This is a genomic window from Sphaerochaeta sp. UBA5849, assembly GCA_002432715.1.
GTDB lineage: Bacteria > Spirochaetota > Spirochaetia > Sphaerochaetales > Sphaerochaetaceae > Sphaerochaeta.
This window is the reverse complement of the sequence record DJGJ01000029.1, coordinates 1-46,753: the sequence shown is the minus strand read 5'-3', so window position 1 is coordinate 46,753 and position 46,753 is coordinate 1. Positions and strand designations below refer to the sequence as shown.

General features: G+C 52.0%; 43 protein-coding genes, 5 tRNA genes and 1 other RNA gene. 29 read left to right on the top strand and 20 right to left on the bottom strand.

What is annotated here, in order from left to right:
- Both B3K89_RS04580 and B3K89_RS04575 read left to right on the top strand, forming a co-directional pair.
- Window positions 1–966 (top strand): Gfo/Idh/MocA family oxidoreductase (locus tag B3K89_RS04580; RefSeq protein WP_345907127.1); only part of this gene is annotated, 966 nt, incomplete at its 5' end.
- 15 nt (window positions 967–981) lie between these two features.
- The gene (locus B3K89_RS04575) at window positions 982–1,317 is read left to right on the top strand and encodes a cupin domain-containing protein (protein ID WP_345907126.1); all 336 of its coding nucleotides are present in this window, start codon (window positions 982–984) and stop codon (window positions 1,315–1,317) included.
- Here B3K89_RS04575 and B3K89_RS04570 read toward each other — a convergent pair.
- Window positions 1,264–2,235, bottom strand: a complete 972-nt coding sequence (locus B3K89_RS04570; protein WP_345907125.1) for an AEC family transporter — start codon at window positions 2,233–2,235, stop codon at window positions 1,264–1,266. The genes B3K89_RS04575 and B3K89_RS04570 overlap by 54 nt on opposite strands.
- Before the next feature lie 9 nt (window positions 2,236–2,244).
- Window positions 2,245–3,453: a DUF6930 domain-containing protein gene (locus tag B3K89_RS04565; protein ID WP_345907124.1), complete on the bottom strand. Its 1,209-nt coding sequence runs from the start codon at window positions 3,451–3,453 to the stop codon at window positions 2,245–2,247.
- An 18-nt stretch (window positions 3,454–3,471) separates the two neighbouring features.
- Here B3K89_RS04565 and B3K89_RS04560 point away from each other — a divergent pair, with 18 nt between their 5' ends.
- Window positions 3,472–4,791 carry a lysophospholipid acyltransferase family protein gene (locus B3K89_RS04560; protein WP_293892048.1) on the top strand — a complete coding sequence of 440 codons (1,320 nt, stop codon included), beginning with the start codon at window positions 3,472–3,474 and terminating at the stop codon, window positions 4,789–4,791.
- Here the strand turns inward: B3K89_RS04560 and B3K89_RS04555 are convergent.
- From B3K89_RS04555 to B3K89_RS04545, 3 genes are all read right to left on the bottom strand, one after another.
- Window positions 4,780–5,403 (bottom strand): DUF2202 domain-containing protein, encoded by a 624-nt coding sequence (locus B3K89_RS04555; RefSeq protein WP_293892046.1) that lies wholly within the window; start codon window positions 5,401–5,403, stop codon window positions 4,780–4,782. The two genes, B3K89_RS04560 and B3K89_RS04555, sit on opposite strands and share 12 nt — an antisense overlap.
- A gap of 132 nt (window positions 5,404–5,535) precedes the next feature.
- A complete protein-coding gene (locus B3K89_RS04550; protein ID WP_293892044.1) occupies window positions 5,536–5,868 on the bottom strand; it encodes a cupin domain-containing protein in 333 nt (110 codons plus the stop codon).
- Window positions 5,869–6,056: 188 nt separating this feature from the next.
- Entirely contained in the window at window positions 6,057–7,094 is a 1,038-nt protein-coding gene (locus B3K89_RS04545; RefSeq protein WP_293891505.1) for a sugar kinase, read from the bottom strand.
- A 130-nt stretch (window positions 7,095–7,224) separates the two neighbouring features.
- On the opposite strand from B3K89_RS04545, the gene B3K89_RS04540 reads away from it, so the two are divergent.
- The 5 genes from B3K89_RS04540 (at window position 7,225) to B3K89_RS04520 (ending at window position 13,758) form a co-directional block, all read left to right on the top strand.
- The gene (locus tag B3K89_RS04540; RefSeq protein WP_345907123.1) at window positions 7,225–8,187 is read left to right on the top strand and encodes a bifunctional 4-hydroxy-2-oxoglutarate aldolase/2-dehydro-3-deoxy-phosphogluconate aldolase; all 963 of its coding nucleotides are present in this window, start codon (window positions 7,225–7,227) and stop codon (window positions 8,185–8,187) included.
- 72 nt (window positions 8,188–8,259) lie between these two features.
- The gene (locus tag B3K89_RS04535; RefSeq protein WP_293891499.1) at window positions 8,260–9,111 is read left to right on the top strand and encodes a GNAT family N-acetyltransferase; all 852 of its coding nucleotides are present in this window, start codon (window positions 8,260–8,262) and stop codon (window positions 9,109–9,111) included.
- Between the two features lie 129 nt (window positions 9,112–9,240).
- Window positions 9,241–10,329, top strand: a complete 1,089-nt coding sequence (locus B3K89_RS04530; RefSeq protein WP_345907122.1) for an ABC transporter substrate-binding protein — start codon at window positions 9,241–9,243, stop codon at window positions 10,327–10,329.
- A gap of 79 nt (window positions 10,330–10,408) precedes the next feature.
- Entirely contained in the window at window positions 10,409–12,646 is a 2,238-nt protein-coding gene (locus B3K89_RS04525; RefSeq protein WP_293891493.1) for an ABC transporter permease, read from the top strand.
- Window positions 12,647–12,657: 11 nt separating this feature from the next.
- Entirely contained in the window at window positions 12,658–13,758 is a 1,101-nt protein-coding gene (locus tag B3K89_RS04520) for an ABC transporter ATP-binding protein (protein WP_293891490.1), read from the top strand.
- A 75-nt stretch (window positions 13,759–13,833) separates the two neighbouring features.
- Here B3K89_RS04520 and B3K89_RS04515 read toward each other — a convergent pair whose 3' ends face one another.
- The gene (locus B3K89_RS04515) at window positions 13,834–15,195 is read right to left on the bottom strand and encodes a glycoside hydrolase family 28 protein (protein WP_293891487.1); all 1,362 of its coding nucleotides are present in this window, start codon (window positions 15,193–15,195) and stop codon (window positions 13,834–13,836) included.
- A gap of 55 nt (window positions 15,196–15,250) precedes the next feature.
- On the opposite strand from B3K89_RS04515, the gene B3K89_RS04510 reads away from it, so the two are divergent.
- On the top strand, window positions 15,251–16,129 hold the full coding sequence (locus B3K89_RS04510; RefSeq protein ID WP_293891485.1) for a sugar phosphate isomerase/epimerase family protein: 879 nt from the start codon (window positions 15,251–15,253) through the stop codon (window positions 16,127–16,129).
- A 219-nt stretch (window positions 16,130–16,348) separates the two neighbouring features.
- On the opposite strand, the gene B3K89_RS04505 is transcribed toward B3K89_RS04510, so the two are convergent.
- Both B3K89_RS04505 and deoC read right to left on the bottom strand, forming a co-directional pair.
- The gene (locus tag B3K89_RS04505) at window positions 16,349–17,491 is read right to left on the bottom strand and encodes a thymidine kinase (protein WP_293891483.1); all 1,143 of its coding nucleotides are present in this window, start codon (window positions 17,489–17,491) and stop codon (window positions 16,349–16,351) included.
- The gene (deoC, locus tag B3K89_RS04500; protein ID WP_293891480.1) at window positions 17,478–18,146 is read right to left on the bottom strand and encodes a deoxyribose-phosphate aldolase; all 669 of its coding nucleotides are present in this window, start codon (window positions 18,144–18,146) and stop codon (window positions 17,478–17,480) included. Before deoC ends, B3K89_RS04505 begins: the two co-directional genes overlap by 14 nt.
- 115 nt (window positions 18,147–18,261) lie before the next feature.
- On the opposite strand from deoC, the gene B3K89_RS04495 reads away from it, so the two are divergent.
- From B3K89_RS04495 to B3K89_RS04485, 3 genes are read left to right on the top strand one after another with little or no spacing between them, the layout of a single operon-like run.
- Window positions 18,262–19,197 (top strand): NUDIX domain-containing protein, encoded by a 936-nt coding sequence (locus B3K89_RS04495; RefSeq protein ID WP_293891477.1) that lies wholly within the window; start codon window positions 18,262–18,264, stop codon window positions 19,195–19,197.
- On the top strand, window positions 19,184–20,089 hold the full coding sequence (locus tag B3K89_RS04490; RefSeq protein WP_293891474.1) for an aldo/keto reductase: 906 nt from the start codon (window positions 19,184–19,186) through the stop codon (window positions 20,087–20,089). The genes B3K89_RS04495 and B3K89_RS04490 overlap by 14 nt, the downstream gene beginning before the upstream one ends.
- Window position 20,090: 1 nt before the next feature.
- Entirely contained in the window at window positions 20,091–20,690 is a 600-nt protein-coding gene (locus tag B3K89_RS04485) for an IMPACT family protein (RefSeq protein WP_293891471.1), read from the top strand.
- Here the strand turns inward: B3K89_RS04485 and B3K89_RS04480 are convergent.
- Window positions 20,677–22,083 (bottom strand): M28 family metallopeptidase, encoded by a 1,407-nt coding sequence (locus B3K89_RS04480; RefSeq protein ID WP_293891468.1) that lies wholly within the window; start codon window positions 22,081–22,083, stop codon window positions 20,677–20,679. The genes B3K89_RS04485 and B3K89_RS04480 overlap by 14 nt on opposite strands.
- Window positions 22,084–22,252: 169 nt before the next feature.
- On the opposite strand from B3K89_RS04480, the gene B3K89_RS04475 reads away from it, so the two are divergent.
- The 6 genes from B3K89_RS04475 to ffs all read left to right on the top strand — a co-directional run bounded on the left by B3K89_RS04475 (window position 22,253) and on the right by ffs (window position 22,918).
- Window positions 22,253–22,337: transfer RNA gene (locus B3K89_RS04475), tRNA-Ser, on the top strand.
- A gap of 39 nt (window positions 22,338–22,376) precedes the next feature.
- Window positions 22,377–22,463, top strand: a tRNA-Ser gene (locus tag B3K89_RS04470).
- Between the two features lie 20 nt (window positions 22,464–22,483).
- Window positions 22,484–22,557 (top strand) — tRNA-Arg (locus tag B3K89_RS04465).
- A 32-nt stretch (window positions 22,558–22,589) separates the two neighbouring features.
- Window positions 22,590–22,677, top strand: a tRNA-Ser gene (locus B3K89_RS04460).
- 45 nt (window positions 22,678–22,722) lie between these two features.
- Window positions 22,723–22,807 (top strand) — tRNA-Ser (locus B3K89_RS04455).
- A 12-nt stretch (window positions 22,808–22,819) separates the two neighbouring features.
- Window positions 22,820–22,918, top strand: an RNA gene (ffs, locus tag B3K89_RS04450) — signal recognition particle sRNA small type.
- Between the two features lie 10 nt (window positions 22,919–22,928).
- On the opposite strand, the gene B3K89_RS04445 is transcribed toward ffs, so the two are convergent.
- Window positions 22,929–23,780 (bottom strand): sensor domain-containing diguanylate cyclase, encoded by an 852-nt coding sequence (locus B3K89_RS04445; RefSeq protein WP_293891465.1) that lies wholly within the window; start codon window positions 23,778–23,780, stop codon window positions 22,929–22,931.
- 753 nt (window positions 23,781–24,533) lie between these two features.
- Between B3K89_RS04445 and dnaX the strand changes: the two genes are divergently transcribed.
- The 3 genes from dnaX to recR are packed head-to-tail and all read left to right on the top strand — an operon-like array spanning window position 24,534 to window position 27,080.
- Window positions 24,534–26,159, top strand: coding sequence for a DNA polymerase III subunit gamma/tau (gene dnaX, locus B3K89_RS04440; protein WP_293895658.1), 1,626 nt, complete (start codon window positions 24,534–24,536; stop codon window positions 26,157–26,159).
- Between the two features lie 22 nt (window positions 26,160–26,181).
- Window positions 26,182–26,487, top strand: coding sequence for a YbaB/EbfC family nucleoid-associated protein (locus B3K89_RS04435; protein ID WP_293895661.1), 306 nt, complete (start codon window positions 26,182–26,184; stop codon window positions 26,485–26,487).
- 2 nt (window positions 26,488–26,489) lie between these two features.
- Window positions 26,490–27,080 carry a recombination mediator RecR gene (gene recR, locus B3K89_RS04430; protein ID WP_214042827.1) on the top strand — a complete coding sequence of 197 codons (591 nt, stop codon included), beginning with the start codon at window positions 26,490–26,492 and terminating at the stop codon, window positions 27,078–27,080.
- Here recR and B3K89_RS04425 read toward each other — a convergent pair whose 3' ends face one another.
- From B3K89_RS04425 to B3K89_RS04415, 3 genes are all read right to left on the bottom strand, one after another.
- Window positions 27,081–27,857 carry a TerB family tellurite resistance protein gene (locus B3K89_RS04425; protein ID WP_293895669.1) on the bottom strand — a complete coding sequence of 259 codons (777 nt, stop codon included), beginning with the start codon at window positions 27,855–27,857 and terminating at the stop codon, window positions 27,081–27,083.
- A 3-nt stretch (window positions 27,858–27,860) separates the two neighbouring features.
- Window positions 27,861–29,285 (bottom strand): MGH1-like glycoside hydrolase domain-containing protein, encoded by a 1,425-nt coding sequence (locus B3K89_RS04420; protein ID WP_293895672.1) that lies wholly within the window; start codon window positions 29,283–29,285, stop codon window positions 27,861–27,863.
- Window positions 29,286–29,577: 292 nt separating this feature from the next.
- Window positions 29,578–30,507 carry a diacylglycerol/lipid kinase family protein gene (locus B3K89_RS04415; protein ID WP_293895675.1) on the bottom strand — a complete coding sequence of 310 codons (930 nt, stop codon included), beginning with the start codon at window positions 30,505–30,507 and terminating at the stop codon, window positions 29,578–29,580.
- 57 nt (window positions 30,508–30,564) lie between these two features.
- On the opposite strand from B3K89_RS04415, the gene B3K89_RS04410 reads away from it, so the two are divergent.
- Genes B3K89_RS04410 through B3K89_RS04390 form a run of 5 tightly spaced genes read left to right on the top strand, consistent with a single transcriptional unit; the run spans window position 30,565 to window position 37,207 of the window.
- Entirely contained in the window at window positions 30,565–32,433 is a 1,869-nt protein-coding gene (locus B3K89_RS04410; RefSeq protein WP_293895678.1) for a YgiQ family radical SAM protein, read from the top strand.
- Window positions 32,430–33,791: an MATE family efflux transporter gene (locus tag B3K89_RS04405; RefSeq protein WP_293895681.1), complete on the top strand. Its 1,362-nt coding sequence runs from the start codon at window positions 32,430–32,432 to the stop codon at window positions 33,789–33,791. The genes B3K89_RS04410 and B3K89_RS04405 overlap by 4 nt, the downstream gene beginning before the upstream one ends.
- A gap of 45 nt (window positions 33,792–33,836) precedes the next feature.
- Window positions 33,837–35,021 carry an N-acetylglucosamine-6-phosphate deacetylase gene (gene nagA, locus B3K89_RS04400; RefSeq protein WP_293895683.1) on the top strand — a complete coding sequence of 395 codons (1,185 nt, stop codon included), beginning with the start codon at window positions 33,837–33,839 and terminating at the stop codon, window positions 35,019–35,021.
- A 24-nt stretch (window positions 35,022–35,045) separates the two neighbouring features.
- Window positions 35,046–36,491: an aminoacyl-histidine dipeptidase gene (locus B3K89_RS04395; RefSeq protein WP_293895685.1), complete on the top strand. Its 1,446-nt coding sequence runs from the start codon at window positions 35,046–35,048 to the stop codon at window positions 36,489–36,491.
- On the top strand, window positions 36,488–37,207 hold the full coding sequence (locus B3K89_RS04390) for a gamma-glutamyl-gamma-aminobutyrate hydrolase family protein (protein ID WP_293895688.1): 720 nt from the start codon (window positions 36,488–36,490) through the stop codon (window positions 37,205–37,207). The genes B3K89_RS04395 and B3K89_RS04390 overlap by 4 nt, the downstream gene beginning before the upstream one ends.
- A 34-nt stretch (window positions 37,208–37,241) precedes the next feature.
- Here the strand turns inward: B3K89_RS04390 and B3K89_RS04385 are convergent, their stop codons facing one another.
- Together B3K89_RS04385 and B3K89_RS04380 are read right to left on the bottom strand one after the other, a co-directional pair.
- A complete protein-coding gene (locus B3K89_RS04385; protein ID WP_345907121.1) occupies window positions 37,242–38,450 on the bottom strand; it encodes an FprA family A-type flavoprotein in 1,209 nt (402 codons plus the stop codon).
- 54 nt (window positions 38,451–38,504) lie between these two features.
- The gene (locus B3K89_RS04380) at window positions 38,505–39,203 is read right to left on the bottom strand and encodes a M48 family metallopeptidase (RefSeq protein ID WP_293895694.1); all 699 of its coding nucleotides are present in this window, start codon (window positions 39,201–39,203) and stop codon (window positions 38,505–38,507) included.
- Window positions 39,204–39,221: 18 nt separating this feature from the next.
- Here B3K89_RS04380 and B3K89_RS04375 point away from each other — a divergent pair, with 18 nt between their 5' ends.
- Window positions 39,222–39,650 carry a hypothetical protein gene (locus B3K89_RS04375; RefSeq protein ID WP_293895697.1) on the top strand — a complete coding sequence of 143 codons (429 nt, stop codon included), beginning with the start codon at window positions 39,222–39,224 and terminating at the stop codon, window positions 39,648–39,650.
- Here B3K89_RS04375 and B3K89_RS04370 read toward each other — a convergent pair.
- Window positions 39,647–40,591: a lysine exporter LysO family protein gene (locus B3K89_RS04370; protein WP_293895700.1), complete on the bottom strand. Its 945-nt coding sequence runs from the start codon at window positions 40,589–40,591 to the stop codon at window positions 39,647–39,649. The two genes, B3K89_RS04375 and B3K89_RS04370, sit on opposite strands and share 4 nt — an antisense overlap.
- Window positions 40,592–40,671: 80 nt before the next feature.
- Here B3K89_RS04370 and B3K89_RS04365 point away from each other — a divergent pair, with 80 nt between their 5' ends.
- Complete coding sequence (locus B3K89_RS04365; RefSeq protein WP_293895703.1) at window positions 40,672–41,865, top strand: TraB/GumN family protein; 1,194 nt, start codon at window positions 40,672–40,674, stop codon at window positions 41,863–41,865.
- Window positions 41,866–41,997: 132 nt separating this feature from the next.
- Here the strand turns inward: B3K89_RS04365 and radA are convergent, their stop codons facing one another.
- The 4 genes from radA to B3K89_RS04345 are packed head-to-tail and all read right to left on the bottom strand — an operon-like array spanning window position 41,998 to window position 46,047.
- Window positions 41,998–43,350 carry a DNA repair protein RadA gene (radA, locus tag B3K89_RS04360; RefSeq protein ID WP_293895706.1) on the bottom strand — a complete coding sequence of 451 codons (1,353 nt, stop codon included), beginning with the start codon at window positions 43,348–43,350 and terminating at the stop codon, window positions 41,998–42,000.
- Between the two features lie 25 nt (window positions 43,351–43,375).
- Window positions 43,376–44,326: a peptidylprolyl isomerase gene (locus tag B3K89_RS04355; protein WP_293895709.1), complete on the bottom strand. Its 951-nt coding sequence runs from the start codon at window positions 44,324–44,326 to the stop codon at window positions 43,376–43,378.
- A gap of 16 nt (window positions 44,327–44,342) precedes the next feature.
- Window positions 44,343–45,296, bottom strand: a complete 954-nt coding sequence (locus B3K89_RS04350) for a ParB/RepB/Spo0J family partition protein (RefSeq protein WP_293895712.1) — start codon at window positions 45,294–45,296, stop codon at window positions 44,343–44,345.
- Window positions 45,277–46,047 carry a ParA family protein gene (locus B3K89_RS04345; RefSeq protein ID WP_293895714.1) on the bottom strand — a complete coding sequence of 257 codons (771 nt, stop codon included), beginning with the start codon at window positions 46,045–46,047 and terminating at the stop codon, window positions 45,277–45,279. The genes B3K89_RS04350 and B3K89_RS04345 overlap by 20 nt, the downstream gene beginning before the upstream one ends.
- A 108-nt stretch (window positions 46,048–46,155) precedes the next feature.
- Between B3K89_RS04345 and B3K89_RS04340 the strand changes: the two genes are divergently transcribed.
- A complete protein-coding gene (locus B3K89_RS04340; RefSeq protein ID WP_293895717.1) occupies window positions 46,156–46,386 on the top strand; it encodes a NifU family protein in 231 nt (76 codons plus the stop codon).
- Window positions 46,387–46,753 lie beyond the last annotated feature (367 nt).

Genomic DNA, 46,753 nt, shown 5'->3' with positions numbered 1-46,753 from the left:
CGTTGGGGGATGATCGGGTGCGGTTCGGTCACTGAAGTCAAGAGCGGCCCGGGATTTCAGAAAGCCGAGGGGTCCACCTTGGTTGCCGTCACAAGCCGGTCGCCCCAAAAAGCCCGTGACTATGCTCTCCGCCATGGGATTCCCAAATGGTACGACAACGCCCAAGACCTCATCGATGACCAGGAAGTGGATGCCGTCTATATCGCCACCCATCCCGACTCCCATTACACATATGCTCTGATGGTCGCACAAAGCGGCAAACCGGTGTACTGCGAGAAACCCTTGGGAATCTCTTCGTCCCAAAGCCGGGAAATGGTCGATTTTTGCAAACAACAAGGGGTACCGTTTTTCAGTGCCTACTATCGCCGTGCACTTCCCAAGTACCTGATGATCAAGAGCATGATAGACAGCCAACAGTATGGGGATGTAAGAGCTGTGCATGTTTTCATGCAGCAGTCCATCAAGGAAGAGGACAAGCAAGGCGGAGGAACCTGGCGGGTGCACCCTGATGTGTCCGGGGGAGGGAAGTTCCATGATGTAGGCTCGCATGCACTGGACCTCATCGACTGGATGTTCGGCCCCATTGTCGAAGCATGCGGGGAAGGACTCAACCAGAGCAGGGCCTATCATGCAGATGATCTGGTGTACGGGCACTTCAAGACCGAGCAGGGAGTTCCAGGTACCGGACTGTGGTGTTTCAATACATTCAAGGACGAAGATGTCACCCATATCTACCTTGAAAAGGCAAGAATTTCCTACTCCGTACTCGATATTGCCCAACCCATTACCGTTGCAACTGAAAAGGGTGTACAGACCATTGCCGTCCCTCAGCCGCCCCAGCATGTCGCCCAACCGCTTATCCAGACCATTGTGGACCAGCTCCTCGGCAACGGGACCTGTCCCAGTACCGGAGAGTCCGGGGCTAGAACCGATTTTGTTCTGGACCGCCTGATCGACAGACTTTAGAGAGGAGATTTCACCATGTTTGTATCACATCGCGACCTCATCGAGAAAAAACAGATTTCCGAATATATCACCAAGCAGGTTTTGGTCGGTCCCAAGGAGGGCTGGAAAGACCATGTGATGAGAATGTTTACGCTGGAGAAAGGGGGAAAGGCTCCCCGCCACTCCCACCCCTGGCAGCACATCATCTATGCAGTCGATGGGAAGGGAAACCTGTACATGGAAGGCAAGGATTATCCGTTGAAGGCAGGTTCGGTGGCCTATGTCCCCGATGACGCCGACCACCAGGTCTCCAATGCTTCAGATGAGAAGTTTGTCTTCATCTGCATTGTTCCCGAGCGGGGTGACCAGTAAACGGCCTAGAAGTATCCCAAGGCCATCAAGAGCGAAATCCAGAAAAACAAGCTGAGCAGGGACAAGGCGGTGGTGAACACGACAATCTGTCCCGCCAGTTCTGCGTCTCCATCCATCTGTTGAGCCATGGNNGGCATACATTGCCATCAAGAGAATCAACTCGAGGTCTCTGTAGCCTACCAAGATTGCTATAGTAATACCTACTGCAGGAACTACTACCAATCTATTGAGGATACCGATGATCAATGGTTTCCTGTTTACTTTCACAGAAGAGAATGTCACCGAGGCTCCGAGGATTACCAATGCAAGCGGGGTTGCAATGTCGGCAATTTCAAAGATAACCCCTTCAAGACTTGGAGGCAGCTTAATGCCGACAATGGCACACAGCAGCCCCAGTGCTCCCCCGATTACAATCGGGTTGAGAACAATGCCTTTGAGAATGTTTTTTAGATTTGGCTTATTACCCCGGAAATACTCCAAGATAATGACACTGAGCATGTTGATCATTGGCACCACGATACCGACCATCAGGGAAGCGATGCCTGCACTGGTTCCCCCATACAAGGTGGCGGCCATCGGCATTCCAAAGAAAATGAAATTGCTTCGGCAAATCCCCTGCACCAGCACTCCACGCTTCGCATTTTCCGGTTCCAGACGGGGGATAAGCAGCATATAGAAGCTCACCATCACAATCAAGGAAAGAACCGAATACCACAATAAATTGAAAGATGTGATGGTTGAAAAGTCGGTCTTGTAGATGTTTGAAAAGAGCAACGTGGGTAAAAAGACACGAAACACCACGTTGTTCATCTCCTTCAGTGTTTTTTCGGATAGAATCTTCAGGCTCCGAATACCATACCCAAGGGCGATTTTTGCGAACAAGGGAAAGAGGACCGAAAAAGCGGTTGAGAATATCATGCTTGGCCTTTATTCTTCGTGGTCGTGATGGCAGGTGCAACCATCCCCATGGTGGTGATGTTCATGCTCGTCTTCGGTGAACAAGGCATGCATCATATCCATGAGAATCGAGTCAATCTCCTCATTCTTCCCGCCATCAACCACCATGATTCCCATCTGGGGGCCGATTTTCTCCAGGAGCGGAAGCGTGCGTTTGCCAAAGCAGTGGATGGCCTGGGGTTTTCCTGCTTTCTCAAAGATATCCAGCAGATGGCTGATAAAGGCTCCATGCTCTTTTTCATAGTCCTCCACTATGAAGATGTCGAGAATCTGATGGTCCTGGGGGTCATAGATCAACTGATAAATCGGAAAGAGCGGTCGCGCGCCATTCTCTCCCAACATTGGTTCGGGAAGCATGCCGGTGGCGGTATACAGAATCTTTCCAGGCTTGGAGCGCATGCGCTTGTAGTACCGCTGCTTCTCCTCATTGGTGAAAAACGCCTGGGGATATGAGAATCCATAGGATTCATCCTGAAGAATCTTTGCTGTCACGACAAATGCCCCGTCCTGCTCTTCAATACAGGGAATATACTCCTTGCCCCCACTCTCCTTGAGATTCAGAGAGTCCAGCCAGTGAGAGAACGAGTTTGTCTTGCTCGTCTTCTTATAGGATGCAAAGTACTCTTTTGCAAAGAGTAAGGCGCGAAAGATAAGAATGAGATCTTTGGCCTCATCCTGCTCGATGTACCATGGATATTGATACTGCAGCTTGCTGCGGAACTGGGGGTACATGCCATCTTCGAAAAAGACTCCGCTCTCTACGATGGCTTGGTAATCGGCATCCTCGATATCCTCCCTTGAGTTGTTGAGAATACAGAGCAGGCACTCCTGCACCTGTTCCATCTCCAAGTACTCCAAGGAGTCGCTTTCATCGTCTGAAAGGGAGAGAGCAAGGTATCCGGTAAGTCCTTTTTCCCCTCGGTAGGCGGCAAAGGTGGCGTCGACAAGGGAAACATAGTAGGGCGTCTTATCCTCGGCAATGACACAGATGAGATCATTCTCTGAGAATACAGAGGATACGGCGGCATCGGAATAGACCTTGGCAAGACTGTATAAGGTATGGGTGTCCATAATTTTCTCCATCGGTCCATCATACAAAAATCCCGGCCCTTGTCCAATGGCTTCATCCTTGGGACTTGCCAGGGTTATCGACAGACTGTACCATACTGTATATATCATCCTAAAGGATGGCTCTTGATGACAGGATTTGAGAAACTGCAGCAAGCCAAGCGATTCGATATGAAGAAAAAGCCCATACGCCAGCGCCACTACCTGCGGCCGGTGACTTGGCTCTTGAGTTATCCTACTGTGTGGGCTCATCGGTTGAAAATCAACCGTATCAACATGGAAGGGATCAAACCCCCGTTTCTACTCTTGTGCACCCACCATGCATTCATCGATTTCAAAGTCACCACCGCAGCCCTCTTTCCATATCGGGCCAACTATGTGGTCGCCATCGACGGCTTTCTCAAGCGTGAGTGGCTGCTGCGTAACGCCGGCGGCATCTGCAAACGAAAGTTTACCAACGACCTGCAGTTGATACGGCAGATTCGAGAAGTACTTATCGTCAACAAGGACGTTCTAGCCCTGTACCCGGAGGCACGGTATTCTTTGGTGGGCACCACCGCAGTATTGCCTGACTCTCTGGGGAAGATGGCAAAGCTGTTGGGGGTGCCGGTAGTCATGCTCAACATGCATGGGCACTATCTGAGCAGTCCTGCATGGAATTTGAAGGACAGGGGCAACCGTATCGAAGCCGATTACAGTTTGCTGTTCACCAAGGAAGATTTGGCAAAAAGTTCAGTCTCACACATCAATGCAGCAATCAGGAAAGCCTTCGAGTACGATGAATACCGGTGGCAGAAGGAGAACAAGATCCGTATCAGCTACGCAAAGCGTGCCGAAGGCCTGCACAAGCCGCTGTATCAGTGTCCCCACTGCCTGAGCGAGTATACAACATACAGCGAAGGGACTCGCATCGGTTGCTCAGCCTGCCATAAAGCGTGGGAGATGACCGAGTATGGTGAGTTGCAGGCCGTACAGAAGGCCGATGATGAAAAAGACTTGGTCACTGAATTCTCCCACATCCCCGATTGGTATGAGTTCGAACGCAAGCAGGTTCGCGCCCAGATTGAGGGGGGAACCTACAACCTGAAAACCAAAGTATATGTAGAAGCCCTCCCCAATGCAAAGGGATACATTCCCCTCGGGGAAGCTCTGCTGATCCACGACATGCAAGGATTCAAGCTGGAGGGAATGTTCGGCAAGGAGGGGTTCCTGCTCGCCAAGACACCCCTGTCGATGTACTCATGCCATATCGAGTATGAGTACTTCGGCAAGGGGGATTGCATCGACCTGTCCACCCTGGAAGATACGTACTACATCTATCCGAAGGAACAAAAATTCTCGGTCACCAAAATTGCTCTGGCAACCGAGGAATTATTCGCCTTTTACAGCAAGGAGCAGGAAGTCGCCCCGCCAAGTGTGTTGGAGGCTGTTGTTCAATCACCTTCCTGACAGGATGGCTTGGAGTTCTGCATCACTGATGTAACGAGCCGTGTACGTGATGCCGTACCGTTCCAGCTGCTTGGTAAAGGTGCGCATATGGTTCTCCGATCCCTTCAAAAGATTGGTATAGACCCATATTTCTGCTTCATCGGTGGTTTTTGAAAGGTACTCCTTCAAATCATAGATGTCCAAATCCTCGATGATGGCCCCTACCCTGTATGCTTCAGAAGCAGATTGCATTCCCTGACTCACCAAGGAACTGTACAGGGCGGCCAAATCGGTATTCTTGAACTCACCGAAATCAGAGCCTGCAACAGGATCTTCAATATTGCGTGCTGCAAGCAGTGCTCCAACGGCATCCATGTGCTGCTGTTCAGACTCTGCAATGTTTAAGAATGTCCGCAAACCCCATTTCTCGTAGAGGGCGATGTAGACATCGCGGGCCAGTTTTTCTTCCTCACGCATATACAGAAGCCCCTCTGCGGTCGAGCCGGGTTCTTCTGTAAGAGCCTGAACCGCTACCGGCGTTGTTGTTTGCACCTCTTCAATCGGCTGTGCCGCGAGGGTAAACGAAGAAACCAGGACCAATGCCAAAACCATGATGCTTGTATGTTTGTACATATGTAACTCCTTTAGATTGTTGTAATCATAATCTGAGTCAACAATACCGATACTGGATACAGGCATCAAGAATGTCAGGTAAAGGTTGGGTAAAGACAGTAGCCATCAACTCCACTGAAACGTTTTGTGAAATCAAGTCCTGAGAAAGTCTTCTCGACAGGGGGTGAACACATCCAGAACGGCTCCTTTCTGAAGACAGACAGTACCATGAGGTATATTGGGTGCAAATAAAAGAGCATCCCCCTTGTTAACAACAACGGGTTTCCCAGCAACGGTAAATTCAAAGGAACCTTCCAACACATAGGTCACTTGAGTATGGGGATGGGTATGGACTGAACCAATACCGCCCTTCTCGAACATAACCTCGACTTGCATCATGGTTTCATTGTACGCCAGGATTTTCCTGGAAACACCCTCACCCACCGACTCACTGGTTGCATGTTCAGCAAATACTACAGTATTCATGGTACTTCTCCCGATTCATAAAACTCTTACGATCAGCATGATAAAGGATGCTGCAACTTTCAATACCCATCAATTCAAAACTTGGTAATCTCATATCACAATGAACCGTTCAGCACTAATTCCGGCCTTAGCTCACAAACAAAACAGGGAGTGTCATAACAACACTCCCCAATACAAACACATGATGCTTAGCGCTGCACGCGTCCGCTTCCATCCCCTTTGAGCAGGGCTTCCACCTCTGCCTTGGTGGACAGGTTGAAATCACCGTCGATGGAGTGCTTCAAAGCGGAAGCTGCAACTGCGAAGTTGATGGCATACTGCTCGTCGTCGCCATACTCGCTGAGTGCATAGATCAGGCCGGCGGAGAAGGAGTCACCACCACCGACACGGTCGATGATATCGGTGATCTCATAGCGCTTGGAGAGATAGAACCCACTCTTTCCGCTGAGTGCTGCACTCCAACCGTTGTGATCCGCGCTCTTGCTCTCTCTCAGGGTGACGGCAACCACGCTGATGTTGGGGAACTGGGCCTTGACTTCTGCCGTCAGAGCCTTGTATTCCTCGATATCGAGCTTGCCGGTGGTCACATCCACCTTGGCCTCGATGGCCAGGCACTTCTGGATGTCTTCCTCGTTGGCCACGATTACATCGGCAAACTTGACCAGTTCGCGCATTACCTCGGGGGCCTTCTTGCCGTAATTCCAAAGCTTCTTGCGATAGTTCAGGTCAATGGAGACTGTTGCCCCGGCCTTCTTTGCCTGCTGCATCGCAACAAGGCAGCTGTCGGCTGCATCCTGGCTGATAGCCGGGGTGATGCCGGTCACATGCAACCAGTGCGCGTCTGCCATAATTGAGGCAAAATCAAAATCGGAGGGCTTGCTCAAAGCAATAGAAGACTCCGCGCGGTCGTACACTACGCTGCTCGGCCTCTGGTTTGCACCGGTCTCCAAGAAGTAGATACCGACGCGGCCGCCTTTGGTCATCTTGATCGAAGAGGTGTCGACTCCATACTTTCTCACCTCGCGGACGGCGGCTTCGCCGATTGCATTGGCAGGAAGAGCAGTTACGAACTTTGCGTCCTTGCCCAGCAGGGAGAGGGAAACCGCAACGTTTGCCTCGCCGCCTCCAAACGTCGCTTCCAAGAGAGGAGATTGGAAGAAGCGCTCATGTCCAGGACTCTTGAGCCGCAACATAATCTCACCAAACGTTACATATTTCTTACCCATACAAGCCTCCTAGATTTTTTTGACAGGAATACTGACAGCCTCTTGCTATTTGGAATCATAGAGGGTATGCTTGGGTCTGTCAATATTATTTTGAAACAACGTTTCATAATTGAAATAAAGGAGTGAAACCATGCACGAAGCACTGTTTGAACAAATTCACAAAATCGGTCTGGTACCTGTAGTAAAAATCGATGATGCAGGCAAGGCTGTAGGGCTTGCCAAGGCCATGGTAAAGGGTGGGCTCCCCTGCGCTGAAGTCACGTTCCGCACTGCAGCCGCCGAAGAGGCCATCAAGCAAATCACCGCAGCAGTTCCTGAGATGCTGGTGGGAGCCGGAACGGTTACCAATCTCGACTTTGCAAAGAAAGCTGTTGCAGCCGGTGCCAAATTCATTGTCTCTCCGGGTTTCAACCCAACCGTTGTCGATTGGTGCCTTGAGAATAATGTACCCATCGTTCCCGGTGTCTGCACGCCCAGCGATATCGAGGCAGGCCTCTCACGCGGCCTCTCCACCCTCAAGTTCTTCCCTGCTGAAGTAAGCGGCGGCGTCGAGATGCTCAAGAATCTTGCAGGCCCCTTCCCCAACCTGATGTTCATGCCCACCGGCGGTATCAGCCTGGCAAATCTCGCTTCCTATGCAAAGCAGCCCAACGTGCTGGCAGTCGGCGGCTCCTGGATGGTAAAGCCCGAGCTCATCGAAGCAGAAAACTGGGATGCAATTTCAGCACTGTGCAGTGAAGCGGTAGTCACCCTGCAGGGTCTTGAGTTCGCCCACCTTGGCATCAACAACGAAAATGCCGCCGAAGCTGAGAAAACCATTGCAGCCCTCGAGGCCTTCGGCATGGTCAAGAAAGTCGGCAACAGTTCCACATTCCTGAATACCACCATCGAGGTCCTGCCCAAGATGTACTATGGAAGGCTCGGACACCTCGGTTTCAAGTGCTTCGATATCGAGCGCACCCTTGCCTACCTGGGTCGCCATGGGTTTACGGTCAATGAAGAGACCATCACCCGTGATGCAAAGGGCAAGATCAAGGTCTGCTACATCCAGCAGGAGTTCAGCGGTTTTGCGGTACACTTGATCAAGGCCTGATTCCTGAAAAACGTAGGTCAAACGCCGGTTCTCATCTAGCAGAGCCGGCGTTTTCTTGTTTACAGTAAGCACATGAAAATTATACAAAGCCATACGCTTACAGACGAGCAAGTCACAGAGATTGAAACGTTGCAGGACGTCTCCTACCTTCCCGAAGGTTTGGGAAATCGTGTATTCCTCTCCTCTGCAATGAATGTATACAATGACCTGGATTGTTTTTTCCTCGGGTATGAAGACAACACACTCATCAGCTTCCTCTGTGCGTTCTTTCCCGGCCGCAAGGAAGTGGAGTTCAATGGCTTCACCCACCCCGAGCATCGCAGACAAGGGCATTTCACCCTCCTGATGGAGCATGCCATCTGTGTATATACAGCATACCCATTCTACCAAGCGCTCTTCCAACGGGAACAAAACAGCCAAAGCGGCCTCTCGTATCTGCAGAAACGATATCCCGAGCTCGACCGCAGCGAATATGTGATGGTCCTTGAAAAACAGCATTGGATGAATAAGGAGCATATTGGCACCCTTGAGTTGGTTGAAGCACAAAACAAAGAGGACACCATTGCAGTAATAAGCGATTCCTTTGAAGAAGATAGGGAGGAAAGCTCCCATACCTTGGAGTACCTGCTCTCCCAAGCAGACCGAAAAACGTTCCTGTATCGGTTTGAGGACAAAGCCCTCGGGGTGCTGAACGCAGCCATGGAAGATGGAGTGTGGGAACTTCACGGAGTAGGAATCATCCATGCCTACAGGAACAAAGGCATGGGAAGGCGGATGCTCAGTCTTGCCTTCGATTATCTCTTCAATGAGGCAGAAGCTATACAACTTGAAGTGGACTCTGAAAATCCTCCTGCGCTTGCCCTTTACCAGACACTTGGGTTCAGAACCACCAGCCGAGTCGACTATCATAGACTGATTTTGTGATAATGTGAACCGTTTTGGCCCTTGGTTGCATTTAGCTTGACGGCTCTGTTGCGACGGCTTAGCATTATCTATCACGTTTTGTTTTTGACCGCATCCATGTGGATGACGGAATGCAATTTGGAGGAAAGAATGAAAAAAACACTTGCAATTCTGCTCGTACTTGTCATGCTCGTACCTGCTCTGTTTGCACAGGGCGGCCAGGAAGCTGCTCCTGCGGCTCCTGCTCCTGCTCCTGCTCCTACAGCTGTCCCGGCAGCTGCCCCGGCTGCCGCCGGCACCGGCAGCGTCAACGCATATACAACCCTTGAGGAACCCCTTGCTGCAAAGCTTTTTCAGCTCTTCGAGGCTGAGACCGGCATAAAGGTGAACTTTGTCCGCTTAAGCGGTGGTGAAGCTGTCGCCCGTTTGGAAGCTGAATCTGCCAATCCCCAGGCATCCATCTGGGTCGGCGGTGTAGGCCTGGACCACATCACTGCAAAGAGCAAGGGTTTGACCACTCCGTACGTAAGCCGCTATACCAGCAAGACTCCTGCTCAGTTCCGCGATCCAGAGAACTACTTCATCGGACTGTATGTTGGTCCCCTCACCTTCGTAACCAACATCGACCGTGCCAAGGAACTTGGTTTTGAGGCTCCCAAGAGCTGGGCAGACCTGCTCAAGCCCCAGTACAAGGGTTACATCCGCATGGCAAACCCCAACTCCTCCGGTACCGCTTACAACGTGTTGACCACAATCCTTGATATCTTCGGCACCGAGGACAAGATGATCGAGTACATGAAAGAGCTGGACAAGAACATCGACCAGTATACCAAGAGCGGCTCTGCACCCGGCAAGAGCGTAGCAACCGGAGAGATCCCCATCGCCATCGGCTATGCACACGACCAGGTCAAGCTCAAGGCTGCCGGATCTCCTGTTGTCATCACCGCTCCCAGCGAAGGAACCGGTTATGAGCTGGCTTCCATGTCCCTGGTAAAGGGCGGCAAGGATACTGTCAATGCCAAGAGGCTGTATGACTGGATCCTCTCCAGCCCCGTTGCACAAGCAACATTCACCGAGTGGTATGTGGTACTGGTGGCAGAAGGTGCAGTAAAGCATCCTGATGCCCTCTCCATCACCGAGATTAAAACCGTCAATCAGGATATGGCTTGGGACGGAGACAATGTAAACAAGACCAGGTTGCTTGACCGCTGGACCAACGAAATCGGCAACAAGAGATAATTACCTTCAGGTAATTTGGCTTTTCCTACCACCCTGCAAGCAACCCTTGCAGGGTGTGTAGTCCCAACGGAATGATTCGATGTTTACAAAAAAACGCATCCTTCAGTTCTGTGCTGCGGCACTGATATTCCTGCTGGCAGATTTCTGGATGTACAGTACGCTCTCTTCCAACTTCAGGAGCTATGAAGAGCAGCGGAACTTCAATGAAATCGAACTGTTCGCCCAAACAGTACCCGAAGAGAGCACCAATGAGGCGTATGAGGCGTGGATTCCCACAGTCAAGGACATCATCCCCGGCTCTCGTGCCCTCTATCTGACCTTTGATGAACTCACCTTCGATTTTGTCCCTCTTACCGGTTCACAAACAACCCGTGCACTATTTGATGCCAACAAACCCAATGCTGAATTCCAGAAAGCCCTGGAGAGTGTGTATTATCTCGAGCCCATGCGCCTTGGCTCCACCTACAAAGCAGATTACAGCATCGATCCGGATGCCAACAGCTTTGAGGTGACCGACAGCCAGGTCTACTTTGTCCCGGTCATCGATGAAACCGGCTACCAAGTCTCCGGAGCAGTCATGATCCTGGTCCCCACCAGCACAGCCACCGGGTTCAACAACCTGCTTAAGACCCTCTTCATTGCGGCAGCTGTTGTTTTCTTGGGAATCCTGCTGGTTCTCACCTTCACCCGAGACCCGATGACAGGCTTCATGGTCTTCGGTCTTTTTGCCATCGTACTAGTTTTCATTGCATATCCCCTGATCGAGGCACTACGTCTCTCATTCATGAAGGACGGCGTCTTCAGCCTGCAAACCTGGAAGGAAAGCCTCTCTCCCACCTATTTGGTTGCCCTATGGGGTTCTCTCAGACTGGGCATCCTCACCGCTACCATCTCTACCTTGGTGGGATACATGTTCGCCTTCCTCATCGAACGAACAAGCTTCAGGCAGAAGAAACTGATGACCACCTTGGCCACCATGCCGGTCATCTCTCCTCCCTTCTCCCTGTCGCTCTCCATCATTCTGCTCTTTGGAAACAATGGCTTGATCAGCAAGCAGCTGCTCCATCTGAACACCTCCATCTATGGATTGGGCGGGCTGACTCTTGTACAAGTCATCGGCATGTTCCCCATCGCATTCATGACGATCAGCGGAGTGCTCAGGCAGATCGACTCCACCGTCGAGGATGCCTCGCTGGACCTCAGCGCCACCAGATGGCAGACCTTCAAGTCGATCACCCTGCCCCTTTCATCCCCCGGCATTCTCTCTGCCTGGCTGCTGGTGTTCACCAACTCCCTGGCCGACTTTGCCAACCCCTTGCTGCTCAGCGGCGACTACCGGGTGCTCTCGACTGAAGCCTATATGTTGGTAACAGGGCGCAGCAACCTCGGAGCAGGATCGGCCCTTTCATTCATCCTGTTGATGCCCACCCTTACGGCCTTCCTCATCCAGCGCAACTGGGTGTCGAAGAAGAGTTACGTAACGGTTACCGGCAAGCCATCCACCAACCTCACCGAGCTGACCAACAAACCGGTACGCATGGCTCTCCAGATCGGCTCATGGGTGTTCATTGGCTTCATTGGAGCCCTCTATCTAACCATCGTTGCAGGATGCTTTGTCGTAAACTGGGGCATCGATTACTCCTTCACCCTGGCAAACTGGGGGGAAGCCCTCTCTCGAGGGTGGACATCCATCCGCGATACCGTCACCCTGGCGGCCATCGCCACCCCGATTGCAGGCTTGCTTGCCATGCTCAGCGCCATGCTGATAGTCCGAAAGAAGTTCCCGGGAAAACGGTTCTTGGAGATGCTGATCATGACTCCATACGCCATCCCGGGCACCTTGATCGGCATCAGTTATGTGTTGGCTTTCAACAAGCAGCCGCTGCTTTTGGTGGGTACCGGAGCAATCATCGTCATCAACTACATCATCCGGGAATTGCCTGTCGGCCTTGAGAACGGCATCACAGCCCTTCATCAGATCGACCCGGCCATCGAGGAGTCGGCCGCAGACCTGGGAGCCGATGTTCCCACCGTCTTCCGCACGATTGTTCTCCCGTTGATCCGACCAGCCTTCCTGAGCAGTATGTCGTACACCTTCGTACGCTCCATGACTGCAGTCAGCGCCATCATTTTCTTGATATCGGCCCGCTGGAATCACCTGACCGTCTTGATTTTCAACTTCTCTGAAAACCTCAGATTCGGTCTTGCCAGCGTCTTGTCAACCATCCTGATCTTCATCGTCCTCTCTGTTTGGGCCCTGATGCAGGTCGTGGTCCGTGATGACAAGCTCACCCAGAAAACTATCTCAACCCGCTAAGGTGGTGATTCATGGAAAAGAAAAGTGTATCGGTAACCCTTGAGCATGTAACCAAGAAATTCAAGGATGTAAAAGGAAAGGCTGACGTAATTGCAGTCAATGATTCTCACTTTGTCATCGAGCCCGGCGAGTTGGTAACCCTTCTTGGTCCCTCTGGTTGCGGCAAGACCACCACCTTGCGCATGATTGCAGGCTTTGAGCTTCCCACCGAGGGTAAGATTTATATCGGCAATGAGGAAGTGACCATGCTGCCTCCGAACAAGCGTGACACCGCCACCATGTTCCAAAGCTATGGCCTGTTCCCTCACATGACGGTCTTCGACAACGTCGCCTACGGCCTCAGGCTGAGAAAAGTCCCTCATGAGGAGATTACCAAGCGGGTGAACGAAACACTGGCTCTGGTTGGCCTTGCCACCTATGGAGACCGTGCTCCTTCCAAGCTTTCAGGAGGACAGCAGCAGCGTGTCGCCCTGGCCCGCAGCCTCATCGTCACCCCATCGGTTCTCCTGCTTGATGAGCCTTTGTCCAATCTTGATGCACTGTTGCGTGAGCAGATGCGCGTTGAAATCCGGAAAATTCAGAAGGAGTTGGGCATCACCGCTGTGTACGTCACCCACGACCGGGTTGAAGCCATGAGCCTTTCAGACCGTGTCGTGGTCATGAAGGACGGGTATATCCGTCAAATCGGATCGCCCAGTGAGGTCTACGAGGATCCTAACTCCCGCTTCGTTGCAGGCTTTGTAGGAAAGGCAGCCTTCTTTCCGGTACAGGTCAAGAAGCATGAGAAGACGACCTGGGTGTGCGAGCTTGGAGGAAAGGATGTTCTGGTAGAACGGTCTGCCGACAATGTTGAGGTGGGTTCTGAGGCTGTGTTGATGGCCAGGCCGGAATCGCTGCGCATTGTCGAGAGCGGGCAGGGCAAGATTGAAGGCAAGGTACGGATGAATGTCTACCTCGGGCACAGCCTGGAAGCGTTTGTCAGCACCAGTTTTGGAGAGGTTCTTGTCCAGATCGACGATCCCCATGCAAAGAAGGTCTTCAAGGAAGGAGAGGATGTTTCCATCGACTTCACAGCAGATCGTGTACGATTGCTTAACAAGGATGAAGCGTAAGAGCTCTCCTCTTGAAACAGGCTGCCATCGGCAGCCTGTTTTCTTAGTACAAAACCATGCAATACACGGCTCCTGTTAGCTCTTGAGCTCAACCCCATCCTCGACAACCAAGGCAGTCTCAACCCCTTTTACCTGCACATTCTCAACAGATAGCTCTACATTCCTCAGCCTGATACCCCGCCCTTCAGGCTCGCTAAGACCTTCATACATCTCGCTCTCATCAACCGGTGTGAGTCCGGTTTTTGCTACGGTAAAGCTGCAGTTGCGGATCACCAAGTCCCTGATCGGGGACTCCGGCAACCCTACGATGAAGGCGGCCGAAGAGGTGGAATCCTCGCTGGTGCAGTTTTCAATGACAATGCGTTCAATACTGGGCGTTGTAGAAGTGATTTCTCTCTTTTCCAAGGAGAAATCCTCCCTATCGAGACTGCCGCAGCGATAGTACATATTCAAGGTGAGGGGACAGAGATTATTCCTCATGCGAACCGAATCGAAGTGTAGATTGGAAATCACCCCCCCGCGGCCTCTTCGGGTCTTGATCCTGATCCCCCGGTCGGTTCCATCAAACAAGCAATTCCTTACCCTCACATCCCTGATGCCTGCAGCCGTCTCGCTGCCGATGACAGCCCCTCCATGGGCGCTCTTGACGGTGCAATCCTCGATGAGAATATCGGTTGTAGGCGCATTGGTGGCAACCCCATCAGGGCCGCTGCCGCTCTTCAGCGCTATGCCGTCATCACCGACATCCACAAGGCAGTCCTTGATGGTGACAAACCGGCAGGAATCGACATCGATGCCATCGGTATTGGGTGCATCCTTGGGATTGAGCACCTTCAAGCCCATGAACACCAAATTGGTACTGTATAACGGATGCAGCGTCCAGAATGGACTGTTCTGTAGTGTCAGCCCTTCAAGTTTCACATTGTTGCTGTGCAGGATCTGCACCAAGGGAGGACGCAGGAATTGGCTCTGCCGCCCTCCTCCGCCTCCGCTCTGGCTCTCATAGCCTGGGTTGAGGCGGGCAAGTTCATGCTCCAAGGGCGATACCGGCCCTTTCTGGGTATTTCGCTTCCTATTCGCTGCTTCCCACCACCGGCGGCCGTTTCCATCAAGGATTCCTTCGCCGCGGATGAGAAGTCCGTCGGACTGCTCAATGAGCAGGCAGGGATGCATGCAATAACAGTTCACCCCCTCCCACCGTGAGTAGACCGGCCTATACAGGGTTTCATCATCGATGAATTGGATTACAGCACCTCTTTCCATCTCGACAACCAGATTCTTGGCCCTGATATGCAAGGGTCCGGTCAGATAGGTCCCCGCCTCGATGCGAAGAACACCCCCATCGGCCAGCGCATGAAAAGCCTTTGCAAAGGCTTCACTATCATTATTCAGGCCATCGCCTACGGCTTTGAAGCTTCTCAACGTGAACTCTCTCATCTCACTCTCCTCCCATTCCTTTACTTTTCCGATTCTAGCACCTACAATTCGAACCATGAAACAAATAGGACTCAGAGCCCATGATCTGGGCACATTCAACACCATCGAGGAACTCGCCGTCGAGGTCGGCAGGTACGGAAGCTCCGTTCCCATCCAGCTGGCCCTCAAGAAGGTCCTCAAGCAAGCCCCCAACGCCGATGCATACACCCAGGATTTCATCGTATCAATCCGCGAAGCACTCGCTGCACACGGCTCCTACGTCGGTGTCTTCGGTTGCTACATCAACCCAGTACACCCGGACAAGGCGGTACGGGACGAGCATCTGCGTCGGTTTGAAAACCACCTCAAGTACGCAAAGCTTCTTGGCTGCCCCTTGGTCGGAACAGAAACAGGATCGCTGACACCCGACTGCTCCTACAACCACGGTACCGCCGATCCCAAGGTGCTTGATGTCTTCTACCGAAGTATCGAGCGCCTTTTGGAGGCAGCTGTCAAATACGATGCCATCGTCGGGGTGGAGGCAGTAAGCAAACAGCACACCATCAGCACCATCAAGCGTATGGCGAATTTGGTGGAAAAGTTCGACACACCCCACTTGAGAGTCATCTACGACCCTACCAACCTGGTTCCCTGGATCGGCATTCCTGAACAGGATGGAAGTTGTCGCGCAGCACCTTCCCTTGAGGCACAGAAGGACTTCTTCTGCAGCGCCCTTGACGCCTTCGGCTCCAAGATTGCTGCAATCCACGTAAAAGACTACCGGCTCAACGAACAAGGCTTCAAGATCGGCGACCTGACTGTAGGACAAGGGGTGCTCGACTGGAAATTCCTCTTCTCCGAACTCAGGAGGAGGAACATCGAAGTACCCGCCCTGCTTGAGGACTTGACCGTCTCCACCCTACGCGAGACGCTGGCGCTCCTCCGTACATACTGATGTATGCCTTGGTAGCGCTCAAGATTCTTTTGTGACATGTTTTTGTACATTACAGCCCTTCAGTGGGTTGTAAAGTCAAGTACTTGTATAATAGCTTCGAGCGAAAACGGCGAGCAGCAAGGCCAAGAAGGAGAGGATATCTGCGATATCTGACAGAGGAGAACGCAGTTGCCCGGCGTTAGTGCCGAAGATAATTCAAGAAATAGGATTTACAGGCCACTAGAACAAGAGGGGCTGAGCAAATGAGACCGGTCGCTTATTGTCTGCAAGCACCTTGGACAGATAGGTGGTATCGAGATCCAATTTGGAGACCAGACGAAGCAAGAGCTCCTCGGGCACCAGGTTCTGTTCGCAGAACAGGAAAATGAGCGCCTTCTCTGCAATATTCTGCGGCTTGAGTGCGTTGAAAAAAATCTGCTCGTCCTGTTTCCCTTTGTACCGCTCGCAAAAGTTCTGATACAGCATTGAATGCTCGATATCATGCTTCAAGGCGGAAAGCTCGGCAAGCAGGGGCTTCTCCTCCCCGCGGGCGGCCATCTCTCCGAGGGGTTTGAGATGGAAGAATGTGTACTCCTTGCCAGGCAGATAGTGATGCTCGTCGCATCTGGCAGCGTAATTGGGCTCCAAGGAGCTGTCCTTGTGGGAATCGCCGCCGACGATGATCAGGGGATCGAAGTAGAGAGCGGGACACTCCTTGCCGTCCACCTGATAATACCGATAGGTATAAAATGCATCGTTGATGCAATCGGAGTGTTCGCAGTAGGCTGTAAGGGGAATGACATCGGTGGCGATGTCCAACATCAGACGGGCGGTGGAGTTGAACAAGTCCCTCCTGAAGTTGAGGATCAAGGTGGGGAATATGAACATGACTCCCCGCTCATAGCTGTGGTTGCGTACCACATACGCCAACCGCTCGTCAAAGAAGGACGCCTCATCAATAATGAACGTACCAATTGTGGGATTGTCGGCCAACACCTGCTCCAGCCCGAAAGAGTCCCGAATCTTGGCGATATTCCGACCACAACTTACGTACCCGTTGCGATAACAGAGGGCATCCTCAGGATACTCGGTAAAGCGTGCGCCATCGATTTCGGAACGGATGAAGAACACCTTGCGCCGGTCCACTTCACCGCTGCTGGTCAACTTCCTGACCCGCTCACCCTTCTTTTGGGCAATGGCGGCATCCCTCCAGACGCGGGCTGCAAATTCTGTTTTCCCGGAGCCCATGGGCCCTATCAACAGGACCCGTCGTCCGGGCAGGGTAAAATCAAAATGGGAGAACGTATCGTGGACATCCAAGGTAGGAAAGCCCAAGCTCTTGAGAAAATCCGTTCCCCCGCTTTTCTGCTCAATTCGCCCCATGCTGCCCCTCTACGATGGCAATACCGGCCGAAGCTCCGATCCGGGTGGCCCCTGCATCGATCATGGCACGGGCATCGGCATAGGTGCGGATACCACCGGAAGCTTTTACGCCCAATTCAGGGCCGACAGTCTTTCTCATCAACTTGATGTCCTCAACCGTAGCACCTCCGGTTGAGAACCCGGTGGAAGTCTTTACAAAGTCTGCACCACTTGCTTTGGCGAGCCTGCAGGCTCGAACCTTTTCTTCATCGGTGAGCAGGCATGTTTCGATGATTACTTTCAGCGTTGCATTGCCGCAGGCTGCCTTCACCATGGCAATGTCATCCTGCACCAAATCATCGTCATGGTTCTTCAGGTAGCCGATGTTGATGACCATATCAACCTCGTCAGCACCTGCCAATACGGCTTTCTTGGCCTCGTAGGCCTTGCTCTCACTGGACATGGCGCCCAACGGGAATCCAACCACGGTGCACACTTTCACCTCGCTCTTTTCCAAGAGCTTGGCACACAAAGCAACCCAACAACTGTTCACACAAACGGATGCAAACTTGTACTGGTCGGCTTCTTTGCAAATCTGTTCAATCTTGTCGCGAGTCGCAGTGGCAGCGAGCACCGTGTGGTCGATATACTTGGCAATATCATCTTGTTGTTTCATTGGCAACCTCCAAAGCATCTGGTACTACTGCAAGCTTACTCCAAAAAGAGTGTGCAAGCAACGACAATAGCATCCCAAGCTTGACGAAGGGAGGAGCACGCTATACCCTAGCACCATGATTCTTCAAACCATCGAACAATACTATACTTGGGCTTTGATTGCCATCCTTTTGCTCAATTTTGCCCAACGAAAAATTCCGGGAACCACGAAAAAACGGTTCGCGACCATCTACCTTGCCTCCCTCCTCCTTCTCTTTGAAGTAGGGGTGGTGACAATTCTGGCAAGGGATTTGAACCACAACTGGGCATGGCTTGTGTTGGCCGTCTGCATAGTCCTGCTGTATGTGTTCAGGGACAAGGCCCTTCCCTTCCGCCTCCATTGTGCATCGTGCAACAAGCGTCTGGATTTCAATCATGTCATCGGCCATGACGACAATCTCTGCCAAAGCTGCTATAACGAAGCTCATCCCGAACAGGCTGCCAAAGAGGAAGAGAAGAAGGCAAAAACCCTTGAGGAACCTGTTGTTGACGATACAGACAAGGATGCAAAGTCCGTCGACCAGATCGATTGGGACCTGTGGGAGCCGAAGGAGGTTTGTGTGATCACCTACCTCTTCAAGGATGACCAAGTCCTCTTGATCGACAAGAAGACAGGACTGGGCCGGGGTCTGGTCAACGCTCCCGGAGGTCATATCGAGAAGACCGAAACCGCCTTGGAGGCTGCAAAGCGTGAATTCAAGGAAGAAACCCATCTGGAAGTGGACAACCTAAAACTGGTAGGAAAACTCAACTTCCAATTCCGCGACGGGCTGAGTGAACGAGGGTATGTCTACTTCACAGATACCTACTTAGGAGAGATGCAGGAGACTGAAGAGGCCCGTCCTTTCTGGTGCCCTGTCAGCGAAATCCCCTACGACAAGATGTGGGAGGACGACATCCACTGGCTGCCAAGTGCATTGGAGGGCAAGAAGTTTGAAGGTTTCTTCATCTTCGACGGTCAAACCATGGTGGACAAGAGCGTCGTATTTGAAGAGGACGATGAACAAGAGTGAGCTGGGCTTGGGCACCTGGCAGTTCGGACCTTCCCATAGGTTTTGGATTGACCAGGACCAAAGATCAAGCCGCGCAGTCCTGAAACTCGCCTTGAAGGCCGGCATCCGCCATTTCGACACCGCCCCATCGTATGGGAACGGACTCAGTGAACAACTGCTTTCCTCCGTCATACAGACCAGGGATCAGGTACAGCTGGCCTCCAAGTTCATGCCCAAAAAGCCGGAGCTGGTCCGCATCGATGTTCAGAAGAGCCTTGGCCGCCTCAAGACCGATTACTTGGATATTCTCTATCTCCACTGGCCGAGCAGCAGGCTTGCGTTGAAACCCGTCATGAGTGCCGCCTGCTCTCTCATCAAGGAAGGATTGGTCAGGCAGGTAGGAGCCTGCAACATCCCGATCTCCTATCTTAGGGAATTGGAAGACCTTCCTATCACGGTCCTGCAAATTCCCTGCTCCCTTCTCTGGGACCGCTCGATCGCGCAATACCGCCAATATGCCCACGATCATGGGATGGCCCTGGTAGGATACAGTCCCCTGGGTCTTGGCTTGTTGGGCGGCAACCATCCGAGCCCTCCAGAGGACGGGCGCAAGGACCTCTATGTATTTCGGCCTGAGGCCTATGCACACTATCGCAATCTTCTGGATTTGCTTTCCCGCCTTGCCGAGCGTAAAGGATGTACAAGCGCCCAACTCGCCCTCCTTTGGGCAAGAAGCCAAGGTTTTTCCACCATTGTGGCGGGATCTAGAAACGAAGAGCAGCTGAGGCAGCTGATCTACACTTCCCATCTTGAACTTGACGAAGAGGAGATTTCGTTGTTGGATGAAAGGGCCGAAGCACTTACTTCGTGTGCACCCTCTTCATGGGACAACTATTTCGGACATAGGTGGTAGGATGCAGATACTCTTGGAACAAGCAACGTGCGAAATCGAGGTGAAGAAATCACGCTTCATCGCCATCGCATGTCCGCTGTCCGACCTGTCTCACATCAAGGAAGTAGTGAACCAGACCCGCTCACAGCATCCGGGTGCCAATCATGTCGTGCATGCAGCTGTGTTGGGGCCGAAGGGCGATCTGTACAGCTACAGTGACGACCATGAGCCGAAGAATACCGCCGGCAGGCCCGCCTTGGAAGTACTGAAGGGAAGCGGTGTCACCAATATCCTGGTTCTTGTCGTCCGCTACTTCGGTGGTACGCTGCTCGGCACCGGTGGCTTGGTGAAAGCATATGCCGACAGCGTCAAGGAAGTATTGAAAATCATCAAGACCGAAGCTTTGATCGATAAGACATCATTTCATATATCGATGCCCTATCATTTGTATGAGCCCATCAAGAAGCAATTGATCGAGGCTCAAGCGGTCATCGATTCAGAAGAGTTCGCAGTCGAGGTGACGTTGACGGGCACCCTTTCTTCTTCCTCGTTTGCCTCGTGTGCATCAACCATTTACAACCTTTCCAACGGAAGCTGCACGCTCAATCCTATCGATGGGTAAGCTTGGTGAAAACCAGTTCCGGTTCTTCGCTCTCAACCTCTTTCTTTGCCGGTCCCTGCATTTCATCAACCTCCCATAAACGGTCGGAGTCGACAAGCTCCACCAAGCGTATGGCTATCGACAAGGCCATCTCCACCGCCTTGGCATCAATTGCCGAGACTACGTCTTTGGCTGTATGGTAGACCGACGGCTTGGTTCGATCGTCCCATGCGACAGAGGTGAGTGTGGTTGCCTCCAATCCTGCAAGACTTGCCCGCCCTGCATCGGTCCCTCCTGCAAGCCGGGGAATCGACTCGCTGACTGCTTCATACCCCATGTCTTTGGCGATCTGCACACAACGTCGGGCCAAGCGGCTGGAGAGCCTCTGCGTCCCGTTGATGTCACGTTCAAGGAAGGTGAGCTTGTCTGCATGATAGATGGCATCGAAGTTCAATACGAGCGATCCGCTCATCTCTTCCTTATGCTTCTGATACCATGCTTTCGATCCCTCCAGCCCGCTCTCCTCCCCGTCGAAGGAACAGAAGACCAGGCGTGTGTGGGAGAGGGGGTCATTGCAGCTTTTCTTCTTCCAGTGGAAGTACCGGGCAAGCTGTACTGTCATTCCGACCGACACCAAATTATCCCCCGCCCCTGGAGAACCCTCCTGCAAGTAGAAGTTTTTCAGGGGTAACAGCAACGGCGTTGCACCCAACAGGAGAAGGCAGAGGATTCCCATGCCAAGGGGAGGAAGCGAGAAGGCAAAGAGCCTGCCTTCCAGCAATTCGGTGATCAGGTGCATGGCATTGAATAAGCCGGAGAGGAAAAAAAGCAGAATCGGCAGGGCTACTTTCTTGGCATACGAGATTCGATCGAGCTTGTTGTAGCGAAAAAGCGGTGCACTGTCATGGTGGGACGTGAAGAGCAGGGTATGCCGCACTTCCCCTTGCGGTTCAAGAACCGCATGAACATTCACCCCTTCTACGTTTGGCTTGCTCAGCTTTCCAAGGGGTTTGTAGAAATATAGCGTTCTTGCTGCATACCAGAGGTAGGCAAGAAACAGCAAGAGGCCGAGGTAAGGCAATCCTATCAGGAGAAGCACCAGGATGACGGGGTAGAGATACAAGGCTAGCTGCAGGGGAAACGAGTGAAATGTGGTGTCGATGCACACCACCTCGGTTTCACTCTGGTCACAGAACGGCTCATAGGCCGCCTGTATCTGCAGTGCCGCCTGCCTTGAAGCGTCACTTCCAGCCAGACGAGGGCCGTATTTTTCAATCAGCTCATTGGTGAAAGAGAGAGTAAGCGCAGCAAGGCGACCTGCTTTCAAAGTCTCAATTTTCTGTCTTCTATGCTCCTGCTGTTCAGGTGCAAGCGAAGGGGGTTTGCTGCGTTTGCGAAATAGAAAGAAGCTCATAGTTGTACTATGATGACAAGTGTATGTTTTACTGTCAATGAATAGACACCTGTTGCCTTTTTTTCTCGTCTCAGGGTTCTTGACAAAGATATGACCACTGACTATAGTTGAAACCCGATTGATAGCTAAGCAGCCGGAAAATCACGTGGCTTGTTGTCATGTCTTTTTTGGAGAGATGTCCGAGCGGTCGAAGGAGGCGGTCTTGAAAACCGTTGAGGCGCAAGTCTCCGAGGGTTCGAATCCCCCTCTCTCCGTTTGTATATCTGCCTTTTGCTTTCTGTTGTTTGTTAGTTGGAGAGGTGCGAGAGTGGCCGAATCGGGCTCCCTGCTAAGGAGTTGACCTGGTAACGGGTCCGGGGGTTCGAATCCCCCCCTCTCCGTTTCGTTTTTTTACATATTTGAGACCATAGCTCAGCTGGATAGAGCATCAGTTTGCGGAACTGAGGGTCGGAGGTTCGAATCCTCTTGGTCTCATCATGCGTTTTGTTTTACGGTCATAATCACCGGGAGAGATGTCCGAGTGGTCGAAGGAGACGGACTCGAAATCCGTTGTACCGTCTGACGGTACCGAGGGTTCGAATCCCTCTCTCTCCGATAGCTTGGATTATTTTTTGGATTATGCTGTTTCTCTTGTACCTTGGAGAGGTGTCCGAGTGGTCGATGGTGCACGCTTGGAAAGCGTGTGTGCTGAAAGGCACCGGGGGTTCGAATCCCCCCTTCTCCGTTTTTTCCCAGTCAACAGATTCTGTGCTATGGACATTCACCCAACCCCGTCAGGACCGGAAGGTAGCAGCGGTAAGTGAATTGTCCATGAGACACAGGCGATTTGTTGGCTGGGTTTTCTTTTATCGGCGCTTATTGGCATACATGGCCTTATCAGCCTGCTGGATAAGCTGTTCCAAAGAGGATATGGTTTTCGCATTGCTGAACGCACTCCCAATGGTGACCGCAATCATGCACGGAAGACCTTGACGTTGGCTGATGTCACATAAGGCTTGCTTGAAACGTGCAGCCAACAGGTCGACGGTTCCGCTCGGGGCATCCAAGGCAAGTACCAAAAACTCGTCGCCGCCCCACCTACCGATGATGTCGGAGGAACGAAAACTTGTTTCCAGCGTCTTCGCCACCAACTTGAGCACTCGATCACCTTCATCATGCCCATAGGTGTCGTTGATCTGCTTGAAGGTATCTATGTCGATGCTTAAAAGCACGACTTCGGTTTTGAGCCGGTGGCAATGCTTGAGTTCCTGTTCAGCCATCATCTTGAAACCTCTGCGATTGTACAGACCAGTCAGCTCATCGGTAAGAGCTTGCAACAGCAGTTCCTCCTGCAGGGTTTTATAACTGGTCAGGTCGCGAACCACGAGAAAGGCCCCCTCTTCGACTGGTATATCGATCCAGCGTATTTCCATCCACCGTTGATTCTCATCAGAGCCGAGGATTTGGACTTGTATGGCGGAGAGACTTTTGTCCTTTTGGAGTATCCTGTGCAGAAAATCCTCCATGGGAACATGATAATCGGGATGCATGAAGGTAAGAAGGGAGAGGCCGAAAAGAACCTGTTGGGAGGAGAATCCAAGCAAACTCGCAAAGCTTCTGTTTGCATATAAGACTATACCTTCCATGCTGACATAGCATACTCCGTCAGGAAGGTTCTCAACCAAGGCTTTCCATGTCGAATCCAGGGCATGGCTCATCGTTTGTCTCCTTGTGTAGTTGACATTTCAGAAGCACAGCTGAGGTGTAATTCGACTTCAGATACTAAAACAAGTAGAGAGCCAGTGCAAGGGTAATCGAAGGGAACCGACGAAAAATCGTCATTTTGTATTCGTATGCAAGACAACCAAATACATACGTATTTTTCTCGGTCTTTCTCAGATTGCCAACTCGATATCAGCATGTACTACTAAAAACAGGGAACCTTGCACATGAACCATACTCGCCTGCAAAGGAGCCTGATGTATGGAACATCGGAGTCGAGCCGGAAGATGATTGGTTCGACAAGAACCTTCCAGCAGTAACAGAAAATCCAGTGTTTACAGTATTACCCATTCCAGAACCAGACCTGAGAAGAGTCTATCCATTGGGAATGATAGGCTCGCATACCTTTCCCCCCGACCATATTTACTTGGAACCAATAATACTCAAAACTATCCAAGTCTCTGGTTATGCCCCGGCTGCAGGAAAAATTCATTCTATTGAAGAATTGAGTTCAATCCATGGAGACACCAGTATCCGTGTGGCTGTCTAAAGGAATTTCACCTACGTGCTGGGTCATATCATGACAGAGAATTCCCTGTATGTTGGGTAAAACGGGAATGGAAGCAACCTGGACTTATTAGTGCCGGATAGAGCTATTATCACTGAACAACGCCAACACTTTCTTGAGCTTCTACCCCTACGAAGCAAAGTATGGTATACTCGCACAGTACGCTTGCAAGGGAGCACTCATGGCATATGAAGTAACTGCAACCAGGAAACGACCCCAGGTTTTCGATAATCTTGTGGGTCAGGAGTTCGTGGTTTCCACCATCAAACATGCAATAGAGCAGGGAAGGATTGCCCATGCCTACCTGTTCAGCGGCCCCAGGGGAGTCGGGAAAACATCATCCGCCCGCATCCTGGCCCGCGCGCTGAACTGTGAACAGGGCCCCTCGGCAACCCCCTGCGGGGTGTGCTCCAATTGCAGGGAGATCACCCAAGGCAACAACGTGGATGTCATCGAGATCGACGGTGCAAGCAACACCAGCGTAAATGATATCCGCCAAATCAAGGACGAGGTACTGTTTCCTCCCCAAGCAAGCAAATATAAGATTTACATCATCGACGAAGTGCACATGCTCTCCACCAGCGCCTTCAATGCGCTGCTCAAGACTATTGAAGAACCCCCGGCCTATATAATCTTCATCTTCGCCACGACGGAACTTCAGAAGGTGCCGGCAACCATCCGGTCACGCTGCCAGCAGTTCCATTTCCAACTTATCGACATCGACCTCATCAAGAGCTGCCTTTTGGAAGCAGCAGCCGAGATGGAAGTACAGGCCGATGAGGATGCCCTCTTCTGGATTGCAAAAGAGTCGACCGGCTCCATGCGTGATGCCTACACACTCTTTGACCAAGTGGTCTCCTTCTCTCAGGGCCACATCACGATGGAGAAAATCAGCAGCAAGCTGGGTTTGGTCGGCATCGACCAAATTGTCGCCATAGTCAGCCACTTGTTGGAGAACAAGACTCGGGAGGCCCTCCATGCAGTCCAGGAACTCTTGTTTGCCGGAGTCTCGGTGGAACAGTGCATCAAGGACTTTACTCAGTTCTTCAGAAGCCTGCTCTTCATCAAGGCGGGAGTGGTGGAAGATGCAATTCTCGGCATCCAGTCCGACAGGATTCCCCTCTCCCTGAGAAATGCCTATACGACCGAGCAGCTGGAAGCTGCTTTGGAGCTGTTTCTCAAGCTCTATCGCGACATCCGCTACTCATTAAACCCCCGGTTCGAACTGGAGCTCGCCATATCGCGGCTTGCCGGCCTTCCCCATATTGCCAGTCCGACTGCCTTGGTCCGCAAAATCGCCCAGCTTCGAGAAGAGCTGCTCAGCGGGAGTGTGAAACTTCCCGCACGCAAGCTTGAAGTTCAACCCGACCTCATCGCAACCCAGGCAGTCGTCGAGCCCAAGGTAAAGCCTGAAGCTTCTTCCAGCGTTGCTGCGATACCCGCAGCTGCGCCTCCTCCACCTCCTATAAAGCAGGAAATGACGGCAAGGGACTTCAGCAAGCAGGATCTGCCGCTTCTGGTAAGCAAGCTGTCCAGTGCACCTCTGCTCTCCCAAGTTGCACAAGCTATAACAGAGGTGCATAACGAAGGGGGATCGTTATTCCTTACATTCTCCACCTCGTTCTGTCAGAACAAGGCACAGGAACATGAAACAAAATTCCGCGACCTCATCACTGAAATCACCGGTTTCAAGGGGCCGGTGCACTTTGCATGCGCTGAGGAAGTCAAACAAGAAGCTCCCACCGTCGATGATCCGGTAATCTCCAAGATTGCTTCGGTCTTCCGTGGGGAAGTCAAGCATCAATAGCAACAAGCGAGGATGAAAATCTATGGATATGAATCCATTTGAACTGCTCAAGAATATGAAGGGCATCCAGGAAAACATGAAACGGATGCAGGACCTGCTTCCCACCATCACAGCTACCGGAAGCGCCGGAGCCGGAATGGTTGAAGTGACCCTCAATGGAAAGTTCATTGTCACCGACGTACATATCGACAAGGAACTTTTTGATTCACAGGACATCGAGACACTGCAGGTTTTGATCAGCAGCGCATTCAACGATGCAAGTGCAAAAATTCAACAGAAAATCCAGAGCGAGGGTATCAAGTATGCTTCCTCGTTCACACAGGCCTGAGCATGACAGCGCTTGAGAACCTCATCCAAACCCTCTCACGCCTGCCCGGAATAGGTCCCAAGAGTGCCTCACGCCTGGCCTATCATCTGATCAAGACGGACAAGGGATACAACACCACACTTGCAGAAGCGATTGCAACCATCCAGGACAAGATTTTTCCCTGTTCAGTATGCGGAAGCTTTACCGAGTACGATCCTTGTCCCATCTGCAGCGACGGCAGTCGTGACCGGACCCAGCTGTGCGTTGTCGAACAGCCGCAGGATGTACTCACCCTGCAGTCAAGTGGAGCCTACAACGGGCTGTACCATGTCCTTGGAGGGGCCATAAGCCCCCTGGACGGTATCGGGCCGGAACATCTATCCTTCTCCAAGCTGGTCAAGCGTATCGATGAAGGCGGCTTTAGTGAACTCATTATTGCCACGAATCCCACCGAAGAGGGTGATACCACCGCCTTATACCTTCGCCATGTCCTGAAGCATCATCCCGAGCTCTCCATCACCCGCCTTGCCAGCGGGCTGCCCATCGGGGGAGACTTGGAGTATGCAGACAGAATCACCCTGGCCCGGTCGTTGAGGGGAAGAGTCCGGTTTTAGTTACTTAATGCCGCGTTCTTTCTTGATGGAGTCGTAGGCTTCCTGGATCTCGCGAAACTTTGCTGTTGCATGGGCCAGGAACTCCTCGCCCATTCCCTTTGATGCAAGCGAATCGGGATGGAACTCGATGCTCAACTTCCGGTAGGCACGCTTGACCTCATCATCGGTGGCCGTCCGGCTGATGTTGAGGGTTGCGTATGCCTTGTCACTTGCACTGGTGCATCCGCCATACCGACTGCACAGCATATCCACAAAGCTTTCAGGCAGGTGGAAAATCTGCGAAGCCCGCCTGATCATATCCTCTTCACGCTGATTGATCTGTCCATCGGCGGCAGCCACCCGATAAAAGATATCGATCATCAGCTGCAGAATATTGGGAGCATGACTGAAGTTCTGATAAAACTGGGTTGCGAACTGCTCGAGGGTCCCTCCACCGGTCAGGGCGGCATCGAAAACCCTGAGAGCCGCATCCTCCTCACGAGGCCCCAGCCGCAAGTCCTGGCGGATGAACTCCACCACCTTCCGTCTCTCGTGTGATGAGACCGAGCCATCGGCGGCTGCAATACGTGCAAGCATCGAAAAAGCCCCGACGAAGAAGAGCATCTGCTCGCGGTCGAGGGATGTGTAGGCATTGAATTGTGTTCGCTGATTGCCCTCTGTCCCAACCTCACCGGCCTTGTCGAACATATGGCCGAAGGCGATGCCGGCGATCATGCCGAGAGGACCACCGAACATGAAGCCGACTGTGCCTCCAAAGAGTTTGCCAAGCCAAGCCATAATTTAGAGCTTATCGATCAACATCGAGCACTTGCCGGAAGGAATGGGAAGGGTCTTCTTCTTGTTCTCTCCCAGGATCTCGATGGTGAAGTAGTAGAGTTTTTCACTCTCCAGGCGAATCTCCCAACCACGATCGGTCTTGTTGCTCAGGATGGTAATCATATTCCTCTTCAGCGAGAGGTTTTCGATTCCCATTGCCTCGAGGGTGGGCATCACCCAATTGACCGTCTTTCGGGGAAGCGAGATATCCAAGCCAATGATATTCTCAATCATCAAGGTAATGGTAACCAGCCCGGCATAGGGCATGAGCCTTCTGCGGGGGAAATCTGCGATTTCAGTGGTTTTTGAGTAGCCTTCCTTGTTGGGCAGATATGCCTCCCAGACATCACCGATAGTTTCAGCATCGGGATGCAGGGTATCGAGCAAAAAGTACATGTGCCTGATGGCGCACTCACGGGCAAATACGAACTGCTTATATTTCTCGAGAGCCTTGACGACCATGAAGGTATTTACACTGAGGACACCACCGCAGTGACCATTTCCCTCCTCGCTGAAAGCAGGAGAGGAAACAGGAACGCCCGGGAACGGATTATCGGTCCCGAACTCATTCGGGTCGTGCAGATAATCAATCATGTAGGCTGCACGCTCATCATTGGGAATCTCGGCAAGCATTGCCCAATACGCACCGATGAACTTATTGGTGATGCGGTTCTCCTTGATATCCAAATCATAATAAAAGTTGGTCGCCGGATCCCACATCAGGCTGTTGATTCTTGTCTTGAGGGAGAAGTATATCCGCTTGTAACGGAAACTCAGCTCCTTGTCGTTGAGAATGTCACCGATGGCGGACATATAGAGAGCGTTGACGGCAAGCTGGGCGTTGAAGTCAAGCGGATAATACATATGAGAACGGGGAATGTTGCCGCTTTGACAGGCTTCTACAGGCACGGAGAAGAGGCCGTTGGGCTTCTGGAAGGTTGTCTGGATCCAAGCATAGTGCTTCTCCAGAATGGGCACGATATCCTTAAGCCGCTTCTTGTTTCCAATCTTGTGATAGAAACTGAATTCAACGTAGGCAAAAAGGGGGGGCGAAATACCCTCCGGATTATTCGCATTAAAAACCGGCTTCCCATCCTCAATGCTGTAATCGCTGCGGATTGCACCATTGCTCTCTTGTTTCTGGTAGAAATAGTCGAGCAAGGGAAACGGCGAGTTGTTCTGATTGCTGTAGACCAAAAACAAGGAAGAAAAACAGGAAAGAAACTGATTGAAGGTTGTCTGGCCAGGATATGAAAGATAGGAACCGCTAAAGCCGTTGGCCTCGGTTCCACTCTTCCAGAGTTCGTCAATCCAGACCCAGGATCTGTCATACATATCGACAAAATCCTGATCATAAAAATGTACGAACGGCACCATATCCTTTATCAAATTGGGAACTCCTTACTTAGCAGGTAAACACTGGAAAACTACATAAGACGCGCATTTTTAAAGATATACTCTCTTTTATGAGAAGTCAATCAGATACACGCCAAGAATCAGAAACGGTCATATTTTTTTAGAAAACCCATAGTCTTATCGAGATACATATTTTTAATCATTTACATAATAGCTAATTGTAAGCCAAAAGAAAAGAGTGGTTTTTTCAGAAAACTGCAATCCTATAGCTGATGAATCATACGTTGCCAACCTCTAGACACGGTTTTACGAATTTTCCCAACCCTCAGCAGAATACAGGAAGAATACTTTCCAAAAGTTCGGTACGAAAAGCCATGCATCCTTTCGAAATCTCCTCGCCATCCACATGCACCGGCATGGGAAAGTCGCGGCTTTTCATCACAAGCTTCTTCACCCTGGCGACACTGAACTCCTTCTGCTCAACCTGCTTGCCTGACAGGAAAGTCAGCGCAAGAGGAACCATTCTTTTACTGGGAATCGGGGCATTGGCATAGACCACATCAAAGTACCCGTCATCGAAAAGGGCATCGGGACCCATGAGAAAGGCCGAGCCCATCCTTCTTCCATTGCAGATGCTCAGCTGTTGCGTCTTGAGGTTGAGGACCTGGTCATCAAGGCTGAGCTCGACATCGTAGGGAGCAGGATAGTGCATGAGAATCCTGATGAGGGCCAGCACATAGCTCAAGGTACCCGAGACATGCTTGAAGTCGCTGGCGAGAAAGTTGACCAAGGGTTCAAAACCAACCCCCTGCCCGTTGACGAAAAAGCGACCTTCAGGATATTTTCCCCCATACGTAACCCCGGCGTCGATGACTCGGGTTTTGCCGGCAAGAATTACGCTGCACGCATCTTTCACCGGTTTGGGAATCTTCATCCCCCAGGCAAAATCATTGCCCCTGCCGATGGGGATGACCCCTAGGGCGGGAGCCTGGATCTTATGGGCAGTCACTGCCTTGAGGATGCCGTTGGCCACCTCATTCACCGTGCCATCGCCACCTGCGGCGATGATCACCTTGCGTCCATCCATTGCCGCCTGGTATGCGGCCCTTTCCGCCCCGTTCCCAATCTCGGTGTGGTAAAGCACAACCACTTTTCCTTCTGCACCAAGCAGGGTGCGAATCATATCTTCCTGCTGCTTCGCTTTTCCCTTTGCAGCATGTGGATTCAGTATCACGAAGAGCTCATTATCCTGCATGTAATCCGGCTCCTTACAGCTATTTACACCCGTAGGGCAATACCCTATCATGGCGATGTGAAAACTTATGCCCCTCGCTCAGCATTTCTCCCTACTACACAGGAAGATTTGCATGCACGGTCCTGGGACCAAATCGACATCGCCTTCATCAGTGCCGATGCCTACGTAGACCATCCCTCATTTGGAGCCGCATTGTTGGCTAGATTGCTCGAGAGTGAAGGATATCGTGTGGGTATTATCGCACAACCCGACTGGAACTCAACCAAAGATTTTCTCAAAATGGGAAAACCCAGGCTTTGTTGCATGATAAGCGGGGGAAATATCGACAGCATGGTCTCCCACTATACCGCAAACAACAAACCACGCAGCGAGGATGAGTACAGCCCCGGCGGAAAAGCAAAACTCCGACCCGACCGACCCACGCTTGTCTACACGGCAAAAGCCAGACAGGCGTACGGATCAGATGTTCCCATCATCATCGGAGGATTGGAAGCATCACTGAGAAGGCTCAGCCATTATGACTTCTGGACCGACAAGGTACGCAAGCCCATCATCCTCGATGCAAAGGCCGACTTGCTCGTATACGGAATGGGGGAACGCCAGAGCCTGGAAATCGTCAAGCGTCTTGATGGGGGAGAATCAATCCAGGACATGGTCGATATCCAAGGGACTGTTTATGCTACATCCAGAGCCAAGTTCCAAGAGCTCTTGTTCAACACCATCGAAATACCTTCCTTCGAGGAAGTCGGCGACCGGGACAAGCAGTCCAATACTCCGACCGAGAGCGGCAAGCTGGCGTATGCCCAGGCTTTCCAAATCCAGTTGATGCAGCAGAACCCCATCAGGGGCAAGCGCATCATCCAAGCATGCATGGACCGGCTGGTCGTCCAGAATCCTCCCGCCCTTCCCCTTGATGAAGCACAGTTCGACCGTCTTTATGAACTGCCCTTCACCTTGGACGCCCACCCCGATTATGAGAATGAAGGAGGCGTCCCTGCACTCAAGGAGGTCCAGTTCTCCCTTACCAGCAACCGCGGCTGTTTCGGCTCCTGTTCCTTCTGCGCCATCACCAACCACCAAGGAAGGATGATCCAAACCCGAAGCAAGGCTTCCCTGGTCAAGGAGGCCGAACGGATGACAGCTCATCGGGCCTTCAAAGGGTACATCCACGACCTGGGAGGGCCGACTGCCAACTTTCAGGGGCTTGCCTGCGACCAACAACTTGAGAACGGCCCCTGCCCTGCCAAAGAGTGCCTTTGGCCGAAGCCGTGCAACAACCTAAAGGATTACCATGGCCGTTATCTGGACCTGTTGGAGGCCTTGGAAGCGGTGAAGGGAGTAAAGAAGGTCTTCATCCGAAGCGGGATCCGATATGACTATTTACTCCAAGTATGCGACAAGCAGACCCGCGAGCGCTTCATGCACCATCTGGTACGCAACAATGTCAGCGGCCAATTGAAAGTGGCTCCCGAGCATGTAAGTCCCGCGGCACTGGATGCGATGGGAAAACCCCGATCCGAGCTTTTCGATGCCTTCAGCACCCTGTATCAGGATGCAACCGAACAGGCAGGGAAAAAACAGTATCTCATCCCTTACTTCATCGCTGCTCATCCGGGCTCCACTCTTGAGGATGCCATCACCTTGGCCCTGTACCTGGAAAAAACGCATTTTATTCCCGACCAGGTGCAGGAATTCTATCCTACCCCCGGGACAGTCTCAACGTGTATGTACTATACTGGCCTCGATCCGCGACCTGGCAAGCGCTTTGCATCCATCCACATTCCCAAAGGACGTGAGCGTTCCCTGCAACGGGCTCTGTTGCAGTACAACAAACCAGAAAACAGGGCCTTGGTTCTTGAAGCCTTGGACAAAGCAAACAGAAAGGACTTGACGAGGATTCTCCTTGCAAGACGGTATACTACGTGATTCGAGAGATTTCAGAACGGAAGGATTTTTATCTGAAGATGTTCTCCATCGCCCTTCCGGTGGTGGCACAAAGCCTGCTCAACAACTCCCTGTCCTTCGTCGACACCCTGATGATCGGCCAACTAGGAGAGTCGTCCATTGCCGCGGTCGCACTGGCAAACCAGATGTTCTTTTTGATCAGTCTCCTTTTTTTCGGGGTGACCAGCGGCTCGGCAATCTTCCTTTCCCAGTACTGGGGAGCCCGCAATGAGACGAACATCCAGAAAGTCCTGGGCATTTCCCTCTTTATTGCCGGTGTCGGGGCCCTGTTTTTCGCTCTAGCCTCCTTCTTTTTCCCTCGCCGAATCATGTTTATATTCACCACCGAGGAGTCGGTGGTCCAAATCGGGATTTCCTACCTGAAAATCGTTGCCATAAGCTACCTCTTCTCAGCGTTCAGCCAGATCATGGCAACTGCGCTGCGGGTCATCGGAAAAGCAAAAATCCCTCTGCAGGTCGCACTCGTATCCCTTTCGCTGAATGCAATCGGGAACTACCTTTTGATCTTCGGTATCGGGCCATTCCCCCAATGGGGTGTTGCGGGAGCCGCCTTGGCAACCACTGTCAGCCGTCTGGTCGAGATGCTTGCACTGCTGTACATTGTCTACAGGCGCCACCCGGTCATTGCAATCCGAAGCAGGCAGGCATTCATCTGGAACAAGAAATTCATCCTGCACATCCTGCCCACCAGCCTGCCGGTCATTCTCAACGAGTTTTTCTGGGCCTTGGGCATGACTACCTATAAGATTGCATACAGCCGGATGGGAATAGAAGCTATTGCAGCCATCAACGTAGCGGAATCGATCGGCAACCTCTTTTTTGTGGCCATGATGGGGGTAAGCAACGCCACCTTGATCATGATCGGGGTGAAGATCGGCGAGAAACAGATCCCGCTTGCACGCCTGTATGCCAAACGCTTCATCACCACCGCCTTCTTCGTAGGCGTCGTCATGGGCTTGTTTGAGGCTTTCTTTGCGCCGGTCTTTGCCCAATTCTTCAACATCCGTGCCGAGGTGCGGCAACTTGCCATCTACTGCCTGTACATCAACGCCGCCCTGCTTCCAATCAAGAGCCTGAACATGGTCATCATCGTCGGCATCCTGCGCAGCGGAGGCGATACCCGCTACTCGATGTTCGCAGAGATGTTCGGAGTCTGGGCCGTCGGGGTTCCTCTCGCTTTCTTCGGCGCCCTGGTCCTGAAATTGAACATCTACCAGCTCTATCTGTTATTGGGAATGGAAGAAGTCTCCAAACTGATTCTTGGCATGTACCGCATCAAAAAGGGGACTTGGGTCAACGACCTGACCGAGCTTCATTGACCTGTGTACAATATGAACGTATAGTTTACCCAAGAGAGGTGCCTTATGAGTCTGAGAACTGTACTGACCAACGGGACTGTCGTAACCGGGTATGCAAAACTCAAGAATTGCGCCCTTTATATAAATGAGGAAGGAGAGATCGGGGACATCTTCAATATGAGAAGATTGGAGGAGAAACACTTCCCCCCCGATACCATCATGATTGATGTGCAGGGCTCCTATATCATGCCCGGATTCATCGACTCTCACATTCATGGAATCGGGGGATTCGGCACTGAGGACTGCAAGGCTTCCTCCATTTTGGGGATGAGCGAGCGCCTTGCTGATTTTGGAGTCAGCGCCTTCATGCCTACCGTCTACACCGACAAGCTGGACGCCATGCTTGCAAGCATCCAGAGCATCGTTGAAGCCATGGGAAGCGAGCAAGGCGCCAAGATCCTGGGTGTCAACCTGGAAGGCCCCTTCATCTCAATGGCCCGTGTTGGAGCTCAGAATCCGGAAGGGGTGCTTCCGGTCAACCTGGATGTTTTCAACCAGCTCATCGATGCAGGGAAAGGCAAGGTTTTGTGCATGACGGTAGCCCCGGAGCTCAAGCACATGCGCGAACTAGCCCTCCTGGCCCGTGAAAGGAACATCGTTCTTCTTGCAGGGCACACAGACGCCACCTACGAAAACATTATGGAAGGCATGCAGTGCGGCATCTTCCACTCCACCCATTTCTTCAACGCCATGAGCCGCCTGCACCATCGAAACCCGGGTACGGTGGGGGCCATTCTCATCCAGCGCGAGATGCAGTGCGAAATCATCTGCGACGGCATCCACGTGCACCCTGAGCTGGTCAAGATGCTGCTCAGGGAAAAACCCTTGGACAATATCGTCATGATCACCGATTCACTGAAGCCCACCAAGCAGAGAACGGGAAGCTTGAAGGCAAACGGCATGGATGTGACCTTGGGCAGCGACGGTGCGTTTATCAGTACCAAGGATCCCAACCTCTTTGTTGGAAGCGGGCTTACGATGTTGCAGGGCTTGAAGAATGTTGTTGAGTGGGAGGTTCCCATCCAGCAGGCCAGCCAGATGAGTTCAACCAATCCGGCACGCATATACAACCTTTCCAAGCAAGGTATGCTGGTCCCCGGCTACAAGGCCGATGTGGTGGTCCTCGACCAGAACCTTCAGATGAAAGGGCTGTTCATCGACGGCAACCTGATCAGGGACCGTTTTGCCTGAAACACACAGTAAGGAGTATCCAAGATGCAGAAAGCAGTACAGGGCCTGAAGCCCGAGAATCTGTGGCGCTATTTTTCCGATCTTTCAGACATTCCCAGGGAGTCGGGCAACGAGGAGGGTGTACGCAGGTTTTTGCTGGCCTTCGCCAAAGAGCACAACCTCGAGGCACTCGTCGACACCATAGGCAATGTCATCATCCGCAAGCAGGCGTACAAGGGGTATGAGAACAGACCTTGGGTCGCCTTGCAGGGGCATATGGACATGGTATGCGTCAAGGAGGAAGGCAGCAACCACGACTTCACCAAAGACCCGATCAAGTTGGTTCGTGACGGTGATTTCCTCAAAGCCGATGGCACCACCTTGGGTGGAGACAACGGCATTGCAATCGCCCTTGTCATGGATATCCTTTCCGATCCTTCCTGCAAGCATGGGCCGATCGAGGCAATCTTCACCGTCAGCGAGGAGACAGGCCTCACCGGTGCCTTCAACATCGAGCAAAAGCATGTGAACAGCCGCCTGATGATCAACTTGGACAGTGAGGACGAAGGTGTTCTGTACATCGGTTGCGCCGGGGGTATCGAGGTCCGTTCATCCATGCCGGTGACGTGGACGAAGGTGGAGAGCGCAAGCAAGGCCTTCATCCTGACTGCCAACGGCATGCTCGGAGGCCACAGTGGAGCGGAAATCCATAAACAGCGAGCCAATGCAATCAAGGTTGCAGCAAGAGTATTGCACCAAGGACCCGACTTCCAGGTATGCAAGGCCGAAGGCGGAACCAAGCGCAATGTCATTCCTTCCGTGTGTACAGTAACATTTGTAATCAACACCAAGGACGAGCCCCTTCTTAGATCATTGGTTGAAAAGGTTCAAGCGGAACTTGCAGGAGAATATGAAATTTCCGATCCCGGCCTTGCACTCTCGTTGGTCGAGACCGACCTTCCTTTGCAGGCCGTCGACAAACAAGTGAGCCGCCGGTTCTTTACAGCCGTCTATGCCGCACCACATGGTGTGGACGCCATGAGCATGTCGATTCCGGGCATTGTTGAGACGTCGACCAACCTGGCGATCATGCGTTTGGAGGAGGAGTGCTTCAAGGTGATATCCAGTCATCGTTCCTCGGTGCTCTCCGCCCGGGACGACATCGCCCATCGATTTGCTTCAGTCTTCAAGCTGAGTGGCGCCCAGGTGGGTTTTGAAGGTGCATACCCGTCCTGGAAGCCGAATCCCCACTCCGCCCTCACCGGATTCTGCGCAAAGGCGTATGAAGAGTACACCGGCAGGAAACCCGAGATTACGGCAATCCATGCCGGTCTTGAGTGCGGAATCATCAACAGCAAAATCGAAGGAATGGACTCCGTTTCCTTCGGTCCGAACATGTATGATGTACATTCGGTGAAGGAGAGGCTCTCCATATCGTCGGTTGAGCGCATCAGCGGCTTCACCCGCCACCTGCTGTCCATCATCGAATGAGCAAGCCGGTCATCGGTTTGGGAGGAGTGCTTGAAAAGGCTCCTCCCACTTCCGCCTTTCCCACCTTCAGGCGCCTGTTCACCAACGAAGGCTATCTGGCAAAGCTGCAGAAGGCAGGAGCCCTGCCGATCCTGCTTCCCATCGCATCGCAGGCCGACTTGGAATGCATGGTCGGCCTATGCGACGGCATCCTCCTTCCCGGAGGTCCCGATATTGATCCATCGTTCTACCACCAAGAGAGGCATGAACTGTGCGGCCCTTCCGATCTGGATGGTGACCGCTATCAGATCCAGCTCTTTCATATAGCCCGCAAGCTGAACAAACCGATTCTTGGAATCTGCAGGGGCACCCAGTTGATCAACGTAGCCCAGGGAGGGACGCTGTTCCAGGATTATCGTCTCCAAAGTGTGAATCCCATCATCCACCCTGATTACCAACGATGGGACTGTGTAAGCCACCAGGTGGAAGTTGTACCCAATTCCATCCTCTCCGAGCTCTTTATGACAGACTCCCTCGGGGTGAACAGCCTGCATCACCAAAGTATTGCAAAACCCGGGACGGACTGCAAAGTCACCGCGTTCTCATCAGACGGGTCGATCGAGGCAATCGAGCTTTCCAGTGGAGCGTGGTGCACAGGGGTGCAGTGGCACCCGGAAGCGATGGGAAGCGAGATGGATTGCCTCTTTGAGGCTTTCATCAACAAAGCCCTTGCATGAGAAAGTCCGGGAGTTTCCGGACTTTCCTGAGTGTTCAGCCTTTGATTTCCTTTGCCATTGCCTTGGCAAGCTCATAGGCTTTCTTCTTGTCTTCCTCACTCGGAGAACCTTGGTACTCGATTACCCCCTTGCAGTCGAGCTTCATAGCCGTGGCGAACTCATCAAACTGCTTCTGAGCCCCTCCAGACCATCCGAAGGAACCGAAGCGAAGCGTCTTGCGTCCCTGCACATGGCTGCGTTCCAGGATGTCCAGTACATGATACATAGGCGGGAACATCTTGTATTCGTAGGTCGGCATGCCGATGACCAATCCCTCACTTCTCCAGACCTTCTCAAGCACAAAGGACCCATGAGTCTGAGGCACCTGCAGAACATGGGCGACAACGCCTTCGCTCTTGATCCCCTCGACGATGGAAGAGAGCAGGGCTTCGGTATTGCCGTACATGCTGGACCAGACTACCGTCACTTCCTTCTCCCTGGGCCCCTGCATGTACGTAGCCAGACGCTTGTACCAATCTATGATTTTATTCGGCTCGGATCTCCATACCACTCCATGGCTGGGTGCCACCACCTTGATGTCCAGTCCATCAAGCTTCGCAATACCCCTGAGGACAAAGGAGGAGAAGGAGGAGATAATATTGGCATAATAACGCTCTGTCTCGCTTGCCAGATGAACCAGCTCCTCTTCACTCTGTTCATCGTCAAAGCACTTGTCGTATCGTCCGAACGAACCGAACGCATCACAGCTGAAAAGAATCCCATCCTCCATCAAAAAGGTCATCATGGTTTCCGGCCAATGGATGTTCGGAGTCATAAAGAACTGAAGGGTCTTCCCACCAAGGTCGAGCTTTTCCCCATCCTTGACGGCACGGACATTCTTTTCAATCTTGTAGAAGTGCTTGATCAGGCTCACGGCCTTGTCGCTGCACAGGATCTGTACATCTGGATACTTCTCTACAATCTTGACCATTGAGCCGGTGTGATCGGGTTCCATATGGTTGATAACGATATAATCAAGTTTTCCCTTTGCAAGCGAGAGGGATTCAAGTTGCTGATCGACTGCTGCCAAGGCTCCATCCCAGTCCTTCACCATATCGATCAATACGCTCTTGTTGCTGCCCTTGATCACGTAGGAGTTCAACATAACTCCATCCGGAATGGGCCAAATTCCTTCAAACAGGTCACGATTGCCGATTTTTGCGGCAACTCGATAGACTCCGTCAGCTAATCTGTCAGGTTTCATTTCGTTGCATCTCCTTACTCGCTATACGATACACAATATTTTGAAAGTTGTGAATCAAAGATGGAACAGGCTTTGCTTTTGCAAAGCAAATATGGAGGCTTGGACCTGTTTGTAGCTGTCCATATGCAAGGCCAGCAGGGCATGGAAATCCTTGGAATGGTTGAAATGCACCAGATGGGCCAACTCATGCAGCACCAGGTAGGAGAGCTGCACATCATCCAGGATCTGGCAGCGCAACGAGAAATTCAGTCGCCCTTTCGCCGAACAGCTGCCCCACCGGCTCTTGCTGTCACGAACCGAGAAGGGGGGCTTGGGAAGACCGAGCCGCAGCGCCCAGAACAAGACCAACGGCTCCAGCCTTGCCTTGACGGTCGTGCGGTACAACTCCTTTACCAGTTGCTGGACCACCAACGGCTCTGCCTCTTGTCCACAGTAGGTTACCACCAGACTTTTACCATTGACGGCAATTGTCGGTTTCGCACCCTGTCTCAGCTCGAGCGCATACCACACTCCACCAAACAGGAAGGAATCGCCGTTTTGATAAGTATGCAGGTGCATCCTCTGCTCGACTATGGCCTGCCGCAAGGTTTCCTGATGGTTGACGATCACCCTTTCAATGGCAGCCAGTGATACCCGGTAGGGAGCATTCACCTTGACCGTCCCATCACCGAGCACCCGCACCGAGATAAGCCGGCTGGATTGCCTGCGTTCCAACGTGTAGGGAATGGATGCTACTTTACCCTGTGTTTTCATTCTGCTACAGTATCTCCCATGCAACCAGCCAAGTCCATGATTTTGCATCTTCAGCAGCCCATAACCTATCAAAAGGCACCATTTTCAACAACGGATGCAGAACAAGCCTATCAGCAGATGCTCATTTTTCTCGATGCCCTACAAGTAGGAAGCGAGGGGTGCATCGCCATCTCATCCACCCGCAACCTGCTTTTTTGCGGCATCCAGGATCCCCCTGATGAAGATACCCGGTATGCCGTGCAGCACGGCTTGATCCAGCCCTTGCCTGACGGGGTCTATCATATCGAGCCGGGCCGCTACGAGTTCATCCAGCTTGCGCCAACCAAAGACCTGCAAACGTTGTTGGACCATATACCCATGCTCTTTGACGGACCGAACTGCATCTATGTCCGCCTGCTCAAGGAGAATGCCATTGCCATCGTCGCCCAATTGTGGGTGGTGCGCTAAAAAAAGAGCGGGATCAGGATCGGGGCTGCAAGACTCATGACAACCCCGTGGTAGATCGATCCAAGCATGGTTCTCGTCCCAAAGTGGGATGAGAGCAACACGAGCGTGACATCCATGCTGGTTGCTCCCGCTGTGCAGACGGCTGGATGGTAATACCGCTTGCCCAGCCGTCCGAAGAAAGGGATGAGGAAGAACGAGAAGCTTTCCCGCAACAGGTTTGCCAAAAAGGAGATGGACCCGAGAATCGGGAATCCCAAATCGCTGATGAGAATTCCTGAAAGTGAATACCAGCCGAACCCGCTGAGCATCCCCCAAGCTTCCTTGACGGTATAGCCAGTCAGAAGAGGTGCAAACAAGGCACCGAGGTACGTTCCTGCAATGGTATAGAAGGGAAGCAGGAAGAGACTCTTGTCGCCGAACACCCCTTTGAAACTGATCCGCTTGTGCACCATTCCCATGCCTACGAAGAAAAGCAGGGTGTACAGCAGATACGTCACCAGTGAGCTTTGAAACCAATCAAACAAGGGGGTGGTCAACCTGAGCGTCAGGCCAAGAACGACAATGCCGACCAGAATCAGAGGCTCTTTGACAATATCATACAGACGCCGTATGAAACTCTGTTCCTTGCGCTTGGCTATTGCGATCCCTTCAGATTGCTCCGTCGGTGTGACTATGGAGGATACGACCAAGGAGAAAAGCACGGTCCCGCCAATCCCCAAGAGGGTAAGAACCAAGGCAGAGACACCGATGGTCCCAAACTCTTTGGTGATCCCTTCGATGCCGCCGGTGTTCACGCCCATGAAAAACAGCAACAACCAAACCAGGGTTGTCTGCAACAAAGCAGCACTTTTATGAAAGCGGTCAATTCCTGCTGCACGTGCGCAAAGCATGCCCATAATCAAGGCCAAAGCCAATTTTGCCAAATACCAGAGTGTGTCCATGTGTGCGAAACTGTACCCCAATCAAACCTATGTGTCAAATTCCCTTGTTTATCAGCCCTTCCTTGAGTATAGTTGTCTGCATGATTGATGAAAAACTGAGTGATACCTTTCACCGACTCACCCTCGCAGATGGCAGGCAAATCCTTCTCATAGGCACTGCCCATGTCTCCAAGGAGAGCGTGGATGAGGTGAAGCTCGCCATTGAAACCGAACAGCCCGACCATATCTGCCTGGAGCTCGATGACGGACGGATGAAAAACAAGGATCAGGAGAACGCTTGGTCCAACATGGATGTCAAGAAAGTCATCAAGGAGAACAAGGGGTTTTTGCTGCTTGCAAACATGGCCCTCGCCTCCTTCCAGAAGCGCATGGGGGACCAGTCCGGCAGCGCCCCCGGCCAAGAGATCCTCAGTGCTGCAAAGCTTGCCAAAGAGAAGGGGATTCCCTATTCGCTGTGCGACCGCGAAATCCAAGTGACGTTCAAGCGGGCTTGGCGCAAGTCCAATCTGTGGAACAAGGCAAAGCTCATCGCCACCATCATCAGTGCAGTATTCAGCAATGAGAAAATCAGCGAACAAGAACTTGAGGATTTGAAGAAAGCCGATGTTATGCAGAATATGATGGACGAGATGGCAAAGGAGCTTCCCTCAGTCAAGGCAGTGTTGATCGATGAGCGCGACCGCTATCTAGCCACCAGCATCTACCTTGCCCCCGGACAAAAAAAGCTTGCGGTTATCGGAGCCGGACATCAGAAGGGCATCATCAAAACCCTGGAGGCGATCGAGCAGGGAAAAGTCGGTACCGACCTTGCCGATATCAGCGAAGTTCCCAAACCCGGCAACGGGGGAAAGATTCTCTCCTGGGCCTTCCCCATCCTCATTGTCGGCATCCTGCTCTACGGCTTCATCAATCTGGGCAGCACCGAAGGAATCAAAATGTTCGGCTACTGGCTTGCCGTCAACATGTCTTTCACCGCCTTGGGTGCAATCCTGGCCCTGGCACATCCGATCAATACGGTGGTGAGCATTTTGTCAGCACCCCTTACAAGCCTGCATCCGGCCATAGGGGTCGGCATGGTCAGCGGCGTGATGGAGGCAACCCTGCGGAAACCCAAAGTAAAAGACTTTGAACTACTCGGCGACGATGCCACCACCTTCAAGGGCTGGTACCGCAACCGGGTGCTCCACACCCTGCTGGTATTTCTCTATACAAGCCTTGCAGCTTCCATAGGCAATGTGGTGGTATTCCCCATCCTGCTGAGCATGCTTGGTTGATTCGCATTCCTAACTAATAGAAAACCATGGCTGCAGGACTTGCTGCAGCCATATTTTTCGAAATATATAAACCTTTCTATCAGAATTATTTATTACTGCTGTTCATTAAATAAGCACACCTTACCAACTACCTTACTGCAAAGAACTGCAGATTTCCAGCGCTTCGCGCATGGTTGAGCAGGCATGCTGGATCAAGGGAGAATGGGTGCTGGATCTGGGGAGCAAGGAACGCTTGAAACCAAGCTCCTTGGCAGCCTTCTCCCGCTTGTCCGGAAAGCCTACGCTGCGCACTTCACCGGCCAGGCTCAACTCACCGAAACTGACCAAAGCCTTGGGAAGGCTCTTGTTGCTGACCGCCGACCACAAGGCGAGGGCCAAGGGAAGCTCGATGGAAACCTCACTGAGTTTCATACCCCCTGCAACGTTTACATAGATGTCCTGATCGCTTAACCGCACGGCTGCATGCCGTTCCAAAATTGCTGCAACCCGTGTCACCCGGGCGGTATCGATACGGTCTGAATAGATGCGGCTGAACCCGTTCTTGGCCGAGGTGGTCAACGCCTGGATTTCCACCAAGAAGGTTCTCGAACCCTCGATGACAGGGGTATAGGAAATACCGGGGGGAAGAGCCGATCCAGAACGATCGGTGATGAAAAAGGAAGAAGGATTGGCAACCGGGATCAAGCCCTTCTCATGCATGCTGAAGATGCCTATCTCATCGACCGAGCCGAAGCGATTCTTCATTGCCCGCACAAGACGCACCCCACTGGATACCTGTTCAAAATAGAGAACGGTATCGACAAGGTGCTCGATGACCTTCGGTCCTGCAAGGGTGCCTTCCTTGGTGACGTGACCGATAAGAAAGAGCGAGGTTCCCAGTTGTTTGCACAGGCCGACCAGAAGGGTTGAGCAGTACCTGATCTGGTTCACAGACCCAGAGGGAGAGGGAATCTCTTCACTGGAAAGAGTCTGCAACGAGTCTATCACCACCACATCATAGACAGATGATGAAAGCACTTTCTCCAGGATTTCCACCCTGGTGTCACAAAAAATATCTATGGAAGGCAGCACCAGGCCCAGCCGCTGGGCACGCAGCTTGACCTGGCTCGGCGACTCCTCTCCCGATACATAGAGGACCTTGCGGCCCACTGAACACTTCTCAAGCACCTGGATCATCAAGGTCGACTTGCCGATGCCGGGTTCTCCACCGAGCAGGATGGAGGAGCCGCGCATGACGCCCCCGCCCAAGACCCGGTCGAGTTCAGAAATGCCGGTTTCATAGCGAAAGAGAGGGTCGATCACCACCTCGCCAAGCGAGATCGGCTTGGTTGCCGTACTGATCACCGCCCGTTTTCCGGTTGATGCACTCTGTACGGCTTCCTCCTCGAAGGTATTCCAACTTCCGCAGTCCGGACAGCGGCCGAGCCATTTGGTTTCGGTTCTTCCGCACTGGCTGCAGACATACTGAATCGCCTTCTCTTTCACTTATATCTCCTTATAATGCTGATAGTTAAAACGCTATCAACTCCACATCGAACACCAAATAGGAGTTCGGAGGGATAACCCCGGGATACCCCATGGTCCCATACCCAAGATCGGGGGGGATGACCAACGTGCGCTTTTCACCTGCACTCATCGTCTTCAAGGCCTCGTTCCAGCCTTCGATGACTTCGCCGATGGCAAACTGGGCAGGAGTTCCTCTTCTCACCGAGCTGTCAAACACACGCCCATCAAGCAAGGATCCTGTGTAATGGACTGTCACTTTCTGTCCATGTACAGGCTTCTTCTTCCCTTCACCGGCTTTCGTCACTACATAGCGAAGGCCCGAAGGAGTCTTGATTGCATCAGGCCAGCGGTTTTTAAGCTCTTCCTCCAACCTGGCTTTCTCCAATGCCTCACGCTTGTTGTTCTTCTCCTCGGCTGCAAGCACGTACTGGGTGAAAGTCTCCCTGCTGACTACAAAAGCCTCGGCATCGGCACCCTTGCGTACGATTTCCACGGTCTTGATGCTGTCACCCTGTACAATGGAGTTCACAACATCGAGGCCTTCTACAACATGACCAAACACAGAGTGCTTGCCGTCAAGCCAAGGGGTTGCAACGTGAGTGATGAAAAATTGACTTCCGTTTGTACCGGGACCGGCATTTGCCATCGACAGGATGCCGGGTCCTGTATGCTTGAGGGATTCCTCAATTTCATCAGGGAAGGTGTAGCCGGGTCCACCGGTGCCGGTTCCCTTGGGGCATCCACCTTGTATCATGAAGTTCTCAATCACCCGGTGAAACTTGATATTGCTGTAAAAAGGTTTATTGTTTCCATGTACATTGAGCGTTCCCTCTGCAAGCCCCACAAAGTTGGCCACCGTCATAGGCGTCTTCGTATGTTCAAGCAACAGGGTGATATCGCCTTTATTGGTATGCAGTACAGCATACACTCCATCTGCTAGATTCTTGGTTTCCATTCCATCTCCTTGGTTTCTATACTTCAAACAGCTCTTGGCCGGGGGCCAAAAGCTGATACAATCGTTCCAATTCTTCACTGTTTGTGTAAGGAATTTCCAATTTACCCTTCTCCAGTGAACCTTTTATCTCTACCTGTGATCCCACCACATGCAAGAACTTGTCTTCAACCGCAATGATATCAGGCGATTTTGCCAAGCTTTTCTTTGCACGTCGCTTCTTGGATTGGTAAGCAGCCCTCTTTCCCATATTGAACTGGGCAGCCAATTGTTCCGTTGCACGAACGGAAAGGTCTTTTTCCAGTACGGTTCGGTACAAAATTTCCCGGTCTGCAGGATTGACGACGGAAAGGATGGCCCTGGCCTGCCCTGCAGAGAACCTTCCATGCAAGAGATCCTGCTGCATGGTGGAACTGAGCTGCAGCAGCCTGATGCTGTTGCTGATGGTCGAGCGGTTCTTCCCCATCCTCTGGGCCAGTTCCTCTTGGGTTATCCCCGCTTCCTGAATGAGATACGCATACGCCTTGGCTTCTTCAATCGGATTCAAATTCTCCCGTTGGATATTCTCTATGAGAGAAACTTCCAAACGCTGCATTTGGGTGAAGTCCTTGACCAATACGGGGATTTTGGTCAATCCCGCAAGCTTTGAAGCACGATACCGACGCTCTCCTGCTACGATGCTGTATTGGCCGGGAGCAATTTCCTCAACCAAGATAGGTTGCAAAACGCCTTCACGCCTGATCGACTGGGCCAGCTCTTCGAGGGATTCCTGATTGAAATCCTTTCTAGGCTGATTAGGGTTGGGACGGATGTTCTCTAGCGATACTTCAAAAACCTTCTGAGACCCTTCCTGGCCGGATTTGGATGAAGAGAGACCTAACGCAGTATCGAGAACCGAATCAAAGGAGTAATCCTGCATCAATGAACCGATTCCTTTTCCAAGTCCATGTTTCTTAATTGTTTCTTGCGACACGTTCGATTACCTCCTCTGCCAGGTCTTTGTATGCTTTGGTTCCACTGCTTGCACTATCATACACATTGATGGGAAGCCCATGCGAAGGGGCCTCGGCGATGCGGATGCTTCTCGGAATCTTGGTGGTGAACACCAAGTTGGGAAAGAAGGAGGAAATATCCTCAACCACTTCATTGGCAAGCTTCGTGCGCTTGCTGTACATCGTAAAGAGTATTCCCAGGATCTGCAGGTCGGGGTTCAAGGATTTTTTCATATTGCCGATTGTTCTCATGAGCAGATTCAATCCTTCCATGGCGAAGTATTCGCATTGCATCGGGATAATCACCTGCTTTGCCCAAACCATTGCATTGACGGTAACCAATCCCAGCGAAGGCGGACAATCGGCAATGATGTACTCCCACATCTCATCAAGCCCGGCCAAGGCGTTCTTGAGAAAGAACTCCCGCTGCTGTTCTTCCACCAACTCTATGTTCAATCCTGCCATATTGATATTGCTTGCAATGGCATACAGATTCTGGATAGGCGTTTGTTGGATGGCTTGCTGAACACTGCACTGACCCGCTATTACTTCATAGATTCCCATTTTCCGGCTGTCTATGGACGTGGCACTGGTCAGGTTCCCTTGTGAATCGAGGTCGATCAACAAAACTTTTTTGCCGTGTTGGGCCAAAGCCGATCCCAAATTCACAGCCGAGGTGGTTTTGCCGACCCCTCCCTTTTGATTCAAAAACAGTATTGTTTGCGCACTCATACTGGGTACTATACGGAAATATCCAACCATTGTCACCTCTTGAGGCTGAGTCCTTGACCCTTCTCAGGCTCTATTGTATCTTCAAGGTACCCTATGGAGGAAAAGTATATGGAAGAAGATAAAGTCAAAAGAGCAATCGAGGACATCAGACCCTCGTTGCAGAATGACGGAGGAGATATTGAGTTTGTCAGCCTGGTCGGTACCGATGTTACTGTGCGCCTGAAGGGTGCATGTGCTGGTTGCCCGATGTCCCAGATGACGCTCAAGAGCGGTGTTGAGCGCTACCTTCGCAATTTCGTCGATCCGAAGCTCACGGTGGTCAACACCCCCGACTTCTAAAAAGCAGATACTTCGAATCACAACGTTTCACGTGAAACTTTCCGTGGAACGTTTTTTTATGCCTTAAAGCATCTCCCTGGATATACCTCCCCTGCAGGGCTTGCATGCATTGTTTCACGTGAAACAAAACGCCTATACCATCACACAACCCTTTCCACAGAGAGCTACCTCAAAATATACTGAATGTGCACTACTGCTTTTTTCACCTCTAATTTTTTGTGCAATGCAAAACAGGCAAAACCTGCATCTGGGAGCTCCATTTGCAGGTTTATCAGAGTATGTTTCTTTAAATAGATACAGATTTGCGTGGGGAAATCTCCTCTTATCGGTAAGTACTCAGGTGTAATACATCAAAGCCTAAACTATA

Excerpts from the sequence above, each read along its gene's own strand:
- B3K89_RS04575 (WP_345907126.1), top strand. The coding sequence starts at position 982 with ATGTTTGTATCACATCGCGACCTCATCGAGAAAAAACAGATTTCCGAA.
- B3K89_RS04565 (WP_345907124.1), bottom strand. The coding sequence starts at position 3,453 with ATGATATATACAGTATGGTACAGTCTGTCGATAACCCTGGCAAGTCCC.
- B3K89_RS04560 (WP_293892048.1), top strand. The coding sequence starts at position 3,472 with ATGACAGGATTTGAGAAACTGCAGCAAGCCAAGCGATTCGATATGAAG.
- B3K89_RS04555 (WP_293892046.1), bottom strand. The coding sequence starts at position 5,403 with ATGTACAAACATACAAGCATCATGGTTTTGGCATTGGTCCTGGTTTCT.
- B3K89_RS04550 (WP_293892044.1), bottom strand. The coding sequence starts at position 5,868 with ATGAATACTGTAGTATTTGCTGAACATGCAACCAGTGAGTCGGTGGGT.
- B3K89_RS04545 (WP_293891505.1), bottom strand. The coding sequence starts at position 7,094 with ATGGGTAAGAAATATGTAACGTTTGGTGAGATTATGTTGCGGCTCAAG.
- B3K89_RS04540 (WP_345907123.1), top strand. The coding sequence starts at position 7,225 with ATGCACGAAGCACTGTTTGAACAAATTCACAAAATCGGTCTGGTACCT.
- B3K89_RS04535 (WP_293891499.1), top strand. The coding sequence starts at position 8,260 with ATGAAAATTATACAAAGCCATACGCTTACAGACGAGCAAGTCACAGAG.
- B3K89_RS04530 (WP_345907122.1), top strand. The coding sequence starts at position 9,241 with ATGAAAAAAACACTTGCAATTCTGCTCGTACTTGTCATGCTCGTACCT.
- B3K89_RS04525 (WP_293891493.1), top strand. The coding sequence starts at position 10,409 with ATGTTTACAAAAAAACGCATCCTTCAGTTCTGTGCTGCGGCACTGATA.
- B3K89_RS04520 (WP_293891490.1), top strand. The coding sequence starts at position 12,658 with ATGGAAAAGAAAAGTGTATCGGTAACCCTTGAGCATGTAACCAAGAAA.
- B3K89_RS04515 (WP_293891487.1), bottom strand. The coding sequence starts at position 15,195 with ATGAGAGAGTTCACGTTGAGAAGCTTCAAAGCCGTAGGCGATGGCCTG.
- B3K89_RS04510 (WP_293891485.1), top strand. The coding sequence starts at position 15,251 with ATGAAACAAATAGGACTCAGAGCCCATGATCTGGGCACATTCAACACC.
- B3K89_RS04505 (WP_293891483.1), bottom strand. The coding sequence starts at position 17,491 with ATGGGGCGAATTGAGCAGAAAAGCGGGGGAACGGATTTTCTCAAGAGC.
- deoC (WP_293891480.1), bottom strand. The coding sequence starts at position 18,146 with ATGAAACAACAAGATGATATTGCCAAGTATATCGACCACACGGTGCTC.
- B3K89_RS04495 (WP_293891477.1), top strand. The coding sequence starts at position 18,262 with ATGATTCTTCAAACCATCGAACAATACTATACTTGGGCTTTGATTGCC.
- B3K89_RS04490 (WP_293891474.1), top strand. The coding sequence starts at position 19,184 with ATGAACAAGAGTGAGCTGGGCTTGGGCACCTGGCAGTTCGGACCTTCC.
- B3K89_RS04485 (WP_293891471.1), top strand. The coding sequence starts at position 20,091 with ATGCAGATACTCTTGGAACAAGCAACGTGCGAAATCGAGGTGAAGAAA.
- B3K89_RS04480 (WP_293891468.1), bottom strand. The coding sequence starts at position 22,083 with ATGAGCTTCTTTCTATTTCGCAAACGCAGCAAACCCCCTTCGCTTGCA.
- B3K89_RS04445 (WP_293891465.1), bottom strand. The coding sequence starts at position 23,780 with ATGAGCCATGCCCTGGATTCGACATGGAAAGCCTTGGTTGAGAACCTT.
- dnaX (WP_293895658.1), top strand. The coding sequence starts at position 24,534 with ATGGCATATGAAGTAACTGCAACCAGGAAACGACCCCAGGTTTTCGAT.
- B3K89_RS04435 (WP_293895661.1), top strand. The coding sequence starts at position 26,182 with ATGGATATGAATCCATTTGAACTGCTCAAGAATATGAAGGGCATCCAG.
- recR (WP_214042827.1), top strand. The coding sequence starts at position 26,490 with ATGACAGCGCTTGAGAACCTCATCCAAACCCTCTCACGCCTGCCCGGA.
- B3K89_RS04425 (WP_293895669.1), bottom strand. The coding sequence starts at position 27,857 with ATGGCTTGGCTTGGCAAACTCTTTGGAGGCACAGTCGGCTTCATGTTC.
- B3K89_RS04415 (WP_293895675.1), bottom strand. The coding sequence starts at position 30,507 with ATGCAGGATAATGAGCTCTTCGTGATACTGAATCCACATGCTGCAAAG.
- nagA (WP_293895683.1), top strand. The coding sequence starts at position 33,837 with ATGAGTCTGAGAACTGTACTGACCAACGGGACTGTCGTAACCGGGTAT.
- B3K89_RS04395 (WP_293895685.1), top strand. The coding sequence starts at position 35,046 with ATGCAGAAAGCAGTACAGGGCCTGAAGCCCGAGAATCTGTGGCGCTAT.
- B3K89_RS04390 (WP_293895688.1), top strand. The coding sequence starts at position 36,488 with ATGAGCAAGCCGGTCATCGGTTTGGGAGGAGTGCTTGAAAAGGCTCCT.
- B3K89_RS04385 (WP_345907121.1), bottom strand. The coding sequence starts at position 38,450 with ATGAAACCTGACAGATTAGCTGACGGAGTCTATCGAGTTGCCGCAAAA.
- B3K89_RS04380 (WP_293895694.1), bottom strand. The coding sequence starts at position 39,203 with ATGAAAACACAGGGTAAAGTAGCATCCATTCCCTACACGTTGGAACGC.
- B3K89_RS04375 (WP_293895697.1), top strand. The coding sequence starts at position 39,222 with ATGCAACCAGCCAAGTCCATGATTTTGCATCTTCAGCAGCCCATAACC.
- B3K89_RS04370 (WP_293895700.1), bottom strand. The coding sequence starts at position 40,591 with ATGGACACACTCTGGTATTTGGCAAAATTGGCTTTGGCCTTGATTATG.
- B3K89_RS04365 (WP_293895703.1), top strand. The coding sequence starts at position 40,672 with ATGATTGATGAAAAACTGAGTGATACCTTTCACCGACTCACCCTCGCA.
- B3K89_RS04355 (WP_293895709.1), bottom strand. The coding sequence starts at position 44,326 with ATGGAAACCAAGAATCTAGCAGATGGAGTGTATGCTGTACTGCATACC.
- B3K89_RS04345 (WP_293895714.1), bottom strand. The coding sequence starts at position 46,047 with ATGAGTGCGCAAACAATACTGTTTTTGAATCAAAAGGGAGGGGTCGGC.
- B3K89_RS04340 (WP_293895717.1), top strand. The coding sequence starts at position 46,156 with ATGGAAGAAGATAAAGTCAAAAGAGCAATCGAGGACATCAGACCCTCG.